The 57671-nt window shown below is 61.3% G+C and carries 50 protein-coding genes, 1 tRNA gene and 4 pseudogenes (1 of these 55 running past the window's edge); 31 read left to right on the top strand and 24 right to left on the bottom strand.

Features of this window, described 5'->3' with window-relative positions; genetic code table 11:
• Positions 1-1046, top strand: partial view of an FUSC family protein gene (locus ACR0R4_RS05145; protein WP_433646294.1) — the 3' portion only. 34 nt of this gene lie to the left of the window's left edge; only the last 1046 of its 1080 coding nucleotides appear in the window; the start codon falls outside the window, past its left edge; the stop codon is at positions 1044-1046.
• A gap of 255 nt (positions 1047-1301) precedes the next feature.
• On the opposite strand, the gene ACR0R4_RS05140 is transcribed toward ACR0R4_RS05145, so the two are convergent.
• On the bottom strand, positions 1302-3086 hold the full coding sequence (locus tag ACR0R4_RS05140; RefSeq protein ID WP_433646293.1) for a sugar phosphate isomerase/epimerase and 4-hydroxyphenylpyruvate domain-containing protein: 1785 nt from the start codon (positions 3084-3086) through the stop codon (positions 1302-1304).
• A 189-nt stretch (positions 3087-3275) separates the two neighbouring features.
• On the opposite strand from ACR0R4_RS05140, the gene aroQ reads away from it, so the two are divergent.
• The 14 genes from aroQ (at position 3276) to ACR0R4_RS05070 (ending at position 18637) form a co-directional block, all read left to right on the top strand.
• A complete protein-coding gene (gene aroQ / locus ACR0R4_RS05135) occupies positions 3276-3737 on the top strand; it encodes a type II 3-dehydroquinate dehydratase (protein ID WP_433646292.1) in 462 nt (153 codons plus the stop codon).
• A complete protein-coding gene (locus tag ACR0R4_RS05130) occupies positions 3734-4597 on the top strand; it encodes a shikimate dehydrogenase (protein ID WP_433646291.1) in 864 nt (287 codons plus the stop codon). The genes aroQ and ACR0R4_RS05130 overlap by 4 nt, the downstream gene beginning before the upstream one ends.
• 81 nt (positions 4598-4678) lie before the next feature.
• The gene (locus ACR0R4_RS05125; RefSeq protein ID WP_433646290.1) at positions 4679-5713 is read left to right on the top strand and encodes a sugar ABC transporter substrate-binding protein; all 1035 of its coding nucleotides are present in this window, start codon (positions 4679-4681) and stop codon (positions 5711-5713) included.
• Complete coding sequence (locus ACR0R4_RS05120; protein WP_433646289.1) at positions 5700-7217, top strand: sugar ABC transporter ATP-binding protein; 1518 nt, start codon at positions 5700-5702, stop codon at positions 7215-7217. The genes ACR0R4_RS05125 and ACR0R4_RS05120 overlap by 14 nt, the downstream gene beginning before the upstream one ends.
• Positions 7214-8218: an ABC transporter permease gene (locus tag ACR0R4_RS05115; protein WP_433646288.1), complete on the top strand. Its 1005-nt coding sequence runs from the start codon at positions 7214-7216 to the stop codon at positions 8216-8218. Before ACR0R4_RS05120 ends, ACR0R4_RS05115 begins: the two co-directional genes overlap by 4 nt.
• Before the next feature lie 21 nt (positions 8219-8239).
• Positions 8240-9166, top strand: coding sequence for a cyclase family protein (locus tag ACR0R4_RS05110; RefSeq protein WP_433646408.1), 927 nt, complete (start codon positions 8240-8242; stop codon positions 9164-9166).
• 29 nt (positions 9167-9195) lie between these two features.
• A complete protein-coding gene (locus ACR0R4_RS05105; RefSeq protein ID WP_433646287.1) occupies positions 9196-9879 on the top strand; it encodes a TetR family transcriptional regulator in 684 nt (227 codons plus the stop codon).
• Between the two features lie 198 nt (positions 9880-10077).
• On the top strand, positions 10078-12354 hold the full coding sequence (locus ACR0R4_RS05100) for an ATP-dependent Clp protease ATP-binding subunit (protein WP_433646286.1): 2277 nt from the start codon (positions 10078-10080) through the stop codon (positions 12352-12354).
• An 83-nt stretch (positions 12355-12437) separates the two neighbouring features.
• Positions 12438-12986 (top strand): flavin reductase family protein, encoded by a 549-nt coding sequence (locus ACR0R4_RS05095; RefSeq protein WP_433646285.1) that lies wholly within the window; start codon positions 12438-12440, stop codon positions 12984-12986.
• Between the two features lie 245 nt (positions 12987-13231).
• On the top strand, positions 13232-14260 hold the full coding sequence (locus ACR0R4_RS05090; protein ID WP_433646284.1) for an ABC transporter substrate-binding protein: 1029 nt from the start codon (positions 13232-13234) through the stop codon (positions 14258-14260).
• A 12-nt stretch (positions 14261-14272) separates the two neighbouring features.
• Positions 14273-15604 carry an NtaA/DmoA family FMN-dependent monooxygenase gene (locus tag ACR0R4_RS05085; RefSeq protein ID WP_433646283.1) on the top strand — a complete coding sequence of 444 codons (1332 nt, stop codon included), beginning with the start codon at positions 14273-14275 and terminating at the stop codon, positions 15602-15604.
• Positions 15601-16401 (top strand): ABC transporter ATP-binding protein, encoded by an 801-nt coding sequence (locus tag ACR0R4_RS05080; RefSeq protein WP_433646281.1) that lies wholly within the window; start codon positions 15601-15603, stop codon positions 16399-16401. Before ACR0R4_RS05085 ends, ACR0R4_RS05080 begins: the two co-directional genes overlap by 4 nt.
• Entirely contained in the window at positions 16388-17167 is a 780-nt protein-coding gene (locus ACR0R4_RS05075; protein WP_433646279.1) for an ABC transporter permease, read from the top strand. Before ACR0R4_RS05080 ends, ACR0R4_RS05075 begins: the two co-directional genes overlap by 14 nt.
• A gap of 168 nt (positions 17168-17335) precedes the next feature.
• Positions 17336-18637: an MFS transporter gene (locus ACR0R4_RS05070; RefSeq protein ID WP_433646277.1), complete on the top strand. Its 1302-nt coding sequence runs from the start codon at positions 17336-17338 to the stop codon at positions 18635-18637.
• A gap of 35 nt (positions 18638-18672) precedes the next feature.
• Here the strand turns inward: ACR0R4_RS05070 and ACR0R4_RS05065 are convergent, their stop codons facing one another.
• Complete coding sequence (locus ACR0R4_RS05065; protein ID WP_433646275.1) at positions 18673-18975, bottom strand: helix-turn-helix domain-containing protein; 303 nt, start codon at positions 18973-18975, stop codon at positions 18673-18675.
• Positions 18976-19116: 141 nt separating this feature from the next.
• On the opposite strand from ACR0R4_RS05065, the gene ACR0R4_RS05060 reads away from it, so the two are divergent.
• Together ACR0R4_RS05060 and ACR0R4_RS05055 are read left to right on the top strand one after the other, a co-directional pair.
• Complete coding sequence (locus tag ACR0R4_RS05060) at positions 19117-20394, top strand: glycosyltransferase (protein ID WP_433646274.1); 1278 nt, start codon at positions 19117-19119, stop codon at positions 20392-20394.
• Positions 20395-20408: 14 nt separating this feature from the next.
• Positions 20409-21707: a glycosyltransferase gene (locus tag ACR0R4_RS05055; protein ID WP_433646272.1), complete on the top strand. Its 1299-nt coding sequence runs from the start codon at positions 20409-20411 to the stop codon at positions 21705-21707.
• 91 nt (positions 21708-21798) lie between these two features.
• On the opposite strand, the gene ACR0R4_RS05050 is transcribed toward ACR0R4_RS05055, so the two are convergent.
• Complete coding sequence (locus tag ACR0R4_RS05050; RefSeq protein WP_433646271.1) at positions 21799-22449, bottom strand: lipase; 651 nt, start codon at positions 22447-22449, stop codon at positions 21799-21801.
• A 120-nt stretch (positions 22450-22569) separates the two neighbouring features.
• The gene (locus tag ACR0R4_RS05045; protein WP_433646270.1) at positions 22570-24006 is read right to left on the bottom strand and encodes a dipeptidase; all 1437 of its coding nucleotides are present in this window, start codon (positions 24004-24006) and stop codon (positions 22570-22572) included.
• A gap of 211 nt (positions 24007-24217) precedes the next feature.
• Between ACR0R4_RS05045 and ACR0R4_RS05040 the strand changes: the two genes are divergently transcribed.
• Positions 24218-24305 (top strand) — tRNA-Ser (locus tag ACR0R4_RS05040).
• A 54-nt stretch (positions 24306-24359) separates the two neighbouring features.
• Here the strand turns inward: ACR0R4_RS05040 and ACR0R4_RS13070 are convergent.
• From ACR0R4_RS13070 to ACR0R4_RS04985, 10 genes and pseudogenes are all read right to left on the bottom strand, one after another.
• Positions 24360-24758 (bottom strand): integrase core domain-containing protein, encoded by a 399-nt coding sequence (locus ACR0R4_RS13070; RefSeq protein WP_504362685.1) that lies wholly within the window; start codon positions 24756-24758, stop codon positions 24360-24362.
• 81 nt (positions 24759-24839) lie between these two features.
• Positions 24840-25075: pseudogene (locus ACR0R4_RS05025) on the bottom strand (integrase core domain-containing protein); the annotation flags it as partial.
• Positions 25076-25122: 47 nt separating this feature from the next.
• Entirely contained in the window at positions 25123-25410 is a 288-nt protein-coding gene (locus ACR0R4_RS05020) for a DUF6262 family protein (RefSeq protein WP_433646269.1), read from the bottom strand.
• Between the two features lie 96 nt (positions 25411-25506).
• Positions 25507-27363: a tyrosine-type recombinase/integrase gene (locus ACR0R4_RS05015; protein WP_433646268.1), complete on the bottom strand. Its 1857-nt coding sequence runs from the start codon at positions 27361-27363 to the stop codon at positions 25507-25509.
• Positions 27326-28258, bottom strand: a complete 933-nt coding sequence (locus ACR0R4_RS05010) for a tyrosine-type recombinase/integrase (protein WP_433646407.1) — start codon at positions 28256-28258, stop codon at positions 27326-27328. The genes ACR0R4_RS05015 and ACR0R4_RS05010 overlap by 38 nt, the downstream gene beginning before the upstream one ends.
• 9 nt (positions 28259-28267) lie before the next feature.
• The gene (locus tag ACR0R4_RS05005; protein ID WP_433646267.1) at positions 28268-28414 is read right to left on the bottom strand and encodes a hypothetical protein; all 147 of its coding nucleotides are present in this window, start codon (positions 28412-28414) and stop codon (positions 28268-28270) included.
• 100 nt (positions 28415-28514) lie between these two features.
• Positions 28515-29564 (bottom strand): annotated as a pseudogene (locus ACR0R4_RS05000) (IS3 family transposase); the annotation flags it as partial.
• A 49-nt stretch (positions 29565-29613) separates the two neighbouring features.
• Positions 29614-30156, bottom strand: a complete 543-nt coding sequence (locus tag ACR0R4_RS04995; RefSeq protein WP_433646406.1) for a transposase — start codon at positions 30154-30156, stop codon at positions 29614-29616.
• A 7-nt stretch (positions 30157-30163) separates the two neighbouring features.
• A complete protein-coding gene (locus ACR0R4_RS04990; protein WP_433646266.1) occupies positions 30164-30505 on the bottom strand; it encodes a transposase in 342 nt (113 codons plus the stop codon).
• A 229-nt stretch (positions 30506-30734) separates the two neighbouring features.
• On the bottom strand, positions 30735-32369 hold the full coding sequence (locus tag ACR0R4_RS04985) for an FAD-dependent oxidoreductase (RefSeq protein ID WP_433646265.1): 1635 nt from the start codon (positions 32367-32369) through the stop codon (positions 30735-30737).
• Positions 32370-32558: 189 nt separating this feature from the next.
• Here ACR0R4_RS04985 and ACR0R4_RS04980 point away from each other — a divergent pair, with 189 nt between their 5' ends.
• Entirely contained in the window at positions 32559-33311 is a 753-nt protein-coding gene (locus ACR0R4_RS04980; protein WP_433646264.1) for an IclR family transcriptional regulator, read from the top strand.
• 57 nt (positions 33312-33368) lie between these two features.
• Here ACR0R4_RS04980 and ACR0R4_RS04975 read toward each other — a convergent pair whose 3' ends face one another.
• Both ACR0R4_RS04975 and ACR0R4_RS04970 read right to left on the bottom strand, forming a co-directional pair.
• Positions 33369-34205: an aldo/keto reductase gene (locus ACR0R4_RS04975; RefSeq protein ID WP_433646263.1), complete on the bottom strand. Its 837-nt coding sequence runs from the start codon at positions 34203-34205 to the stop codon at positions 33369-33371.
• Positions 34206-34249: 44 nt separating this feature from the next.
• Positions 34250-35029 (bottom strand): SDR family NAD(P)-dependent oxidoreductase, encoded by a 780-nt coding sequence (locus ACR0R4_RS04970; RefSeq protein ID WP_433646262.1) that lies wholly within the window; start codon positions 35027-35029, stop codon positions 34250-34252.
• Between the two features lie 685 nt (positions 35030-35714).
• Between ACR0R4_RS04970 and ACR0R4_RS04965 the strand changes: the two genes are divergently transcribed.
• Positions 35715-36920 carry an aminotransferase family protein gene (locus ACR0R4_RS04965; protein ID WP_433646261.1) on the top strand — a complete coding sequence of 402 codons (1206 nt, stop codon included), beginning with the start codon at positions 35715-35717 and terminating at the stop codon, positions 36918-36920.
• A 435-nt stretch (positions 36921-37355) separates the two neighbouring features.
• A complete protein-coding gene (locus ACR0R4_RS04960; protein ID WP_433646404.1) occupies positions 37356-38504 on the top strand; it encodes an IS256 family transposase in 1149 nt (382 codons plus the stop codon).
• 379 nt (positions 38505-38883) lie between these two features.
• Here ACR0R4_RS04960 and ACR0R4_RS04955 read toward each other — a convergent pair whose 3' ends face one another.
• Entirely contained in the window at positions 38884-40728 is a 1845-nt protein-coding gene (locus ACR0R4_RS04955; RefSeq protein ID WP_433646260.1) for a hydantoinase B/oxoprolinase family protein, read from the bottom strand.
• Positions 40721-42871 carry a hydantoinase/oxoprolinase family protein gene (locus ACR0R4_RS04950; protein ID WP_433646259.1) on the bottom strand — a complete coding sequence of 717 codons (2151 nt, stop codon included), beginning with the start codon at positions 42869-42871 and terminating at the stop codon, positions 40721-40723. Before ACR0R4_RS04950 ends, ACR0R4_RS04955 begins: the two co-directional genes overlap by 8 nt.
• A 224-nt stretch (positions 42872-43095) precedes the next feature.
• On the opposite strand from ACR0R4_RS04950, the gene ACR0R4_RS04945 reads away from it, so the two are divergent.
• Genes ACR0R4_RS04945 through ACR0R4_RS04935 form a run of 3 tightly spaced genes read left to right on the top strand, consistent with a single transcriptional unit; the run spans position 43096 to position 46906 of the window.
• On the top strand, positions 43096-44229 hold the full coding sequence (locus tag ACR0R4_RS04945) for a substrate-binding domain-containing protein (protein ID WP_433646258.1): 1134 nt from the start codon (positions 43096-43098) through the stop codon (positions 44227-44229).
• Positions 44230-44249: 20 nt separating this feature from the next.
• The gene (locus tag ACR0R4_RS04940; RefSeq protein WP_433646257.1) at positions 44250-45842 is read left to right on the top strand and encodes a sugar ABC transporter ATP-binding protein; all 1593 of its coding nucleotides are present in this window, start codon (positions 44250-44252) and stop codon (positions 45840-45842) included.
• Entirely contained in the window at positions 45839-46906 is a 1068-nt protein-coding gene (locus tag ACR0R4_RS04935) for an ABC transporter permease (protein ID WP_433646256.1), read from the top strand. The genes ACR0R4_RS04940 and ACR0R4_RS04935 overlap by 4 nt, the downstream gene beginning before the upstream one ends.
• A gap of 167 nt (positions 46907-47073) precedes the next feature.
• Here the strand turns inward: ACR0R4_RS04935 and ACR0R4_RS04930 are convergent, their stop codons facing one another.
• Entirely contained in the window at positions 47074-47754 is a 681-nt protein-coding gene (locus ACR0R4_RS04930; protein WP_433646254.1) for a GntR family transcriptional regulator, read from the bottom strand.
• 175 nt (positions 47755-47929) lie between these two features.
• Here ACR0R4_RS04930 and ACR0R4_RS04925 point away from each other — a divergent pair, with 175 nt between their 5' ends.
• The 5 genes from ACR0R4_RS04925 to ACR0R4_RS04905 all read left to right on the top strand — a co-directional run bounded on the left by ACR0R4_RS04925 (position 47930) and on the right by ACR0R4_RS04905 (position 50994).
• Positions 47930-48481, top strand: coding sequence for a nuclear transport factor 2 family protein (locus tag ACR0R4_RS04925; protein ID WP_433646253.1), 552 nt, complete (start codon positions 47930-47932; stop codon positions 48479-48481).
• Between the two features lies 1 nt (position 48482).
• Positions 48483-48797, top strand: a complete 315-nt coding sequence (locus tag ACR0R4_RS04920) for an NIPSNAP family protein (RefSeq protein ID WP_433646251.1) — start codon at positions 48483-48485, stop codon at positions 48795-48797.
• Between the two features lie 73 nt (positions 48798-48870).
• Positions 48871-49293, top strand: coding sequence for a cupin domain-containing protein (locus tag ACR0R4_RS04915; RefSeq protein WP_433646249.1), 423 nt, complete (start codon positions 48871-48873; stop codon positions 49291-49293).
• Positions 49290-50126 carry a fumarylacetoacetate hydrolase family protein gene (locus tag ACR0R4_RS04910; protein ID WP_433646248.1) on the top strand — a complete coding sequence of 279 codons (837 nt, stop codon included), beginning with the start codon at positions 49290-49292 and terminating at the stop codon, positions 50124-50126. The genes ACR0R4_RS04915 and ACR0R4_RS04910 overlap by 4 nt, the downstream gene beginning before the upstream one ends.
• Positions 50104-50994, top strand: a complete 891-nt coding sequence (locus ACR0R4_RS04905) for a hypothetical protein (RefSeq protein ID WP_433646246.1) — start codon at positions 50104-50106, stop codon at positions 50992-50994. Before ACR0R4_RS04910 ends, ACR0R4_RS04905 begins: the two co-directional genes overlap by 23 nt.
• 69 nt (positions 50995-51063) lie before the next feature.
• On the opposite strand, the gene ACR0R4_RS04900 is transcribed toward ACR0R4_RS04905, so the two are convergent.
• Together ACR0R4_RS04900 and ACR0R4_RS04895 are read right to left on the bottom strand one after the other, a co-directional pair.
• Complete coding sequence (locus ACR0R4_RS04900) at positions 51064-51657, bottom strand: IclR family transcriptional regulator domain-containing protein (RefSeq protein WP_433646403.1); 594 nt, start codon at positions 51655-51657, stop codon at positions 51064-51066.
• 81 nt (positions 51658-51738) lie between these two features.
• Positions 51739-51954: pseudogene (locus ACR0R4_RS04895) on the bottom strand (helix-turn-helix domain-containing protein); the annotation flags it as partial.
• 165 nt (positions 51955-52119) lie between these two features.
• Here ACR0R4_RS04895 and ACR0R4_RS04890 point away from each other — a divergent pair.
• Positions 52120-52557, top strand: coding sequence for a cupin domain-containing protein (locus tag ACR0R4_RS04890; RefSeq protein ID WP_433646245.1), 438 nt, complete (start codon positions 52120-52122; stop codon positions 52555-52557).
• A gap of 343 nt (positions 52558-52900) precedes the next feature.
• Positions 52901-53382 (top strand): annotated as a pseudogene (locus ACR0R4_RS04885) (transposase); the annotation flags it as partial.
• Positions 53383-54287: 905 nt separating this feature from the next.
• Here ACR0R4_RS04885 and ACR0R4_RS04880 read toward each other — a convergent pair.
• From ACR0R4_RS04880 to ACR0R4_RS04870, 3 genes are read right to left on the bottom strand one after another with little or no spacing between them, the layout of a single operon-like run.
• Entirely contained in the window at positions 54288-55298 is a 1011-nt protein-coding gene (locus tag ACR0R4_RS04880; protein WP_433646244.1) for a tyrosine-type recombinase/integrase, read from the bottom strand.
• Positions 55295-56254 (bottom strand): tyrosine-type recombinase/integrase, encoded by a 960-nt coding sequence (locus ACR0R4_RS04875; protein ID WP_433646243.1) that lies wholly within the window; start codon positions 56252-56254, stop codon positions 55295-55297. The genes ACR0R4_RS04880 and ACR0R4_RS04875 overlap by 4 nt, the downstream gene beginning before the upstream one ends.
• Positions 56251-57513, bottom strand: coding sequence for a site-specific integrase (locus ACR0R4_RS04870; RefSeq protein ID WP_433646242.1), 1263 nt, complete (start codon positions 57511-57513; stop codon positions 56251-56253). The genes ACR0R4_RS04875 and ACR0R4_RS04870 overlap by 4 nt, the downstream gene beginning before the upstream one ends.
• Between the last annotated feature and the right edge of the window lie 158 nt (positions 57514-57671).

Genomic DNA, 57671 nt, shown 5'->3' with positions numbered 1-57671 from the left:
GGCACGCGGGCGGCGACGCGATCCGCAGCCTGGTGCGTATGCCGAAATCGCCGAGCCCGAGACTCGCAGTGTCGGTGCGGGCCGCGCTCGCCATTGGCCTGCCCCTCGCGTTGGGCACGCTGCTCGTTCGGCCCGACCTCGGCCTCCAAGCTGCTGCGGGCGCATTCGCTCCGCTCTTTGCTTCCGCGCTCCCGCCGCGCGAGAGAATCAAGGTGCTGTCGATCGTCAGCCTTGCCCTGCTCGTGTGTGCGGCACTCGGTGCCCTGTTCGCACCGTGGGTGTGGGTGCTCGCAGCGGGGCTCGTGCTCCTCGCTCCGGTCGCCACCGCGTTGTCGCTCGCGTACCGCCTGGGCCCGCCGGGCCCGGTGTTCTTTGTGCTCATGTATGGGCTCGCATCGAATGTGACGGGTCTCGGCGCTGACGGGGAACGACGGGCGGATCCCTGGCTGTTTCTTGGGCTGGTCGCGGCGGGGTCGATCCTGTCTGCGATCGTGACCCTTGCGCCGCTTGCGCTCCCTCGTCACTTTCGCGCCGCGCCACGGCCCCTGCGTGAGCTGCTGCCGGGGCCGTGGCTGGGTTCGGGGGAGTCGGTGCTGGTGGCCCGGGTGGCGGTGGTGGCCGTGGTCGGCACCGTGATCAGTGTGATCTGGCTTGACGATACGCATGCGTACTGGACCGTTGCGGCGGGAGTGGCGGTTGTCGGTGTCGTTCCGGTGCGCCGGGTTTCGCTTGAGCGGGCATTGCATCGCACGCTCGGCACGGTGCTCGGTGCGCTGTTGTTCCTGCTGGTGGCGCCACTGGTGACGGTGCCGTGGGTGCTGGTCGCGGCGCTCGTGCTGCTGCAGTTCGCGATCGAGATGACAGTGGTGCGGAACTACGCGCTCGCGCTCGCCTTCATCACGCCCCTGGTGCTCTTCATTAACGAGGCCGCAATGGGAGCGGCACAGGTGCACCACGTCGCCATGGAGCGTGTCAGCGACACTGTAGTCGGCTCGGCACTCGCGGTGCTGACTGCACTGATGCATCGCACTCGCACTCCCGGCTGACGCCCCGCGGCGGATGTCTCGTGACCACCTTGCGGATCGGGCGTAAGTGGCTGGTTCCACGGGTGTGAAGGAGCCACTAGCGCCCGATGGGCACGGGCATGGGCATGGATGCGGGATGGGCATGGGTGCGGGTGGTCCGGGCAAGCCACTTGGAGTGAATCGCGCTGCACCTCTGCCACTCCTTTGCGTCGATTGCCCAATGCTCCACACCAGTCAATTTCCGGCCGCGATTCGTCGGGTGGGTTATGGCCGTGCCTATTGGGGTTGGGCGGCGAGTCGCACGGGAGCGTTGGGTGCGCCGTATCCGTCGTATGCGCCGATGCGCTGGACCACCTCGAGGAAGATCTCGTCGATGGTCGGCGTGTAGAAGTGAATGTAGGAGCCGGCGGCATCGCGGTCGTACAGCACATGCAGGTCACGCAGCTCCGAGAGCAGCTCAGGATCGAGGTCGAAGCGGGCCCGGAGGTCGTCGTAGTAGTTATCGGGAATGGGCAGGAAACGGAGGCCACGTGCGCGAGCGCGTCGCGCGACGGCGAGGGCATCGTCGACACTGATCGCCACGTGCCGGGGCGGACGCGGCGCGGTGGGGGGCACCAGGTTCAGGACGAGCCGCACGGTGCCATCGTTGGTGCGCATCACCTGGCTCCTCACGAGACCCCGGGGGCCAGGGAGCTCGGCGAACCGATCGGATTCGAGGGCGAGCACGCTGGTGTTAAAGAGTATGGCTTCGTCGTAGTGCTGCCAGGGCATCGCGATGTTGATGTGGTCAATGCGTCCATGCAGCACAGCTGAGGAGTCGTGCGGCGTCGCGAGCCCACCTGCGAATTCAGCTTGCCAGGTCTGGCTGATCACGTGATCAGCCCAGTACGCCTCGGTTCCGTCGGGGGCAGCGACTGCGGCGAGCGCTTGTTCGCCGGCCGAGGTGCGGCGAAAGACCTCGGGGGCGCCGATGCTGTGCGCCCGCCGAGCCGCGGCACTCGCGTCGCCGACGAGCAACCCGATTCCGAGTAGTCGAGCGCCTGGTTCGTGCGTCTGCTCGTTCACGATGATGCGGGCTTCGCCCGCCTGCCAGAGCCGTACGGACTTGCTGCGGTGTCGGCCGGCGAAGACAAATCCCAGTTGGTCGAGCTGTTGCTCGACCGCACTCAGGTCTTCTCCTGCGATCTCTACGAAGTCGATGGCGGAGGGCTTCTGGGGATCATCGAGACGGTTCTCGGACCATCCGTTCGCAGCTGCTGCTCGATCTGCGAGCCAGTTCAATGAACGGAGGGCGTGCTGGGCAGTGCGCACCACGTCGGTCTGGCGGAAGGTGTCATTGAAGATCTCAAGTGAGAGTGGCCCGGAGTATCCGGCACGCATGGTGTGACCGAGAAAACCTACGAGGTCGAACTCGCCTTCTCCGGGGAATAGACGATGGTGGCGGCTCCAGGAGAGCACATCGAGTTGCAGCTCGGGTGCATCGGCCAGCTGCAAGAAGAACAGCTTGGCTGGGTCGATCTTTTCGATGCCGCTCGGGTCATGCCCGCGGGAGAGTATATGAAAGCTGTCGAGGCATATCCCGAGGTTGGGACGGTCGGCAAGCTGCACGAGTTTCCAGGCGTCACGGTAATCACTCACGTAGCGGCCCCAGGCGAGCGCCTCGTAGGCGATGCGGATGCCACGCTGCGCCGCGAGATCGGCGAGCTGGCCGAGCTGTCGGGCGTTGGCTGCTTGGTCGGAGATCGTTGCGGTGGCTACATTGCTACACAAGAGGACCAGGTCGGTTCCGAGACGTTCCATGATTTCGAACTTCGCTTCGGCCCTGCGGAGGTTCTCGGCAAAGATGTCGTCGTCGACGCCTTCGATGTCACGCAGCGGCTGGAACATGTCGATGTGCAATCCGAGTCGCTGGCAGAGCGCGCGGATTTCTTCAGGGGATTCGAAAGAGGCGACGAGATCAGAGTCCATAATCTCGACGCCGTCGAAGCCTGCCTGCGCGCAGGCATGGAGCTTTTCGACGAGGGTGCCTGAGAGGCAAACGGTGGCGATGGAGGTACGCATGCGATGAATGTACCAAATGGTTAATAAATTGTCATTATCCGATTTCGCCGCACCCGCGGGGTCGACCTCGCGTGCGCGGGCGATGATCCACATTCGGTAAATGTCACAATTCGGCCACATCGGTTTGACGCAGCGAGCGAATATTCGTAATGTACTATCTAGTTAGTAATGAGACGCAAAGGGGCGCACATGTCCGGACGAGTGCTGATTCTGCACGGGCCGAACCTCAACCTGCTGGGTGTGAGGGAGCCAGACATTTACGGCACCCTGTCGCAAGACGACATTCTCGGAATCGTCGCTGAAGCCGCCGGTTCATTCGGCATCGACGTGGAGTTGCTGCAAAGCAATCACGAGGGCGTGCTCATAGACGCGCTTCACGAGGCCCCGGGAGTCTACGATGGCGTGATCCTGAACCCCTCGGCCCTAACCCACACTTCGATCGCCCTCCGAGATGCCGTCGGCGCGGTCGCTGTGCCGGTCATTGAAGTGCACCTCAGTAACGTCCATGCGCGAGAACCATACCGCGCCGTCTCGTACGTCGCGGATCGCGCGGCGGCGACGATTTCGGGAGCGGGGATTGGCAGCTACCTCGCGGCGGTCACGATACTCGCCCGGAGGTTCGCAGACCAGGCGAAGGAGGTTGCTCAATGATTCTGGTGGGGCTGCTAGGCGAGGGAATCACTGAGTCGTTGACCCCCCCTATGCATCGCCGCGAAGCGGAACGGCTCGGCCTCAACTACGAGTACCGAGTGATTGACATCGCGGAGACGGGAGAGTCTCTTGCCGATCTGCCGCAGATCATGCGCCGGATCCGGTCGGAGGGCTACGACGCAATCAACGTGACCCATCCGTTTAAGCAGCGCATTATCGAGCACATCGACGCGCTCAGCCCCTCGGCCGAGCGGTTGGCCGCAGTGAACCTGGTGGTGTTCGGCGATGATGCTGTGGGGCATAACACCGACTGGAGCGGTTTTCGTACCGCGGTCACAGAAGGCATTGGCGATCTCGAGGGGTGCTCAATCGTGCAAGTCGGCGCGGGTGGCGCCGGTGCCGCGACTGCCTATGCGCTGCTGACGTTGGGTGTTGCACACCTCTGTGTCGTAGATCAAGAGCAAGATCGCGCCCGAGCTCTCGTCGAACGGACCAACGGCATCTTTCCGCACTCTCACATCGAGACCGCATCGATGGGGCAGCTGAGCGACGTGCTGCGTGCTGCCGACGGCGTCGTGCACGCGACCCCCACCGGTATGGCGCACAGCCCTGGGTTGCCGTTCGAACCGAGCTGGCTAGAGCCCTCGGCCTGGATTGCGGAGGTCGTGTACCTGCCTCTGGAAACTGAGTTGTTGCGTGTCGCGCGCCGAGACGGGAGGCAAGTGCTGGATGGCGGAATGATGGCGATTGGTCAAGCGGCAGACAGCCTGCGCATCATCACTGGACTCGAGCCGAATCGCGATCGCATGCGACAGCATTTTCTCGATCTGATCGCCGAAGGGAGTCCGATTGGCGCCTGACCGGCGATCCCATGTTTGAACTTTGCGACCTAAATCTGTACACCACACCTCTATCGGACAAAGAATGAAAGGGAATCGATGATGACTCCAAATAGAAAACTCCGTGCGCGACTAACGAGCGCACTCGCCATCGCGGCAGGTATGGCGCTCGCCGTCACCGGTTGCGCGTCAGCGGAACAGAGCGGCGGTTCGGCCGGTGGGAGCGACGAGGTCGTTGTCGGCTTTTCCGGTTACACGCTGACCAACCCGTACTTCGCAGGGCTCATCAAGGGGCTGGAGAATGGCGCTGAGGAGCACGGCTTCCGCCTGATCCAGACCAACTCAAATGGCGACAACAATGTTCAGGCGAGCGATATCCAGAACCTCGTCAGCCAGGGTGCTGACTACATTGTCGTGAGCCCCGCGGACGCGTCGGCCATCGTGCCCGCGATCGAGCAGGCTTCTGAATCCGGTGCGACCGTCATCGCTATTTCCGACACGATCGAGTCGGATGCGATTCAGTTCACGGTCGCGATGAACCATGTGAGCATCGGTAAGCAGAGCGCTCAGGGTATCGTCGACTTCTTGACCGAAAAGTACGGCGAGCCGAAAGGCAAGGTCGTGGAGATGCAGGGCATCGCCGGCAGCGCCGCGGGCGCCGACCGCACGAAGGGGTTCGACGAGATCGTCGGGCAGTACCCGGGCATTGAGGTCGTGGCACGTGCCGACGGTGGCTTCGACACCGACAAGACCTTCCAGGCGCTCTCGACGATTCTGCAGGCGCACCCCGATGTTGATGCCGTAATGAACGCGAACGACAGCATGGCGCAGGGCGCCACCAAGGCCATCGAGGCCGCAGGGCTGTTCCTTCCGGTCGGTGACGAAGGGCACATCTTCGTGACCGGTAACGACGCGCCGGCACCGGCGGTTGCCGACATCCGCGCGAATCGACAGGATATGAGTGTCGCCTCGCACCCGATTCGCCTCGCCGAGCTGGTCATGGCCAACATCGCGAAGCTGGAGAAGGGTGAGAAGGTGTCGGGCTTCATCGAGTGGACCGGCATGATCTTCACGCCGGCGAACATCGCGTCGACAGAGGTGCTCGAGTACGGAATCTGGGCGGATGACATCGAATAACATCGATTCGATTCGGCTTGAGGGCGTATCCAAGACCTTCGGAACGAACACTGTTCTCGCAGGGATTGGGTTCGCCCTCTCGCCCGGCACGGTCACGGGACTTGTCGGCGAGAACGGAGCCGGCAAGTCCACCCTGATCCGCATGATCTCAGGGGCGATTGAACCGACCACGGGTCGGATCGAAGTGAACGGAGAGTCCCTGCCGGCCTCGACGAGGGCGGTAATCGAGGCTGGCATTAGCGTGATCTACCAAGAACTCACGGACGTGCCCGACCTCCCGCTGCTCGAGAACGTGCTGCTCGGCAACTTGGAATCCCGCTGGGGCTTCACTCGCACCCGAGTGAACCGCAAACGAGCGCTCGAGGGCCTGCGTGTGGTCGGCCTCGACCACCTCAGTTTGGATACCCCGCTTCGCGAGTTGACGATCGCGCAGCGTCAGTTGGCCGAGATCGCACGATGTCTGGTTCGTGACGCCCAGGTGCTGGTGCTCGACGAACCCACCTCGTCATTACCGGAAGCCGACGTGGAGACGCTGTTGCACGTGATCGAGCGGCTGCGCGAGCAGGGCATGACGATTCTGTACGTGACGCATCACCTCGACGAGCTGTTCCGCATCGCAGATCGGCTGATTGTTCTGCGCGATGGCCGAATGGTTGCAGAAGGACCTGTCGATGAGTGGGATGAGCATACGCTCGTGCGGGCGATGCTCGCGGCGGAGCTCGAACAGGCGTATCCGTGGCGCACCCGAGAGATCGGTGAGAAGGTGCTCGAGGCGGAGGGCATCCACGCGCCTGGCGTGTCGGATGCCCGTGTGACGGCTTGCGCCGGCGAGATTGTCGGGCTGGTGGGACTGGCAGGAGCTGGGCGAACTGAGCTGATGCGCGCACTCTGCGGGGTGAACCCGGTCTCCTCCGGCAAAATAGTCGTTGACGGGAGAGCGGTGAAACCGGGATCGATCCGTCACGCCATGCGAGCCGGACTCCTCTACGCCTCGGAGGACCGCAAGGGCGATGGCCTCATTCTCGAAGGCACTGTGGAGTCGAACCTGATTTACGGTGCCTATCGCGATGTGTCGAAGTTCGGCATCATTGACATTCGACGCGTCGGTGCATTAGCCCGCGATGTGGTGTCCCGCTATCGCGTGCGGTTGCACTCGACCAAGCAGGCCATTGGAGAGCTTTCTGGGGGCAACCAGCAGAAGGTAGTCGTGGCGCGGGTGTCGGAGAGGAAGCCTCGGGTTGCCTTCTTTGATGACCCGACACGAGGGGTCGACGTCGGCGCCAAGGCTGGCATCTACGAAGAGATCTTTCAGCTCGCGGAGGCGGGCGCAGCCGTGTGCGTGAGCAGCTCCGACACCGACGAGGTGCTGGCCGTCGCCGATCGCGTCTACGTGCTCTCGGCTGGCCGCATCGTCGCAGAACTGCGGCGAGATGAATTTGAACGTGAACAGATACTTCACCTGTCGTCTGCGGCAGGAGTACCAGTAGGAGGCTCGACCCGATGAGCGAAACGACGACCGTCTCGACGGAACGCACCGAATCCGTGGTGCAGCGGCTGGCAAAATCCGCCGGCAACAGTAACTTGGCACCGATCGTTGTCGCACTGGTGCTCGTCTCGGTGGCGCTTTCCGTGATGACCCCAACATTTCTGACAGCCGGCAACCTGACGAACATCATCACCCAGAGCGCCGTGGTGGGCATCGCGGCGATCGGTGCGACCTTCGTGATCATCACAAGCGGCATCGATCTCTCGGTCGGCTCGAACATCGCCCTCGCCGGGCTGGTCGGGGCCATCGTCTCCCAGTCGACCGGCTCGGGGCTCATCGGCATCGTTGTGGTGATTTTGGTCGCCATGGCGGTCGGTGCGGTCAACGGCTCGTCCGTTGCCTGGCTCGGCCTGGCTCCCTTCATCGTCACCCTTGCCGTTATGGGTATGGCCCGGGGCTTGACGCTGCAGATCAGTCAGGGACAGTCGGTGTACGGCCTGCCCGAATCGATGAATTGGTTGGGGGCTTCAGCGATCTTCGACATTAAGACCTCGGCGCTCGTCACGGTCCTGCTGTTCATCGTCGCCCACCTGGTGCTCTCGCGAACAACCTTCGGGCACCAGATCTATGCGGTCGGGGGTAACGCCGAAGCCGCGCGACTCGCAGGCATCAATGTGAAACGCGTGGTTTTTATCGCCTACGTGATCGCGGGCTTTACCGCGGGCATCGCCGCGATCATTCTGCTCGGGCGTCTCGACTCCGCGACTCCAAATGCCGCAACCGGCACAGAGCTGCAAGTAATCGCCGCAGTGGTGATCGGCGGCACGAGCCTCTTCGGAGGCAAGGGCAGTATGATCGGCACCCTCGTCGGTGTGCTGTTGATCGGCGTCATTAACAACGGTCTAACCCTGCTCAACGTCTCTTCGTTCTGGGTGCAGTTTGTGCAGGGCGCGCTGATTTTTCTCGCGGTGCTGCTTGACTCGTTCAACACGCGGCGCAAGCACCGGTCGGGGCGGTAGTTTCGACGGGTGGTGGCTGAAATGAACGCGAGCGCAGAAAGCTATCGAGAGCTGGGGCGACGCCTGTCGAACTGGGGTCGTTGGGGTGAGGACGACCAATTGGGTACGCTCAACCTCATCACCGACGCGTGTCGGGCCGCGGGTGCTGCTCTCGTCAAGTCGGGTGTGACCTTCGACCTTGGCCTGCCGCTCGATCGGAACGGACCGCAGACGGGCGACGGCGGGAGGCAGAACCCGCTGCATATCATGACGCGCACGCCCGCGGACCCTCCTGCGCCGAGCGGGTTTCATTACTTCGACGATGCACTCTTCGTGCATCTGCAGTGCGCGACTCAGCTCGACGGGCTCGCCCATGTCGGCTACGACGGTGAGCTTTACAACGGTGTGCCCATCGATGCGGTCGGATGGGCGGGCGCCACTCGCCTGGGGATGCAGCACTATGCCGCGAGGGTGCAGGGTCGCGGAGTGCTGCTCGACCTGCCGAGGTTGACGGGTCGTCATCAACTCGACCATTCGGAGCCGATCACCGCTGCTGATCTCAGTCGTGCGGCGCGGGAGCAGGGAGTCGACCTGCGCAGCGGGGATCTGCTTTTCATACGCACCGGATGGATCACGAGGTTTACCGTGGACGGCGATCGGGATGCGTTCTTTTCCACGGAACCGGGCTTGTCGCTCGACGCGGCCGAATGGGTGAGGGAGCGAGACATCGCCTTCGTCGCCGCAGACAATTGGGGCATCGAGGTGGCCCCGTCGCTCGACGGGTCAGAGATGCCGCTGCACTGTGTGTTGATCAGAGACCTAGGGATGCCGCTCGGTGAGATGCTCACTCTCGAAGCGGTTGCGGCGCATGCCGCCTCCGTCGGCCGGTGGGAATTTCAGGCAGTATGCCCTGCGTTGCCGGTGACCGGAGGAATTGGTTCGATCCTGCTGCCGAGTGTGACATTCTGATACCACAGAAGAGTTCTCTGGAGCATTCGATGGAGCCTGTTTCACCAACCGCAAGTGCGGAGCCGACGGTGCGTCGTCGCAACGCCACTCAGACACGCGAGAACATCCTGCGTGTCGCGACCTCGGAGTTCTCGGCCCGCGGCTTCGCCGGGGCGCGTATCGATGAGATCGCGGGTCTCACCAGCACGACGAAGCGCATGATCTACTACTATTTTGGCTCGAAGGAGGGGCTTTACCTCGCGGTCATGGAGAGTGCCTACCGGGTGATCCGCGCGCTGGAGGAACAGCTCGACATTGATCACCTCGAGCCGGTTGAGGCGCTGCGAGTGCTGGCCGAGCTCACCTACGACCATCACACGGGCCATCATGACTTCGTCAGGTTAGTCGCCATCGAGAATATCCATCACGCTGAGATCATCTCGAAGTCGGAGGTGATCCCCGACCTCAACTCGACCGCCATCGACACCGCGGAGCGGGTGCTCCGCCGCGGCGTCGAGGCGGGGGTGTTCCGTGACGACATTGACGCACTCGACCTGCACATGATTATTAGCTCCTACGCTGTCTTCCACGTGGCCAACCGCTACACGTTCATGTCGCTCTTCGGCCGCGACCTCCTCGACGAGGCCCGGAACGAGGAGTATCGGCGCATTGCGGGCGATATCGCGGTGTCCACGATGACGCAGCTCAAGGGTGGCGCAGCCGACGCGAGGTAGCGCGATCCTCCTCTTCGGTTTTACGACTCCGGCCGCGGCAACGTGTCAGATACGCAAGATATTCTGCGACTTCTCGCACGTTTCTGCCTCATCGCTCCGGGGGTGAGGCATTTGTTCGGCGTACCTCTGGCGTGATTTCTCAACCCGAGGTAAACTTGAGTCAATATCACTCAAGTTTGCAACGCGAGAGAGGACACCATGCAGGCAAACTGGCAGCCCGCCGCTGAAGAAGGCGAGCAGAGCGCACTCGAGCAGTTCGGGATCAACCTCACTGAGGTGGCGCGTTCGGGCAAACTCGACCCGGTCATTGGCCGCGACGCCGAGATTCGTCGCGTGAGCCAGGTGCTGACCCGGCGCACGAAAAACAACCCCGTGCTCATCGGCGAGCCCGGTGTGGGCAAGACGGCCGTGGTCGAGGGGCTCGCGCAGCGCATCGTCGCGGGCGACGTCGCCGAGTCGCTCAAAGACAAAGAACTCATCTCGCTCGACATTTCGGCGCTGATCGCCGGCGCGAAGTATCGCGGCGAGTTCGAGGAGCGTATGAAGGCGGTGCTGAAGGAGATCAAGGAATCCGACGGCAAGATCATCACCTTCATCGACGAGCTGCACACGCTCATGGGTGCCGGTGGCGGCGAATCCTCGGTGGCCGCCTCGCAGATGCTGAAGCCGATGCTCGCCCGTGGCGAGCTGCGTCTCATCGGTGCGACCACGCTCGACGAATACCGCGAGTACATCGAGAAGGATGCCGCACTCGAGCGTCGCTTCCAGCAGGTGTACGTGGGCGAGCCCTCGGTCACCGACACGGTCGCGATCCTGCGCGGGTTGAAGGAGCGCTACGAGGCGCACCACAAGGTGACGATCGCCGACTCCGCGCTGATTGCCGCGGCGAGCCTCTCGAACCGCTACATCACCGCGCGCCAGCTACCCGACAAGGCCATCGACCTTATCGACGAGGCAGCGAGCCGCCTGCGCATGGAGATCGACTCCGCGCCGCTCGAAATTGACGAGCTGCGTCGCGCGGTCGATCGTCTGAAGCTCGAGGAGCTCGCCCTCAAAAAGGAGAAGGACGACGCTTCGAAGGAACGCCTGGCGAAGCTGCGCGAGCAGCTCGCCGAGAAGCAGGTCGAACTTGACGGGCTTGAGAAGCGCTGGGAGTCAGAGCGCGCCGGCCTGAACCGCGTCGGCGAGTTGCGTGAACAGCTCGATCTCCTGCGCATCCGGGCGGATCGCGCCCAGCGCGAGGGAAACCTCGAGCAGGCTTCCAAGCTGCTCTATGGCGAGATTCCGGTAATCGAGAAGCAGCTCGCGGAAGCCGAGCGCGCCGAGCGCGAGAACGACGGTGCCGAACGCATGGTCGGCGACCAGGTCACCGACGAAGACATCGCGAGCGTCGTGGCCGCCTGGACGGGCATCCCCGTCGGCAGGCTGCTGCAGGGTGAGACCGAGAAACTCCTGGCGCTCGAGGCCGAACTGGGCAAGCGCCTCGTCGGCCAGACCGAGGCCGTGCAGGCCGTCTCTGATGCGGTGCGCCGCTCGCGTGCCGGTATCGCGGATCCGAATCGCCCGGTTGGCTCGTTCCTCTTTCTCGGACCGACCGGCGTCGGCAAGACCGAGCTCGCCAAGGCCCTCGCCGAATTCCTCTTCGACGACGAGCACGCCATGGTGCGCATCGACATGTCGGAGTACGGCGAGAAGCACTCGGTGTCTCGCCTCGTCGGGGCTCCTCCCGGCTACGTCGGCTACGAGCAGGGCGGTCAGCTCACCGAGGCCGTCCGCCGCCGCCCCTACTCGGTCGTGCTGCTCGATGAGGTCGAGAAGGCGCACCCCGAGGTGTTCGACGTGCTGCTGCAGGTGCTCGACGACGGGCGCCTCACCGACGGGCAGGGCCGCACGGTCGACTTCCGCAATGTGATCCTGATCCTCACCTCGAATCTGGGCAGCCAGTACCTGATCGACGCGGAAATGCCGTGGAACGAGAAGGAGAGCGCGGTGCGCGAGACGGTGCGCCGGGCCTTCAAGCCCGAGTTCATCAACCGCCTCGACGAGATGGTAATCTTCCGGCCGCTGTCGGAGGCCGACCTTGCGCTGATCGTCGAGCTGTCGGTCGACCGGTTGCAGCTTCGGCTGGCGGATCGCCGGCTCACCCTCGGGGTCACCCCCGCGGCGCGGGCCTGGCTCGCTCGTCTCGGCTACGACCCGATGTACGGCGCGCGCCCGCTGCGGCGTCTCATGCAGCGCGAGATCGACGACCGCCTCGCGCGGGCCGTGCTCTCGGGCGAGGCGCGCGACGGGCAGACGGTGCGCGTCGACGTGGCACCAGACGGCGACTCGCTGATGCTCGAGGTCGATACCTCAGCCCCGGCTGCCGGTGCGGGCGGGTTCGGTGTCGGCGGGTTCGGCGATGCTGGCGGCCCGGGTGCCCCCGGGGCCGCGGGCGACGACGACGTGATCGAGGCCGAGCTTCTCGACGACTAGGCTGGGCGCCAGGCTCACCTCACTCCGGGTGCCCCGCCGATCTCACCTGGTTCGCCAACCGGTTTGAACACCGAAAGCACATCATGACCTCAACGCAGTTTCCCGCCCCGATCGAGCAGGAGCAGAGCCTGACCGACCGATTCCTCTCAGCCTTTCGCAATCATCCCGGAGGGGTCGCCGTCGTGACGGCCGACGCTGGGAAGGGCCCGGTTGCGCTGACGGCAACGTCGGTCTCCTCGTTCTCAGTGGATCCGCCAATGATCATGTTCTCGGCCTCGGTGCGCTCATCAAGCACTCCGACCATCAGCAAGGCCGAGACGCTTGTGGTGCACCTGCTCGATGAGGAGGATCTCCCGCTCGCCCAGCTGTGCGCGACGAGCGATGTGGACCGCTTTGCCGACACCGCCAGCTGGGATCGCTTACCCGGTGGGGAGGTTCGCTTTCACCGCGCGGCATCCTGGTTGCGCAGCCGCGTGTTGCAGACCGTCGAAGTGCACGGCTCGCTCGTGGTGCTCGCCGAGGTGATCGAAGCTGGCGGTCGCAACACTGACAGCGCACACGTACCTGGAGCTCCCCTGGTCTACCACGCGCGCTCGTGGCACACGCTCGGAGAATCGAGCAAGATCAACTGAGTCACTCAGGTCTCGACTCCTCGCGGAGTCACCGAAGCGGCGCAATGACACCTCAGGCCCACTGGCCCTGGTGGAATTGCGCCGTTTCGCTGTTTCGGCGTGGATGAGTGGGGGATGAGAACAAGTAGAATCCATGTATTCGGTTATTGCAGACATTACGAAATGTTTCGCATGAGCGCTGCTTTCTGCTCGCCGCGGCATACGGTTGAAGCGTCAACATGCCTGTCTATAGCTGGAGTTCTCAAATGACCTCGCCTTTTCCACGTCCATTTCGCTTGCCGGTCTTTGCGCTCGCTGCCGCTGCCGCCTTGGCTCTCACAGCCTGCGCCGCCCCGATCAGCGAAACCGCGGAAGAAGAGACGACGAAGCTCGCCGTCACAGAGATCACCATCGACACCACGTCGTTGTCGGGGGCGAATGAGATTGCGAAGGTCGGCGGATTCTTCGAGGAGCAGTTCGAACCGCTCGGCATCACCGTCAATTACTCGCAGCTGGGAACGTCGTCCCAGATGCTCGAGGGGATCGCTTCAGGAGATCTTGACTTCACCGATATCGGGTACTCCGCGCTGCCCACGGGCGGTGCTGCCGGAGTCGACTTCACCATCATTGGTCAGGCCTCGGAAGGCGGCGGCGATATCATTCTTGCGCCGAGCGGTGGGGCCACAGATCTCACCGATCTTGTCGGTAAGACGGTCGCCTCCTCGAAGAGCAGCAGTGGCTGGGCGCTCCTGGTTCGTGCGCTGGATGCCGAAGGGTTGAGCACTGATGACATCGAGCTCATCGATCTGAAGCCGGATGAGGCCCAGAACGCCTTTCTCACCAATCAGATCGATGCATGGGCCACCTGGGCCGGGAACACGACCGATGCGATTACCGAGGCGAATAGCGAGATCATCGCAAGTGGCGAGGATCTCGGCTTGATCCCCGGTGCGATCGTGGCGCGGGGCGAGCTTACCGCGGGAGCCCCCGAGGTGGTGACGGCATTTCTGACGGCACGCGCACAGGCACTTGCGTGGCTCGCCGATGACGAAGGCGCGGTGATCGCGGCCATCGCGGCGGACCGTCAGGCGGATCCGGCAATCGTGGAGAAGTTTCTCGGCCTGAGCGTGGCGGTGAACCGTCCGATCGATGATGTGGTGCTGGCCGACTATCAGGCGACGGCTGATCTCTTCTTTGAACTCGGCGAGGTGGATGAAGCTGCCGATATCGCCGCGCTGGTTGACAGCAGCTTCTTCGACGGTGTCGAGGTCGTCGACTCCACCACTGCGAAGTAGGTGTCTCCGCGCATGACGAGGCCCCAGCACATCAAATTCGGTCTGCTCCTGGAGCCAACCGGCAACGCATTCAACGGCTGGCTGGATCCAGCGACACCCCGAGATGGCGCGATCGATCTGAAACTGATCCGCGAGCTCGTCGAACTCGCCGAGGAAGCACTGTTTGGCTTCGCCTTTGTCGCCGACAGCGTCTCAATCGAGCCCGGGGCTAAGCCCTACTATCTCAACCGCTTCGAACCGCTCACGCTGCTCGGGGCGGTCTCCACCTGGACGAAGCGGATGGGATTGGTCGCGACCATGTCCGCGGGGTTCACCGAACCGTTCAATGTCGCCCGGCAAATCGCCTCACTCGATCTGCTGAGCGGCGGCCGCGCCGGGATCAACGTCGTAACCTCCGCCTGGGGGAGCACGGCGTCAAACTTCGGCGACGCGGAGCTTCTGTCGCACGACGAGCGATACCTGCGCGCCGAGGAGTATGTGGCGGTGCTGCGTGGGCTTTGGGACACCTACGAAGACGATGCCTTTGTGCAGGACAGGGTCTCGCGAACCTATCTCGATCGGTCGAAGCAGCATCTCCTCAACCATACGGGCGCGCACTTCTCAGTGCGGGGGCCGCTGAACATACAGCGGTCTCCGCAGGGTCAGCCGGTGGTCTTCCAGGCCGGTTCGTCGCCCACCGGCCGCGACTTCGCTGCACGGCACGCGGAGGCGATCTTCGCCAAGGAACCCACTTTTGATGGAGCCAAGGAATACACCGGTGACCTGAAGCGTCGCATCGCGGAGGCCGGACGGGATCCCGATCATGTGCAGGTCTTCATGGGCGCACATGTGATCGTTGCGCCGACGCGGGCGGAAGCGGAGGACAAGTTCGCGCAAATTGCCTCATACACCGATGACGCAGAGGCGCTGAAGTGGCTCAGTTTCTTCTATAACTATCATGATTTCTCCGGTGAAGACCTTGACGGCCCGTTCCCCGATCTCACCGCAGTGGGTGACAACCACATGCAAGGCATCACGCGAGCCTGGGAGGATCGGGCGCGACGGGAGAACCTGACGCTGCGGGAGGTCGCGCGCCTCGCCGCCACACCCCGCGAGGACTTCTTTGGTACCCCCGAGGATGTTGCAGATGCACTCGAACACTGGTTCACCCACGGGGCTGCCGACGGCTTCCTGATCAATAACTGGGTGCAACCCTCCGGGCTGCGTGATTTCACCCGCCTGGTCATTCCTGAGCTGCGACGACGGGGTCTGTACCCGGACGAGTATCGCGGCGCGACGCTTCGGGAACACCTGGGCCTGCCGTACGTTCCCAATCGCTATACGCATGCGGCACGATCACGATGACCATGCTGCACGTCTCGGAGCCGGCCCACGACGACCTCCACACCCAACTGGTGCTTCGCGGCCTGGGCAAGGTGTACGAGGGGGAGGCCGGCCCAGTTGAGGCGTTGCACGACATCTCCCTCGACCTTCGGGCCGGTGAGTTTGTGACGGTGCTCGGGCCAAGCGGATGCGGCAAGAGCACGCTGTTGAAGATTATTGCGGGGCTGGAAGCGGCGACCGCGGGAGAACTTTTGCTCGATGGACACCCCATTTCGGCTCCCGGACCGGATCGGGGAGTGGTGTTTCAGGAGCACCGACTCTTCCCCTGGCTCACGGTCGAGCGAAACATCGCCGCGAACCTGTCGCTTCGCGATCGAGAGGTTCGCGCGAAAGTGGATCGATTGCTCGCGCTTACGGGGCTCACCGACTTTGCGACGTCATATCCGAAAGTGCTCTCGGGAGGCATGCTGCAACGCGTCGCGATCGCGCGGGCGCTGCTGCGCGATCCAGCAGTCATGCTGCTCGATGAGCCCTTCGGCGCGTTGGATTCCTTCACCCGTTCGCAGATGCAGGATGTACTGACCGATGTCTGGACGAAGAACCGCACCACAATGCTCTTCGTGACCCACGACATCGAAGAGGCCATCACTCTGGGCGATCGAATCGTTGTCATGAGTCCTCGGCCCGGTCGGATCGACCGGGTTATCGAACTCGGGCTCGAGCACCCCAGGGATCGGAGATCGGCCGAGTTCCAGCGCGTGCGCACCGAGCTCATCGAACGATTCGAGGAGATTGGCCAGGGCGATGGCGAGGCGTGACGTGCGGCATCGCGGCCACTGGCTGCTGGGGCTCTTCCTGCCCATAGGCATGCTGCTCGTGTGGCAGATCCTCGCTGCCACCGGCACAATCAATACCCAACTCTTCCCCGCACCGAGCGAAGTGATCGAGGATTTCCTGGCACTCACCGTAAACGGCGTGTTGCTCGAGAACTTCATCATCAGTCTGCAGCGCGCGACACTCGGCCTGCTCTGGGGCGCAGGGCTCGGCCTGACCGTCGGCCTGATCGTGGGGTTCTCGAAACTGAGCGAGGGAATCCTTGACCCAACGTTACAGATGCTGAGAACGGTGCCGTTGATCGCGGTGATTCCGCTGTTCATCCTCTGGTTTGGATTCGGTGAGCCTTCAAAGGTGATCCTGATCGCCGTGGGCTCGTTCTTCCCGATCTACGTCAATACCTTCTTGGGGGTGCGGGGGGTGGATCGCAAGCTCTTTGACGTGGCGGCCACACTCGGCTTCAGCACCTGGCAGACGCTGTGGACGCTCGTCATCCCTGGCGCGCTCCCGTCGATCTTGCTCGGACTCCGGCTCTCCATGGGCATGGCCTGGCTCTGCCTGGTGGTTGCTGAACTCATGGGGGCCACGAGCGGTATCGGCTATCTCATCCAAGATGCGCGCTCGCTCCTCAACACCTCCACCGTGCTCGTCGGAGTGATCATCTTTGCGGCCGTGGGTAAGCTCTCGGATTCATTCGTGCGTCTTCTCGAGCGCCGGCTGCTGAGCTGGCGAGAAACCTACGCCGGCTGACTCCCTCCCCCCTTCCTGATCCCCGCCCGCCACCCCACCGAGGGGTCGCAATTCCACCAGGTTCTCGGATTTCTGGTGGAATTGCGCCTCCTCGGCGATGAGGGCGAGGCAAAGGGCGGTGGCGGCTAGGGTGGAACTCTGACGAGGGCCGGAGGAGGCGCCACCAAGATGACCGATTCCGCGCGGCAGGTGATGCGGCGGTTCGCGCCCATGATCTACGGGCCCACCATCCTCTTCGCCCTCGGTGAGGGCGCGGTGATCCCGCTGATTCCGATCATCGCGGCGAAACTGGGAGCCGACCTGGCGCTCTCGGGACTCGTCGCCTCTGCCCTCGTGATCGGCCAGCTTGTCGGCAATATCCCCGCGGGATACCTCGTCGCCCGCATCGGCGAACGGCTCACCATGGTGGGGGCGGGCACCCTGGCGCTCCTCGGCGTGGCGGGTCTCGCCCTCGCCCCGAGCGTGGGTGTGCTCGCCGCATCGGTCTTCCTCATCGGCATGTGCGCGGCCGCGTTCGGCCTCGCCCGGCACGCCTTCATGACCACCCGCGTGCCGCAGCACTACCGCGCCCGCGCGCTCTCGCTGCTCGGCGGATCCTTCCGCCTGGGCATGTTCATCGGTCCCTTCCTCGGCGCCCTGCTCCTCGGTCTCACCGGCACGGAGGCCTCCGCGTCGTGGCTCTTCGCGGCCTGCCTGGTCGCCTCGGTGCTGCTCGTGGGCCTCGGCCCCGACCCCGAGACCAAGCTGCAGGAGCAGGCAGTGCCCCGGGGCGGCACCCCGCGCGGCGAGCCGCGATCCACCAGCGAAACGGCCGACACCGGTGAGGCGGTGACCGGCGGCATCACCCTGCCCGCGGCTGGCCGGCCCGGCGTGTTTCGCACCATGGCGCAACACCGCGGGGTGCTGTCGCGACTCGGCCTCGCCGCCGCCTCGCTCTCGGCAGTGCGGTCGGCGCGGCAGGTGGTGTTGCCGCTGTGGGGCGTGTCGCTCGCGCTTGACGCGCAGACCATCTCGCTCGTCGTGGGCATCGCGGGCGCCATCGACTTCGCGCTGTTCTACGCGAGCGGGCAGGTGATGGATCGCTTCGGCAGGCTGTGGGCGGCGTTGCCCGCAATGCTCCTCATGGGTACCGGCTTCATCGTGCTCGCGTTCACGCACGACGTGCCGCAGGCGACGATGTGGTTTGCGATGTTCGCCGCGGTGATCGGGGTCGGCAACGGGCTTTCGAGCGGCATTCTCCTCACCCTCGGCGCAGACGTGGCGCCGAAGGGCGACCCGGCCCCGTTCCTCGGCTCGTGGCGCACGCTTACCGACGCGGGTGGGGCGACGGCCCCGGTGATCTTCTCGGGCATCGCCGCAATCTCGACGCTCGGGGTCGCGACCGCAACCATGGGCGTGATTGGTCTCGTCGGCGCGCTCGGCTTCCTACGCTGGGTGCCGCGCTACATCAAGCGGCCGCCCACGAAGTAGCCGGAATTTCGAGCGACAGGGGTGGATCGGGGCGCCTACGCGCGCTCCCCGAGTCTGGCCCTGATGAGATCGCGGGCGGTGAGCTGATGCTCGCGCGTGCCATAGTGATCGGCGGTGAGCCCCGATACGAACACCCCCGGATCGATCTCGAGCGCGGTGGCGATGCGGATCAGCGACTCCACGGTGGGGCTCGACACCCCGCGCTCGATCTTGCCAATCGTCGTCCAGTTGATCGAGGAGAGCTCGCCCAGGTCTTCAAGCGAGATGCCGAGTTCGTGTCGCGCGGCCCGAAGGCGGCGGCCGAGTTCCACGGCGGCGTGGGAGTGAGAGGTGGGCACGGCTCAAGCGTGCTCGCCTCGAACGAAAAAATCTAGTGCGGAGATGCACACAGTACAAAAATATGTGATCCACCTGTGAGTCTTGCCGGGGGAGACCTCGCCGCGTGGGGTTTCGCTCCCATAGACTGGAATCCCGCATGAATGCATCGCGGACGCATCGCTCAGCAGCATCAGCAGAGCAGCGGCGAAGCACTGACCAGCCGAGATTTCCAGCGAGGGGCCCCGTCGACCGTGAGCACTAACGATCGTTCCGACCGTCTGCGCATCGTCATCGGTTGCGACACCTTTGCGCCAGATGTCAACGGAGCCGCCCGCTTCGCCGAGCGTCTCGCCGCTGGCCTCGTCGAGCGCGGCCACGAGGTGCACGTGATTGCCCCAGGGTTCCGGTGGCGCCGATCCACCCCTCGCGTGGAGTCGATCGAGGGCGTGCCCATGATGCTGCACCGCCCGCCCGCCCTGCGCTGGTACCCGCACGATTGGCTGCGCTACGTGCTGCCGTGGCGCGCGCGGCACTATGCCAGGCAGGTGCTCGATCAGGTTCGGCCGAATGTCGTGCACATTCAATCTCACATTGTGATTGGCCGGGCGCTCTCGAAGGAGGCGCAGAGGCGCGGCATCCGCATCGTCGCCACCAACCACGTGATGCCAGAGAATGTGCTTGACTTCACCCTGCTGCCAAAGTGGGCTGAGCGCTCCTTCGTGCGTTGGGCCTGGCGCGACGCCGACCGCGTGCTGAACCGGGCGAGTGCGCTCACCACGCCCACCCGCCGGGCAGCGGCCTTTCTCGAGCAGAACACGAGTCAGCGCGACGTGCTCGCGGTCAGTTGCGGTCTGCGCGCATCCAACTACACGGCAGACCTCAGCCCGCGCGCGCGAAATCGGCTCGTCTTTGTGGGGCGGGTCACCCTCGAAAAAGAGATCGACGTGATCCTACGCGCCCTCGCGCGTCTCGACCCCGACCTGGGGGTGACGCTCACGATTGTCGGCGATGGCGATCAGCGTAAGAGCCTCGAGAAGCTAGTGATTGAGCTCGGGTTGGCCGGCCGTGTGCACTTCACCGGCCGGGTCAGCGACGACGAACTGCGCCGTCACCTCACCGAAGCGAGCATCTTCGTGATCGCGTCGATTGCCGAGCTGCAGTCGATCGCCACGATGGAGGCGATGGCATCGGGCCTGCCAATCCTCGCCGCCGACGCGGTGGCCTTGCCGCACCTCGTGACCGACGGCGAGAACGGGTTCCTCTTCCAGCCCGGCAACGTGGAGGAACTTGCGGCGAAGATCGAACGCGTGCTCGGCTTCAGTGACGAGGAGTACCTGCGTATGCAGCAGGCCTCGCTCGACGCGGTGAAGGTGCACGACCTCGATCGCACGCTCGACACCTTCGAGCGGTTGTATCGCGGCGAAGCCGCAACGGCCTGACCGGGCAGCGCGTCGTGCACATCCTCATCGTCACTGATCAGCGCCCCGACTCGCTCGGCGGTGCGCAGGTCGCCATTCGCGCGCAGCGGCGCGCGCTCGAACACGCTGGGCACCTCGTCACGATCGCCGCGCCTGCCGCGCCAACCACGCCTCGTCGGGGCACCGCCCGGCAGGGGGCCGAGTCGACAGACGCGGGTGCTCCGGTTCGCGAAACCGCGGTGGATCCGGCACGCCCGGCAGCCGACAAGCACCCCGCGGGTTCGATCATTGCGCTCCCCTCGCTCCCCATCACCCGCGACCGCGAGTACGCGATGAGCTGGCCCGGCGCCCGCACCGACCGGGCGCTCGCCGCGGCGCTGCGAGGTCTGCCTCCGGTGGACCTGGTGCACCTCGAGGGTGACTTCTGGGGGGCGCTGATCGGGCTGCGCGCGGCGCGTGGGCTGCGCGTGCCCGTGCTGCACACGCTGCACAACAACGTCGACGAGGGAACCCGTGCGGTGACCCCACTCGCGCCGATCGTGTTTCAGGGGCTGCGCCTGTGGCGCGCGCTGGCCCTGGGCAGGCCGCGTGGGGCAGTGGATCGCGATGCCCGAGGGGCGTGGCGGTACCTGGCTGAACTCGCCGCAGAGGCGACGGTTGTGTCAGCCCCGTCGAAGCACTTCGCCGATCAGCTGATGCGGCGCGGGGTGGCGCGGGAGGTGCTCGTGACCCGCAACGGGGTTGACGACGAGCTCATCGCCGCCGTCCGAGGGGTGCCCCGCGCGGAGCGCAGCCGCCCGAGGCTCGTCTGGTTGGGCCGCATGAGCCACGAGAAGCGGGTGCTGGAGTTTATCGATGCGCTGGCGCTGTCGCGCGTGGATGCCGACGTCACGCTGTACGGCGCCGGGCTGCTGCTGCCGCAGGTTCGGGCGCGCGTGGAATCGCTGGGTCTCTGGGATCGCGTCACGCTCGCGGGCCCCGTGCCGCACGAGGCAGCGCTCGCCGCGATCCGCGATGCGGACGCACTCGTGCAGACCTCGATCGGGTTCGAGACGCAGGGGCTCACCCCGTTTGAGGCGGCGCTCGTGGGCACCCCGACCATCTTCTGTGACCCCGCGATCGCTGCCGATGTCGCGGTCACCCCGTCGTGGCTCGTGGCTGACTCATCGGTGGAGGCTTTGGCCGCGACCCTGGCCGAGTCGGTGACGTCGCTCGCCGCGGCGCCCGGCGAGCTGCGGGTGCCGTTCGCGCAGGCGCGAGAGTTTCTGCAGTCGGCGCAGTCGGAGCGGCTGCTGGAGGTCTACGAGCGGGCCCGCGCGGCGCGCAAGCCGTAACTCCGGTCGGAGTTTTCACTCCGGTCGGATGACTTCGGCCAGATCCGCCCGACGGGAGTCATATCCCCGACGGGAGTGCTCGGGGGAGGGCCTAGAAACGCCAGGCGACGGCCTGGAACCCTGAGGGCGGCGCGGGCACCCAGCTCTCGTTTTTCGACACGAGGCCCGATCCACCTGGGTTATTGGACTCGATGATGCTGAAGGTGCCGTCGCCGTTCACGCCAGTGATCAGCACGGTGTGGACGCCCGAGACCCAAGATGAGGGGAAGGTGAGGTGCTCGTACTGGATGATGTCGCCGGGAAGCGCCGCGCTCACGGGCAGACGGGTCGCACCGTTGTAGTTGGTGACGGGATCGCCGCCGCCGGCCCAGGCGCCGCCGCCGGCGCGGATCCAGCGCTGTGCCGACATGATGCACTCACCTGGCTGCGACCAACCGGTCGCCCGGCTCGTGCCGACCTCGCTTTCGGCGAGTGCGATCGTTGCCTCGACGTCGAAGTTGTGTGGGAGCGCCGCGGGCGGGTTCTCGGTGGCATCGGAGAGTAAGAGGAGGGTGTCGAGCGGTGCGTTCTCGCTTGTGCCCAGATCGGTGTTGAGGCGCTGCGCGTTTGCAGCCGCAGGAGCGGCGGCGGGGGTGAGCGCGAAGCTCTCGGCCTCCGGTGCCGCGTACGAGGGTGCTGCGCCAAGGGCGAATGTCATCGCTGAAATCAGGGTGACGATGAACACTTTGGCGGAAGTCTGCACGCGGTGTACTCCATACATGGCTGGTCAATGGAAATGTCACCCCTTGACGGAGGCGACCCCAACAAGTATGCGTTACCGTTCCGTTATAAACAAATCACGCGCACATGATTCACAGGTTCGTCACCCGCGGCCGAGCCTGCTGAGGAAGAGAGCCTCGCCGAGTGCAATGCGGCGGATCTCCTCTGGGTGCACGCTCTCGTTCGTAGAGTGGATGCGGCTCTCGGGGTCGGGAACCCCAAGCAGCATGATCTCGGCCCCGGGGTTGAGCTTCGACAACGTGGTGGTGAGTGGGATCGATCCGCCCTGGCCGCTCGTGACCGTGGTGACGCCGTCGTAGGCCTCGGTCAGCGCATCGCTCAGCAGGGTAAACGCCGGGCCCGAGGTGTCGGCGCTGAACGGGTAGCCGAGCTCTCCAGCCTGCGTCTCGACGTGCACGCCCCACGGGACGACGGCGTGCAGGTGGGCAACGAGGGCATCCCGGAGCTGTGCCGGATCCTCGCCCGGCGGCACGCGCAGGTTGAGCTTCGCGGCGGCCCGCGACTGGATCGCGGCGACCGCCCCGACCACCGGCGGCGCATCGATGCCCAAAATCGTGATCACCGGGCGGGCCCACAGCTGCGCGGCGATACCGCCCGAGCCGAGAATCTCCGTGCCATCCAGCATGCCGGCATCGGTGCGGAATGCGGCCTCCTCGTAGCAGACCCCGTCCCATTCCTGGTCTGCGGCGATGCCCGGCACGGTCACGTTGCCGTGCTCGTCTCGCAGGGTTGCGAGCATCTGCACGAGGGCGGCGATCGGGTCGGGTGCGGCTCCGCCGAACATGCCCGAGTGCACGGATGCCTCGAGGGCCGATACGGTGACGATGACATCGACCGCGCCGCGCAGGGTGGTGGTGAGGGTGGGCAGGCCGTGAGCGGCGTTGCCGCCGTCTTGAATCAGCATCACGTCGGCCCGACGGAAGAGTTCGGGGTTCGCCTCCGCGTAGCGGTCGAGGCTTGCACGGCCCTGTTCCTCCGAACCCTCCGCCACGACGATCAGGCCGACCGGGTAGGGGGAGTCGCCATCGAGTGTTGCGGGTACGGCGCGAGGGCCCCCCGCGCCGGGTGCTGCTTCGCGCAGCGCCCGCAGCGCGGTGAGGTGTGCCACGAGGTTGCCTTTGCAATCGGCGGATCCACGGCCGTAGAGGCGGCCGCCTCGCTCGGTGAGTGTAAATGGTGGGGTGATCCACTCGGTCTCATTGAGTATCGGCTGCACGTCGTAGTGGCAGTAGAGCAACACCGTGGGAGAGCCCGGCGGGCCGGGGCGGTGGCCGATGACCGCGTAGGTGCCGTCGGGGGTGAGCTCGAGGTCGACCGGCACACCCTCGGCGCGAAACGCGTCGCGCACCCACTCGGCGGCGCGCACGCACTCGGCGGGATCCACCACCCGCTCGTCGGCAATCGAAGGGATCGCGACGATCTCGGCGAGGTCGGCGAGAGTTCGCGGCATCTGAGCCTCGACGCGTGCGCCGAGTTCTGTGCGATCTGCCGAGGCGGGGGTGCTGGAGAGCGAAGTCATGCCCGTATTCTCTCGCAGGGCTGGGTGGGATGGCCAGGCGCGCGGGCAGAAGAATCGCGGCCAGTGTGCCCGCTATATGCACCTGCGAAGCGGCGGGGGATGCCGCAGGTGAAGGTTGCGGGCGGGTCTTGGTGGTGCAACCGTGACAGTGTGCGGCAAGTGCCGCAAAACCGGCTAAGCTGGAACACGCTGATTGCTTGCGGTCAGTGCTGGAGGATTCGCCTAGTGGCCTATGGCGCACGCTTGGAAAGCGTGTTGGGTGCAAGCCCTCAGGGGTTCGAATCCCCTATCCTCCGCCAGTGTGATGAGTCGGGACATGGGTTACACCATGAGTCGCGACATAGGTTACACAGTTATCGTGAGTCGGACCAGCGGCCTGGATCCCGCTGCTGGTTTCGCCAGTAGCTGCGTGCGGGGTCGGTGCGGTTGGTCGCGATGACCTCTCCGGTGTTGAGGTGGACGACGGTGACTTCGTGTTCGTCGATGAGGATGATGACGCGCTTTTTCTGATGTGTGATACCCACTCCGAGGTGGTGCATTTTTCCGGCTCGGCGGAGAGAGATTTTTCCGGCTGGATCGACGTGGTCGTAACGGACTCGGTAGTTCCCGTCACCTGATGTGGTGCGTGCGGGAAGCGCTTTCGGACGTGCTTGGTAGGCGTGACCCGGTGTGGTGCGGTTCAGTGCTCGATGGGGTCGCTGCTCATTGTATTCGCGTTGAAAGCGGTCGAGCTGTGATTGCAGCTCCTGCAACGACTAAGCGGCCGGTTGTTTCGCAAGCCAACGCTTCTGCGTCTGATGGAACCGTGAATCTCCGTAGGTTTGGTGCCGCTTTTATGCGGGGAGCAGCTCTCGGTTGAGAGCCGCGTAGTAGTCATCCTCGAACTCGTCCGGGAGACCATTCCGAGGCTGCCGTGGAGCCGGCGATGGTTGTACCAATCCACCCACCCGGCCGTCGCGTATTCAACGTCAGCGATCGTTTTGTACGGACCTTCGTGGAAGATCGTGGTGCGCACGCACTCGGTCTTGTAGAGCCCGTTGACCGTTTCCATGAGCGCGTTATCGAACGCTTATCCGGCTAATCTGCGCCGGGTTGAGGTTTGGCCGGATAACGTGGTCAATCGCGGGTGAGTCGGCGTAGTTGCGCGTCGTGCTGGCGGACGGTATCGGCGAGTGTCTGGACGGTTTGTCGGAGAGTGGTGAGTTCGTCGGTGATCGCGGTGATGCTGCCGTCGGGAGCCGTTCGTTGCTGGTGCTCGATGATGGTGCGGAGTTCAGTGTTGCGGTAGATCGTGGATCTTGAGATTCCGGCGCGATCGGCAACGGCGGTAACAGTAATGGGGTGTCCATCTCGGGCGAGGTCGATGCAGGCTCGCTCGATCTGGTTCAGTGTGGGGCTGGTCATCCGGTTTGGGCCTCCGTATCGGCGATGAGCGTGTCGAGGCGGGCGATGAGCTTGTGGTGACGTTCGGCCTCGTCGATCCATCCTCGCTGTTCGGCGTCACGGGCGAGCGCGTCGGCGTCGACGCGTTGTGCGGCGAGGATCGGGAGCGAGGAAGGTTCGGACCGGTAAGACGGGCAGTGCTCGCAGATGTTCGCGTAGCTGCATGCGCCTTGCGCGGGCGCGCGGAGGCAGAACCCGCCCGCCATCCGCGACTTCAGTAGCGGTGTGTCTTTCCAGTCGCGGCCGCCGGTGATGACCGTGAGCGGCAGCTGTGTGCGCCCGGCCGAGTCTCCCGCCGTCATGGTGGTGGGGATGTTCTGTTTGGCGAGGTCGAGGACGTTCGTATTCGGTGCGGACGGTGGCATCGAACAGGCGCCCGTAGCGGAGGCTCATCTCGGCGCTTTGGTGGCCGAGGAGTGCCATGAGGGCTTGCAAAGAGACACCGGCGTTGACCAGCGCGGTTGCGTAGGTGTGCCGCAGCTGGTGGGAGGTGACGTGCCCGAGCCCAGCGGTCTCAGTGGCGTGATCAAGCTCGCGGCGGATGCCCTGCTGCGTGAGCCGGCGCCCGAGATAGGTGAACAGGAACTGTGCCGGCCGTCGGTAGCGAGGATGCGGGAGCGGCCTCCCGTGGGAGCGGATCTGGATGACCCGGTCGATCACGTCCAAGATCTCGGGATCAAGGGGAACCATGCGTTCGGTGGCGAGCTTGCCGAGAGGCACTTTCAACCATGCCCCGTTCCCATCGATCTCGTGAACGCAGTCCAGTTCCAGGTCGAGGAGTTCCCCGATCCGCAGCCCGCAGGAGCGTTGCAGCCGCAACCCCAGTGCGGCCAGTTCATTGTCGGGATGCTCGGTCAACGCCTGGGTAAGTCGCCGGTCGGCGTCGATCGGGAGGTAGCGGGGCAGCACCTGCGGCAGCTTGGGGATGTCGTCGCGGAACAGCACCTTCCTCGCTGGCGCGGCATCCCACCCCCACTCGGTAATGTCGCGGAGGAACGTCGCGACCGCGACGACTCGCCGGTTACGGTCGCCGATGCTGATCGGTGCCCCGTCCCTGTCGCTGACCGCGTCGACCAGCGAGGCGAGGAACGGTTCGACGTGCCGTCGCCGATCCAGATCCCTCATCGATGTCAACGTCGGATCGGTGTCGGTGAGGAACTCCCCGAAGTGCTTCAGCCGGGTCGCCATCGCCGAGACCGTTTTGCGTTCGCAGGTCGCGCGTTTGCGTTCCAAGTAGCCAACCAGCTCTGCCCGCAGCGGTGCCGAGACCTGCGCGAGCCGCTCCTCGTAGGGGACGGGGCCGCCGTTGCGGGGTGGGGCGTCGAGGACGCCCAGATGGAACAGCACCATGTGCGCCATGCTGATCGACGACAGGTAGTGGCGATGCGAAATGCCCGTGGTCTGCTCGCGTAACCGGCAGGCGGCAACGAACTCGTCGAGGTCGTCGAGGGTGAGCTCGGTGATTGGTTTGCCGGTCTGGATCAGCAGCCGCGCCGGGACTTGAGACCCGGTCGCGAGGCGCGTGCGAGCGGTGAACCCGAGCTGCTCGGCTTCGTGGAGGAACCGTTCGATCCCTGCCCGGAGCGGGCTGGTCTGGATTTCCCGCCAGAGCGGCGACAGCTTCCGTGACAGCAGATAGTCGTACCCCGGCCGCAAACCGCCGTGGAGCATCAAGAATGTGATTACCGGGCGAGTCGCGCTGTCTGCAGCGAGCCGGTTCGCCAGTGGCGATTTCGCCCAGGCTTGCGGGTCCGGCCAGGTCCGGAAGAATCGGTGCGCCGCCCGCTCATACGAGACATTCCCGCGACCAGTCGCCGTCAAATAGTTCAGATACATGGTCAGCAACTCGCCGCCCCGTAACGGGGCGGCCGAAGCGTCACCGCGGCTGAGCGCGGATGCGTTCACGAGCCGCATCGAACTGGGCCTTCACGTGAGCAGGGGCAAGATGGACATAGCGGGCGGTGGTGTCAACATGCGCGTGACCGAGTAGCGCCTGCATCACCGCGAGATCAACCCCGGCCTCAGCCAGCACCGTCCCGAACGTATGCCGTAATGCGTGCGGGTGCCCGCCGGTCACCCCGGTCAGTCCCCGATGGTAGCGGAACACCGTCCGTAGCCCCGCCGTCGTCAACGGTCCGCCCCGGTTGGGGCCCTTGCCGACGAGAAACAACACGTCTGAGTCCGACTCGGGGCGTTCGGCGAGGAGGTAGATGTCGATCACCGACGCGACGTCCGGGTCCAGCGGGACACGGCGCTGTTTCGCACCTTTGCCGGTAACTGTGACCCACCTGGCGCCGATATCGACATCCTTCACCTGCAGGCCGAGGACCTCCATCGATCGCAGCCCGCACCACAGCATGAGCCCCGCAATCGTCCGATCCCGCCAGGTGCGCAGACTTTCCACAAGAATCTTTGCGTCGGTCGGCGATAACGCCGTCGGGAGGCGCCGCGGCTCCCGCAACCGCAGCGCCGACCGCGGGGCGGGGCGCCTGACCGTGTGAGCCAGCATGCCCGAGCGTTCCCCCGGGCTCCGCCACTTTGCTTCCCGGCCTTTGGGTACTGGGTTACGACGATCAGGATGCCGCAGTCCCACATAAGTGAACAGTCCCGAGATCGCTGCGAGACGCCGGTTGATGGTTGTGGCTGCGTATTTGTCGAGCCGTTGCCCGTCCATGCAGTACACGTTCGGTCCTGGCCTACCCGGCACACTCGCCTCCCGGCACGCTCGCAGGAAATCGAGCAGATCACCGGTCGTGACATCCTCTATTCGAGACTCACGCTCAATGAGCCACCGGCAAAACGCGAGCAGGTCATACCCCTACGATCGCACGGTCAGCGGTGAATAGTTCCGGTCCAGCAAATGTGCAAGGTACGCCCCGACGAGGTCGAACTTGTTCGCGTCTGTGCCGGCGAGCACCCAGTGGGCGTCTCGCTTTTCCAACCGGAGGACTGCTTTGTCGCTCATGCAACACATGGTGCACCCGTGTCCCTTTGATACCGCGCATCTCAGCAAGCTCGGCGTGTCGCAGTAAGGGGTGCGGGGCAGATTAGCCGGTTAAGAGGCAATCGCCGATCGACCCGATCGAGGGGGCGATGCCATCGAGTGCGAGTTTCTCGGTGTAGGCCACGGCGGTGTATTGGGCGGGCATCCGAGTGCGCCCGCAACTGCGCGGGCTCGACCGGGTGGCCCTGCCGGGCCCGCTCCCAAAGTCCCATCCGGAGCGGGATCATCACAAGATCAACATGCTTCGTGGTCTGCGCATGCCAAGCGACGATGCGCTGCGAGTAGACATCGACAATGAACGCGACGTACACCCAGCCCGCCCAGGAACGCACGTAGGTGAAATCCATTACCCAGGTGTGATCAGGCCGGGGCGCGGTGAAGTCACGATTCAACAGGTCGCCCGCACGCACCCCATCTCTTGACGGGATTGTGGTGCGTACGCCCTTGCTGCGACGGATCCCTTCGAGCTCGAGCAGCCGCATCGCCCGATCGACTGCACCCCAAGACGCGGACGCAAGCCGGGTTCTGCGAATATGCGCGGTCATCTTGCGCCGCCCGTACAACCCTTCCGGGGTCATCTTCCTCTTGTTCGTCCCGTCAGCCAGCGTCACCGTGGTCCAGGCGGTGTCACGGACCACGTCGAGCACCATCGCGTCGGTGACCGTGCGAGATGAGATGCGGCCCTGTCGTAAGGATCGGTAGGTGCGTGCAGCAATCTCTACGCCCTGCTCTCGCAGTACGCGAATGACCGACTCGACTGCATGCCCTTGAGTGCGCATCTGATCGATGAATTCCACGATCATCGGTTGCGGGGGTCGAGTTCCCCCGCGAAGAAAGTCGTCGCTGCCTTGAGTACCGCGACATCTTCACGGAGCCGTTTGTTCTCGGCTTTCAACCGTTTGATCTCGGCGTGCTCATTGCTGGTGTGGCCTTCACGTTCGCCGGCATCAATATCGGCCTGCCGCACCCAACGCCGCAGCGTTTCAGCACCGACGCCTTCCTGACGTGCGACCGCGACGATGGCCTACGCACTTGACGGGTACTCGCTGCGATGCTCACGCACGAGCCTGACTGCGCGCTCGCGGGGCGCGGGATCGATCTTCTTTGGCATGATGCCATCCTTTCAACTCGAAAAGATGCGGCACCAAACCTACGGCGATTCAACCTTGTACTCGCCATGATGTGTACCCATGGCCCAAGGGTACGCCGCACACCGCGGTTCGGGCTAGGGCGTGTCTGTTAAATGCTGTAGCCAGGCGATGATGCCGTTGAGGACGACTGCGGCCCGGTACACGATCGCGAGCTTGTCGTATCGGGTCGCGAGTCCTCGCCATTGCTTGAGTCGGCAGTACCCGCGTTCGACCACGTTCCGTCCCCGGTACTTCTCGGCATCGAATTTCGGTGGTCTGCCCACCTTTGCTGCCATGTCTCTTCCGGTTGGCTTGCTGATCACGAGGCTCGGGAATAACCACCTCGATGCGATGCGCACGCAAGTATTCGCGGTTCTTGCGCGAGGAGTCTGCCTTGTCGCACAAGGCCGCCTCAGGCTTGGTGCGACGCCCGACCTGTACTTGCTTCATGAGCGGAATGAACATCGGCGAGTCGCCGTCTTGCCCGGCGGTGCAGATTGTCACGAGCGGGAGTCCACGCCCGTCGACGAGTTGATGCGTCTTCGTCGAGAGCCCACCTCTGGAACGGCCAATCGCGTGATCAGGCGGCTCGATCAGCAGATTCTTGTAATTCGATGAATCCCTTTTTTAGGCGCGTGATGTTCGTGGCATGCTGATGCGCACGCGCGATGGTCGAATCCACCGACACCGACCAATCAATCAGGCCAGCCTTGTCCGCGTACTCGTGTAGGCGTGTTTGCACCAGATCCCAGGTGCCGTCGTCAGCCATTCGCTTGTGCCACTGCCACACTGTCTGCCAAGGACCGAACGCCTCGGGGAGATCACGCCAGGCAATCCCGCACCGATACCGGTAGATGATGCCCTCGACCATCAAGCGCGCATCAGCGAACGGGTGCCCCTTTTTTCCGGTCGGACCGGGCATCACATCCGATATGAGTGCCCATTGATCATCTGAGAGAAGCTGATACCGTGACATACCTCCACGATTCCAGCAACCTTAAGCTTTATTAAACAGACACGTCCTAGCCGCGACTGTATCGATCGAGCATCCGCGTCACGATCTCGACGATCGCCTCGTCGCGGTCGCTACTTCTGCGCAAGCTAAGACCGTTCGGTTGTGGCATACGCAGGATCCGACCGCAGCTTTGGCTTTACCGCGACAATTGGGCTTCTTGCGCGAGTTCCTTCCCTACCAGATAGCCCAGGGTGATGATCGGGCCAAGGGTTGCTCCGGCTCCGGGATATCCCGATGCATATGCGCTCTGTGTCGCGTTGCCGAGTGCGTAGAGGCCTTCGATCCACTCCCCATCGACATCTTTCACGCGGCCGTGACCGTCGGTCGCGATGCCGCCATTTGTACCGAATGCACCATTTACCACTGGCAAAGCGTAGAAGGGCCCAACGGCCAAAGGCGCGAGTGATGAGTTCGGCCAGGGGTTGTTGTGATCCCCCCAATACTGGTCATACGCACTCTCCCCGCGGGAGAAGTCAGAATCGACCCCAGCGATCGCAAACTCGTTGAAGCGCTCGACCGTGTCTTCAAGATTGGCGGGCGGCATGCCGAGCTTGATGGCAAGGTTACGGAGGTTCGACGCTTCGGTGAGATAGTCAGGTGTGGGCTCACCAAAGCGGTGGGAGAACAAACCATAGAGCTCAAGGTAGCGAGAGTCCACAATCACGTAGGCGGGAGTGTTGAGTGACGCATTGTTCGCCGGATCCCAGGAGTGCAATGCACGTGCGAGGTCATTGTAGTTTTGAGATTCGTTCGCGAAACGCTGGCCGTGGGAGTTCACCATTATCGAGCCGGGGCCTTGCCTTTCGAAACGCAGGAGGGTCCCAATGGCTGCCCCGTCCCGAGTGTCACCCGTTATCGACATTGGCGCCCACCAAGCTTCTCGGGTTCCCCGTGTCATTGCTCCGATGCGCTGCGCCATGCGGAGCCCATCACCTGTGTTCGTCGGAGGGGAGCAGACGGCGTGGAGGCGCGATGCGAGAAGTGAGTCAGTGAGCTCGTGATCCCATTCGAAGCCGCCAGAAGCAATGACGACTCCGTGACGAGCTGTCAGCGATGTGCCATCGGTCAGAATGACACCCGTCACGCGGCCAGTGTTCCCGACAGCCAGTGACTCAGCGGCTGCGTCGAGCGCCACAGTCACCCCGTTTTGAACGCACGAAGCGAGGAGGCCTCCGATGAGTGCCAACCCCTTCGCGGTGATGCCACGCGCGGCCCGCTCATTGAGTTCGTCCCACGGGAATTGGGTGAAGGCACCCCAACGCTCGTACTCTTGCATGGTGAAGGGGGCGCGACCATCCGTGCGGATCATGTCCACCAATGGGCCGAGATTGGTCGAGTCCCAGAGTTTTGGCTCGAGCGTGCGCCCGCCGAACGCAGCGCCGGGGAGATCTTGTCGGTAATCCGGAAAATCGTCGAGAACCGCGAAGTCAAGGCCGCATTCGTCTTCGAAGTAGGTGAGCGCCACCGCGCCCTCTTCGACGACCGTCTGCATGAGCTCAGAGTTCCCCCGACCGCGTGCGACGGCGCGAACATACTCTTCTGCTCGCGTACTCGAATCTGCGAGTTCGGTTGCGCCGAGTTGCCGTGAGTTCGGTACCCACACCATTCCACCCGAGACTGCGGAAGTTCCACCGATGAGTTCACCCTTTTCTACGACGAGCACGGAAAGCCCGTGCTGTGCGGCGACGGCAGCGCTTGAGAGTCCTGACGCTCCTGAGCCGATAACGATGACGTCGAATATAAAACCGGGTTCTCCAACTACTACTCGCATGCGAACCTCCTCGTTGAGCTATGAGATATTTGAGCTTTGCATTTCAAGATGGAGCCCGGCAAATGGGTTTCCATTCATCGGGAGCGAGGTGGTGAATTGAAAGCAGCGTGGGGAGCGAATAGATTAGAAAGACTCAGCAACGTTCGTGATGTGAAGCTTTTCTGCACGTGAGTCTGGAGGGAGTCGGCATTGGCGAATTCCTCCTCTGGCGAATCGGTCATCGAGCGTTTTCTTCGAGTGCTTGAGGCGTTCGATTTCGGACATCGAACGCTCAATCTTTCGCAGATTGCTGTTCGTGCAAGCCTTCCGTTATCTACCGCTCACCGGCTTACAGCGGAGATGGTCAAGGTGGGCGCGCTCAATCGGTCTGCGACAGGAGCCTACGAAGTCGGCGCGCGCATGTGGGAGCTGAGTAGTCGGAGTTCTGAGATTCAGAGGCTACGTGAGGCGGCTCTTCCCGCGATGCTCGATGTGCAGCGAGTCGTTCGGCAGCACACCAATCTGGCTATTCGTGAGGACGATCAAGTGTTGTATCTTGAGAGACTCAGTGCACCTTCTGCAACCCCGAGTATTGCCATGACTGCAAGTCGGCTACCTTTGGGCCTAACCTCGAGTGGGTTAGTGCTCCTTGCCTTCGGCTCTCGTGCGGACGCAGACGCTTATCTCTCGCAAGAGCGAGGCTCGGGTACCCCGGGATCACGACTGGTGGCTGAGGTCCTTGTTGAACGAGTGCGTGACGTTCGTCGGGATGGGTATTGCATCACAGATGGCTACCGAGTTTCTAGCTCCATCGGCGTAGCAGTGCCCGTCTTATACAACGGCGGGAGAGCCCTTGCCGCGCTCAATGTGATCGTTCCGAGTGCGGCGGGTCACCCGCAGAACATCGTCCCGACACTGCTGCAAGCCGCTCAACGCATCAGCGAGGCGCTCGGTTCGCAGTGAATAGCACGGTGAGGTTCGGTCTCAATGGGACGCCTGTTGCGAAGCATCAACTGTCAGCTATGTTGCGGGCACGGCTCCCGAGTTGAATCTGCGGGGATCGTTGCCTTGCCTGCCGCTTCCGTCCGGACGGTTCATTCCGTCGATAGCCGCCATCTCCGCAGGCGTGAGATGAAAATCAAAGACTTTGAGATTATCGCGCATGCGGCTGGGTTGCGATGACTTTGGGCACAGCGTAAAGCCGTGTTGGATATGCCACCTGACGACAATTTGCGCAGGGGACTTTCCGTGCACCTTGGACGCCGCCTCGACGGTGGGGGAGTTCAACAGGGGATACTTTCCCTGCCCCAGCGGCCCCCAGGATTCAATCTGCGTCCCGTGCCGAGCCGCCCACTTCTGCACATCAAGCTGTTGGTGTGCGGGATGCAGCTCGATTTGATTCACTGCCGGGACGACACCCGTATCACTGACGATGCGGTCAAGATGCTCCGGAAGGTGGTTTGACACACCAATCGATCTTGTGAGTCCAGCTGCTTGAAGCTCGATCAACTTTTCCCACGCGTGTGAGTACGTGTCTTGTGCCGGTGTCGGCCAGTGCACGAGGAACAGGTCGACGTACTCCAGACCGAGGGCGTCGAGGCTTCGCAGGAGGGACTCCCGAGGCCTCTCTCCAACTTGTTGATCGTTCCAAAGCTTCGTAGTGACAAAACACTCGTCCCGGGGGACGCCGCTGCGACGAATACCATCACCGACGCCCTGTTCGTTCTTGTAGACAGATGCGGTATCAAAGTGACGATAACCAATTTCGATCGCCTCTGAGACGACGCGAGAGGTCTCTTCAGGTTCGATGAGCCAGACCCCAAACCCCAATTGCGGCACGCTGTAGCCTGAGTTCAACGCTCGAACGGGTGAAAAGACACTCTCCTCGGGAAGGTGCGAGGTCACGTCAACGCCACCCCGCCATTGACATCAAGCGTCGCCCCGGTAATGTACTTCGCGCGGTCTGAGGAAAGATACTCGAGTGCATCGACGATGTCCTGCGGTTCGCCGGGCATGTTGAGTGGAATGTTCGCATTCTCTTCTGCCATGATTTCGTCGTACGTGATGCCACGCTCTTGTGCGTATTTGATCATCACGGACTGCAACATGCGAGTGTTGATGTTTCCAGGCGCGACCGCGTTTACACGGATGCCATCGGCTGCGAGCTCGAGTGCCAGGCTCTGCGTAAAGAAGATGACCCCCACTTTTGAGGTGCAATACGCAGAATACAAACCATGAGCCTTGCGTCCCCACCACGACGCGATGTTCACGATCGCTGCGCCTGAGTGCTTTGGCATGAGCGGAACGAACGCGCGGCACATGAAGAACAACCCGCGAAGGTTGACATTATGAACCCGATCCCACTCTTCAGTTGTCATGTCTACAACAGCGGTACCACTTTGCTCGGTGCCTGCGATGTTGAGGAGTACATCAACTCGATCGGCCCAGGTGCGAGCCGCCTCCGCAGCTGCCGCGACAGAGTCTTCGTTCGAGATATCGAGGGCGAGAGTTAACACCTCAAGGGCGGGGAAATCGCCGCGGAGGCTGTTCGCTACCTCTTCGAGTGCGGCAAGGTTCATGTCCGCGAGTATGAGCTTTTCGTTGGCTACAGCAAACGTTCGAGCCGCAGTTTGGCCCATTCCTCCGGCCGCACCAGTAATGAATATAACCCGATTGGACATGGATCTCCCTGCATAAGAACAGTGAACGACGGTAGTTACAACTGTTCTATCGTATATGGTTGTTATTGTAGAACATCATTCTTTATATCACACAGGATGCGCCGCAGGCGATTGGCATTGAACGCCAATTTTCCAGGTAAGCTCACACTTCAATCAAGAACGAAGACCTTCTTGTCACGAGCATGCTGTAGGACATTTCATTCGAGAACACGCTCTTGAGGGGATCCCCGCTGTCGCGCGCGCGTGAAGACTTCGGGCGCATCGAGCGAACTTGTGCGCAAATGAAGTCAGATATGCGGGCGTGGTTGGCAGTATTTGTGCATTTTCAGTGGGTATTCGTGCGTATGTTGAAAAACCTACGGGCGGGAGCGAGTGAAAAGCGACCGGGAGCAGCGACGTTCTTCGTGCCCGAAAAAAAGACGAGAAGATACGGAATTAAATTGTTGTACAATATTAATATCGGGTAGTAAGCTGAAGTTGCTATTGGATGTCAGAGCGAATGGCGTCAACCTAATGGTTCTGCAGAAAGTACCCTCTTGCGGAACAGTGTCCGATTGTGAGCTTGTGCTGAGCTCGGGGTTAAGAATGTTGAACGAAGGGGTGTCCGTTGGTCCTTGCATCTATGCTGTCTTCTCAAGAAGCCGTTTCGTATGAGGACACCGCACATTGGCGATCGCAAGCGCAAATGCCGACTGTGATCGAGAACTCAGTCACCATTGTTCGCGGAGATGGGGTCTACCTATTTGACTCGCAGGGGAAACGGTATCTCGATGGAACGGCAGCACTCTTCCTTGCAAATGTTGGCCATACGCAACCGAAGCTCATCGAGGCCGCACATCGCCAGATGAAGAAGCTTGAGTTCTACCACAACCACGGAAACTTTGTGGGTGAACCAGCAGAGCGGCTAGCCTCACGGATTCGTGACCTCGGCCCAATTCACGACAGCAAGGTCTTTTTCACCAGTGGGGGCTCAGACTCGGTCGATACGGCCTGCAAATTGGCTCGGTTGCACTGGCAATCTGAGGGTTTGACGTCAAAGAAGTACATCCTTTACCGCGACCGCGCCTACCATGGCCTCCACGGTTTTGGTACCAGCGTCGCTGGGATTCACGTCAACCGCGAAGGCCTGGGTGTTGATTCCCTTGTGCCGGAGACGCTTCAGATCCCTTGGAACGATATCGCTGAAGTTGGGCGACTTATTCTTGAACTGGGGCCAGAGAACATCGCTGCCGTCATCACAGAGCCAGTAATTGGTTCCGGGGGGGTCCTGGGGCCACCCGCAGGGTATTTTGAGGGCTTGAACTCACTTGCGCGGAAGCACCAGTTCCTCATCATCGTAGATGAGGTGATTACCGGGTTCGGTCGTACCGGGGACTACTGGGGATCTGAACGATACGGCATTGAAGCAGACATGATTGTCATGGCGAAGGGAATGACGTCTGGCTACTTTCCACTGGGTGGCGTCCAGGTGCACCCTCGGGTTTGGAACCGATACTTCGCGGACGAGAACTCGCCAGTATTCCGACACGGACTGACCTATGCGGGCCACAACACTGGCTGCGCTGTGGCAGAAGCAAACCTAGACTTAATCGAGGAACTCGAGCTTGTAGAGAATGTGCGTAAGATGGGGGCTGTGCTCGACGATTCACTGCGTTCGTTGCTGGGCTTGCCTGGCGTTGTTGAAACGAGAACTGGTCACGGGCTACTCGCGGGAATTCAGTTCGAATCTGATGTCGACTTGACTTCAGTAGTGGTGTCCGCTCGAGAAAACGGAGTACTGATCCGCGAGCTGTCGAACAAGGTCATCGCGCTGTCCCCTCCGTTCACCATTGAGAGCCGCCACGTCGATGAGATGGTGGAGGCCATTCGGTACGGGGTTTCGCGACTCTGAGGTTCGTTTACTCGAAGTCGCTCTGAAATCCGAGAGCGGAAATACAAAGCCGCTGAGTCGCATAAGACTCAGCGGCTTTGTACTTTTCTCTTATCGTTTGTTCCGGATAGGGTCACGTCCCGGGTAGTGGTGTAAATCTCGGCTGGTGAGCGTCGCGTCGTTGACGTAGCGAGCCATCGTGCGATGGTCAGCGAGCACCGATCACAGTCACTCACAGAAAGACACAAACACACGATGGCTCTAGACCAGTCTGCCCTGCTCAACCTGCTTGCGGAGTTGAAACTCACCGATGTTGTTTAGCAGTCGCTTCCGGTAGCGTGCGTGGGTCGATCCGGTGTGGAATCTCGCTACATCGTGGACACTGGATCTCACCACTTCGTGGACGCCCGATCTCATAACTTCGAATAGCTCCGCTAAACAGATGTCACCGACCGGATCCGGTTCGCGACCGAGACGCTCTACCATGAGCTGATCGATGCCGAGGCGACCGCCTTCATCGGCGCCGCCCCGTTTGAGCGTACCTGCGACCGCACAGCGCACCGCAATGGCACCCGCCCCAGATTGTTGACGACCACGGCCGGCGACCTCAACTTGAAGATCCCCAAGCTTCGGGCTGGGTCGTTCTTCCCTGCCCTGCTGGAGCGACGCCGCCGCGTCGATCAGGCCCTCTTCGCCGTGGTGATGGAGGCCTACCTCCACGGCGTCTCGACCAGGAAGGTCGACGACCTGGTCAAAGCGCTCGGCTCTGACACCGGGACCTCCAAGTCAGAAGTATCGAGGATCTGCGCTGATCTCGATACTGAGGTCGGTGCGTTCCGCGACCGCGATCTGGCCGCGATGGACTTCCCCTACGTCTTCCTCGATGCCACCTACTGCAAGGCGCGCGTGAACCACCGAGTGGTCTCTCAAGCGGTCGTCATCGCCGTCGGAGTCGCCGCCGATGGACGTCGGGAAGTCCTCGGCTTCGACGTCGGTGACAGCGAGAACGAGGGCTTTTGGACCGGGTTCCTCCGCTCGCTGAAGGCCCGTGGGCTGGGTGGGGTGAAGCTGGTCATCACCGATGCCCACACCGGGCTGAAGAAGGCCATCGACACCGTGCTCCAGGGGGCGGGCTGGCAGCGATGCCGAGTGTATTTCATGCGCAACGTCCTGGCAGTCGTCCCTAAGGGCAGCCAGGACATGGTCGCCTCGATCATCCGCACGATCTTCGCCCAACCCGACGCCGAGCACGTCCAGGCCCAGTTCGCCGAGGTCACCCGCATGCTCGGGCGCTCCCACCCGAAGGTCGCCGCGATGCTCGACGATGCCCGAGACGACCTCCTGGCCTTCGCCGGGCTCCCGCAGCGGCACTGGCGCCAGATCTGGTCCACGAACCCGCTGGAGCGGGTCAACAAGGAGATCAAACGCCGCACCGACGTCGTCGGCGTCTTCCCGAACCCGGCCGCCCTGCTGCGACTTGCCGGGGCCGTCCTGGTCGAGCAGCACGACGAGTGGGAAGCGGGCGAGCGCCGCTACTTCTCTGAAGCCTCGATGCTCCAACTACAGGCCATGACCGCCCCGTCATCGAGTCGATCGAGGAGGTGACTCCCATCCCCGAGCTCCTTGCGGCATAATCAAAACAGCTGACCGCACGGTGTCGAGAAACTCCACCACTCAGCGGGACGTGACCCCGGATAGTGCTTCATGAACAGTCGTGAGCTGCATTCCTCGCTACCGCCAGCAGTATTGCGCTGCCTGCTTGCCTGCCTGCCTGGACTGACGTACCCTTCTCAGCCTGGTGATCTCCTGACGCGAGAGCGTCTCTGAGAACTCAGGGCGGCTGTATCGGCGCACTCACCGAACATGCACCTACGTGTGGGGTACCGCAGGTGCTTCCCGTACACCTACGTGGGCACAGACCGAGGGCCTGGATTCGGATGAAGCCGAATCCAGGCCCTCGAAGGGTATCCGCTAGTGAGTCGACTTAGGGGACGAGAGGCTGGTTGGTTACCTGGCTCTCCTGCTCCCAACTCTCTCGAAGCTTCTCGGTTGCCGAAATGTCGAGTTCGAGTGAGCCATCTTCGAGAGTGCCGATGAGGGCGACACCGTAGACATTCTTCGAACGCTCGAGAGTCTCGTACCCGGCGATGACATCGGCGAGGACGTGCTTGGGATCCCGCTCAATCGGATTTCCGTAGCCACCACCCCCATTGTCGATCGAACGCACGAGATGCCCTGCCGGAATTGAAGTGAGAGAAAGGCCGGGGAGGACCTCCTCAACGCCCTCCGGTGAGATCGTGAACATAGCGGCGTTTCCCCCCGATTGCCCGCCGTTGACCCCGGCAGGCGGATGGACAATTCCGTCTGCGGAGACAGCAAGCTCCATTTCAGAAAAACGCGGCCCGAAGACGATCTCTTGTCCGGGCGCTCCACGGTGCTTTCCAGCCCCACCGGTGCCTGGAACAACGCGCAATGACTGCACCGCCACCGGGTACTTGCTCTCGACGACCTCCACACTGTCTCGGAGAAGCATTCCGTTGACACCGCCGCCGCCGTAGTTGATCCAGCCATCGACGTTCGCGGTTGCCGGGCCTCCTCCGAATGCGGAAAAGAGCTGGTTGACGTAGAAACGGTCACCGAACCGGGGATCATTTCCAGAGATAACGCCCCACGCAGCGGTCATACCTGACGCGCCGGCACCCGATCCGAGCCCATAGGCGACCTCGGCGAACGCACACTGAATGGCTCCGATCAGGCGGTACAGCAGGTTTGTTGTCGCAAGAGACGCGCTATGAGGGAACGCAACCTTTCCGACAGCAGCACCTTCTCTCATCTTCACCTCAATCCGGCGGAAGGTTCCGCCGGTGATGGGGACCCGTTGCGGCATCGCGGTCATGACGGCGATGAGAGAGCCCGCGAGGGTGGTTGCCTCAGACAGGTTGAGTCCGTTTGGCATGCAATCATCATTGTCAGTCAGGTCGATGATGATTTTGGCATCCACCGGGTCAATTTCGACCCCGGCATGAATGCGGAACCCGTCGGGCATGAGATCTTCAGCTGGGTCATGCCGCACTTCATAGGTCGCCTTCCCAGCCGGGAGCTCACGAATTGCGGCGGCCATCATCTGGTCACCGTAATCTGCCATCCACTTAAGGTGTCGGAGAATCGTCTGGGCACCAAAGCGATCGCAGGCTTCGCGAAGTCGCTGTTCGCCGAGTCGGATTGCCCCGATCATCGCGCGATAGTCAGCGTTCCACTGATCTGCCGCGCGGATCCGCTTCCGGCACATTCGAACAATATCGTCGATATCTTCGTAGTCCCGCTGAATCTGAGTCGCCGTGAAGATGAGCGCGCCCTCGTTGTACACGTCTTTCGCATCGAACATGTACGTCGTCGGCTGACTGTTGCCAATGTCAGCTTGGTGTGCGAGGAGGGTGAGCGTGAAGCTGTGCACATCATCAATGACAACCGGCACCATCAGTGTGAAGTCGGCAGGATGGGTGCAACCTTCGTATGGATCGTTGTGAAGGTATGCATCTCCGTTTCGAAGCGTTGGATGGTGCGTACGGAGCGAATCTGCGAGCAGATGGGACCCGAGCATATGAATCGGAAGCGAGTTTGCCAGCGAGATGAGCGTTCCATCCGCGGTCATGAGCGCACCCGACATATCGCGCGCTACTGCGATCAGTGCAGAACGCGCAGACCGCATGAGAGCATCATTCATCTCGCGGTTGATCGCGTTCAAACGGTTTGAAATAACCGCTGCAAGGATCGGGTCGATTGCTTCTTCTTCATCTGCGAGTACCGATGAGGCCTGTGTCTCAGACATGAGTTGCGTTTCCTTTCGCTGCATCAACTTCGATGGCGTTGTCGCGTTCAGTGAGGGTGATCACAAAGTCACCGTGTGGGGTGACTTCGGCGATGCTGTCGGGGTACACGACAAGCGTGCTGGTTGGGCTGACCACCGTTGCAGGGCCAGCGATTGTTGCGAGTGGGGGGAGATCATCCATCGCGTAGATCGGGGTTGCCATCTCGACCGCATCAAAGTAGCCGGGTCGGGTATCGAGCGGAGCCGGGAGAGCGTGCTCAGAGGAGGACTCCTCGATAGTTGTAGAACGATCAAAGATTCCGCGTGTGATGCCAATCCAGTTGATGAATTCAACTGGGCTGTCCTCGTCGACGAAGGTGTACTGCCTACGGTGCTCTTCGTGAAACGCATCAACCAGCTGGGCGATGTGTTCCTGCCGGAGTTCTGGCTCGTGGATGGGCAGTTTGAATTCAACTTCCCACACCTGACCGGCGTAGCGGCCTTCGGCGCGGAACTCGCGCTCCCAGACTGCGTTGTGCTCACCACTGGCCTTGATCGCAAACTCGTTCAGGCGAGCATCAATAACACCGAGGGTGGTGTTGACTGCCTCGAGATCGAAATGGCCGGAGTTGGTGATTCGTGACTGCTCGCTTCGGAACTTCATATCCGAGTACTGCATTCCGACCGCGCTGAGCACGCCGGCGTGACGGGGAACAATGACCTTCTTAACGCCAAGCTCGCGAGCGATAGGAACAATGTTGATGCCTGCCGCACCACCACCTGCCACAAGAACGCTACTTCTCGGGTCGATCCCCACTCGAACAGTAAGTCCGTGAATCGCGTCAATCATGGACTCACTTGCGAGCCGGAGAATTCCCTCCGCAGTCTCATAGAGCGAGGTCCCAAGCTTCTCGCCGAGTGTAGCGATTGCCACTCGCGCAGGCTCGACCGTGAGGCTCATCTTGCCGCCGAAAAAGAAGTCCGGTTGCAAGTATCCGAGCACTGCGGCCGCATCGGTCACCGTGGGCTCAGTACCACCATTGCCATAGCAGATTGGTCCGGGTTCTGAACCGGCACTGCGTGGCCCAACAGTGAGGAGCCCGCCTTCGTCGACACTTGCGATCGATCCGCCCCCCGAACCGATGCTCTTGATGTTCACGGTGGACATAGCGATCAGGTCGCCGATGCCCTCTTCGCCCATCCATGTAATGCGTGATTGAGCAATTTCACCGTCTTGGATCATGCCGACATCGAACGTCGTTCCGCCGGTATCGACAACGACAACGTCTCCGTGGAAGTTGTCGAGTTCTGCATAGCGCTGAGCTGCTACCGGAGCCATAGCGGGCCCGGACTTCATCAGGTACACAGGATGGGTGATGGCGTGATCAATGGGTACGACGCCCCCGGCAGAAGTGCACAGGAGGATAGGACCTGAGTATCCGGCCTTCCTAACCTCCGACTCCACTGCCCCGAGGCTTTCTTCGACGAGGGGCTTCAGAGAAGCATCAAGGGCCGTGACTGAAGCTCGCCGATACTCGCGGATGACGGGGAGGAGTCGATGTGAGAGCGTATAAGGGACGCCCGGGAGCTCCTCTTCGATGAGCTCGCCGATGCGCTCCTCGTGGAGGGAGTTCGCGGGTGACCACAGCAGGGCGACAGCGATTGCTTCAAAGCTCTCAGCCTTGATCTTCTGAAGTGTCGACCGGACCGCGTCTTCGTCGAGTGCGCGGACTACCCCTCCTTCAGAGTCGATACGTTCGGCCACTTCGTAGGTGTGTTGTCGAGGAATATAAGGCTCGGGGTAGGGAATGTTGAACTCGAGGATCTGCTCCTCTGGCCTTCCGCCTTCGCGAAAGAGCAAAGTGTTTGCAAACCCTTCGGTGATCAGCAACGCGGTTTTGGCAGTCTTGCCCTGCACGTAAGCGTTCACGGTGTGAGTTGTTCCATACACCAGACGGTTAGCATTCTGGAACAGTTCTCCAAGACTGAGATTCATCAGCTCGGCGGCATTTGCTACGGCTCCGAAGAATCCGTCGACAAGTCCGCCGTAAGTGGTTGGAGCTTTACCGACTGCCGCGATCGCTCCATTGACAGTCACCACTGCATCAGTAAACGTACCTCCGGTGTCCACCGATATGCATACACTGTCTTCCTTGACGTTCATATGCGAACAGTCTCCGTCCTATGAATTTGGTATCTGCGCGCTAAATTCCGCGAGACATGATGTGAATAGTTGCGTCTCCGATGGTAACCCGTTGCGGATTGTTCAACAACCCTATAGTCTCTGAAAGACTCAAAGCTGGAGAATTTATTTGGGGTGGAGTCACAAAAACAATGCGGAGCGAGCATTGGCGCTTTTCCGCACAGATATAGGAACTGAGGTTTCGAATGAATGCAAAGAAGTACACAGGCCTGGTTGGCATTGTTGCCGCGCTGAGCCTGCTCCTCACGGCATGTGGGGGTGCTACTGGAGGCGCAGAGTCGCAGCCGGACAGTGAGACAGTGAGCTCTGGACCGTGGTCGTTTGACGTCACCACTTCTGCAACATGGGACGCAGAAGCGGTCGCGGGAGAATGGACCTCCGTCGACGACGGTGAGGGCGCCGGAGTGAACATGTGCGTGCTGTACCCGCACCTGAAGGACCCAACCTGGGTGGCGCAAGCCGAGGCCTTGTACGACGAAGCGGTGCGAACCGGCATCTCGTACGATCTGTTCGAGGCGGGTGGCTACGAGAACCTCGCACTGCAGCTTTCACAGATGGAAGATTGCATTAGCGCGGGTACATACGACGTGATTGCGCTCCATGCGGTGTCAGGTGACGGGGTGTGCTCGACTGTCGAAAAGGCGCTGGATGCCGGGATCGCCGTCATCGACGCAATCAATGGAACGCTGTGTGACGAAGTCGTCACGAGTAACCCAATGTTCCATCAGGTTGCAGCGAAGTACTACCATTTGGCGAAGGCCCTCGGTGAGTACATTGTCGCACAACCGGGAGAGAAGAAAATTCTCCTTCTTGCTGGTCCGGAGGGCGTCACCTGGTCTGACGATTCTGTGAGGGGTTTCAACGATGCATTCGCTGCTGACCCAGAGAATAATGTCATTGTCGCTTCACCGCGTGGAGACACCGATGCGACGAAGCAGCTTGCATACGCGTCGGATGCATTGACCGCGAATCCTGAGATCACCGACATCATCTCGATCGCAGTTGCGTCGAGTGCGGCCATGGTTGCTGTGCGCGATGCGGGTAAAGAGGGGGAGATCAACCAGTACTCGTGGTCACCGCCTGAGGATGCGTACCTTGCCATTCCAGACGGAATCATTGCGGCCGTAGCTTCAGACGTGGTTCCGATTCAGGAGAGAATTGTCGTGAACGACGCCATCCGCTTGGTGAATGGTGAAATCGATTACAAGGCCATCGCGGCTGCCGGATTGATTATCACAGCAGACAATTTCGCGGATATTCCGCGAACTGATGTGACATCGTCGCCCGGGGCAAAGCCTGTGTTCAATTACGCACCCTAGCGAGCCAGAAGGAGACCGTGATGGCCCCCACAATGTGGACGTCAGCTGAAGGCGCCGATGAAACAACACAGGGAACTGCGGCAGGTCAAGTTGTACTTGAACTTAAGAACGCAACGAAGAGATTTGGGGCAGTTACCGCATTGTCCGATGTATCGCTCAGTTTGATCGCTGGCGAATGCTTGGTTCTCCTTGGAGAGAACGGCGCTGGAAAATCTACATTGGTGGGGGCCATCCTTGGCCGTCACAAACTCTCAGAGGGACAGCTCATCATTCGTGGTGAGGTGATTGAGGCCTACAGCCCGCATGCCGCGCGTGAGCGCGGTGTGCGGGCGGTCACCCAAGAGTTCAGTCTGTGCGAGAGCCTCTCGGTCTACGAGAATCTGTTTGTTGGTCAAGAACTTCACAGCGCGGGCCTACGACTCAAGCGGCGCATGCGTGAAGAAGCAAGTCTCCGGTTGAAGGAGGTTGACGCGACGTTCTTACCGACAGATACGGTCGGAACTCTGACGAGAGCGGAACAGCAGCTCGTTGAGATATGTAAGGCTGTCACGCAGGGTGGAGACCCCGGTGTCATCTTGTTTGATGAGCCCACCGCAGCGATTAGTGCGACTGAAGCTGAAGGCTTGTTCGCGATCATTGATCAGCTGAAGGAGCAGGGCTGGGCGATTGTATATATCAGCCACCGGATGGAAGAGCTTCGACGAGTCGGAGATCGTGTTACTGTGCTCCGTGATGGGAAGCACATCGCCACCCACCATCTTGATGCCGTGTCTGATCAGGACTTGGTGCATGAGATGGCCGGCCGAGCCCTTGACACAGTATTTCCAGGAAAGGCAAAAGCTGAAGAGATCGGTGAGGTTGTTCTTCGAGTGAAGAACTTGGCGACGCGTAATGGCAAGGTCGTAGATGCCGCATTCGAGATTCGGGAGGGTGAAGTTCTCGGGATCGGTGGCTTGGTCGGTTCCGGTAAGGGCGACCTTGCGGGAGCTTTGTTCGGCCACTCATTGATCAGTCATGGCGTGATTTCGATCAATGATCAGGAAGTCTCTCGTCCATCAGCGAGAGCAATGTATAGAAACGGTTTTGGCTTCCTTCCGGAAGACCGGAAACGAGAAGGAATTTTTCCTGAAACCTCCGTTGCGCTCAACATCCTCATGGAACGGATAGCGGTCTCTAAAGCCTATTCGCGCGCCGGCTTCCAAACCAAACACAAGGTACTCAACGATGCTGCTGATTTGATCCAGAAGTTCGACGTACGCCCATCTGCTGCGTCGCGAATGCCGATCAGTCAGCTCTCGGGAGGAAATCAGCAGAAGGCGCTTATCGCAAGGACTCTCGCGGCCGAGAGACGCGCACTCGTAGTCGTTGAACCGACTGCGGGAGTTGACGTCGGGTCGCGAATGGAGATCTACCGACTGCTTCGTGCACAGTGCCGTGAGCAAGGGATCGGGATCATTTTGGTTTCCTCCGACGTGGAGGAACTCGTTGGCATGAGCGACCGTGTCCTTGTTATGAACACGGGCCGCATTACGGGCTCCTTGGAGGGAGCCAACATCACACCAGACAACATCGTTGCCGCCTCGTTCGGCTACGTCAAGGAGGATCAAGCGTGAACACCGAGGTTCCAACGCAGGCAGTTCGAGAAAAAGTCGGGGGTAACAAAGCTCTCGACTGGATCATCCAACAATTTGGCTTTGTGGGGCCCTTGCCGGTACTCCTCGTGGGTGTTTTCGTCTACTTTGCTGTGACGACGCCAACGTTTGCAACCGCGAACAACCTGACGGAGCTGGCGCAACGGTCAGTCTTCTTAGTGCTGATGGCTATGGGTCAGATGCTGGTGCTCGTCTCAGGCGGATTCGACCTGTCGATCGCGGCCGTCGTCTCGTTTGCGAGTATTGTTAGTGCCCAGGTGATGGTGAGTTTGTTTACCGAGACCGGGAACGAATTTCTCTCGATGATGCTGAGCCTCGGCTTCACGGTATTGATCGGCATTATTATTGGTCTGGTAAATGGCATTGGCGTCGCGATCTTGAAGATCAACGCCTTCATCGTCACGCTCGCCGTAGCCACAATTATCGGTGGACTTACCATCATCGTCTCGGGCGGCGTTACTGTTACTGGTTTGCCACCCCTCTTTGCTCGCGGGATCGCGAGTGATGGCCCACTGGGTATTTCGTGGATGGTGTATCTCACTATTCCGGTGGTGATCGCAATGTACTTCCTCACGAACAACAGTGTGTTCGGTACCCACCTGTATGCGCTGGGAGACAACCCAGTGGCTGCTCGGATCGCCGGTATCCGCGTTGAACGAACGATGATTATCGCCTATGTTCTCGGGAGCGTTCTCGTTGCGTATGGTGCCTGGCTCCTGACCGCAAGAATCGGGTCTGGACAACCAACTTTGGGTGGAAGCTACACCATGGAAACCATCACCGCCGCGGTGATCGGTGGCGCCTCACTGCGGGGTGGCCGAGGCACGATCATCGGTGTTGTTCTCGGTGTGCTCTTTATGCAGATGCTGACGAACGGTATGAACCTTGCCAGACTTGATACGAACTCGCAACAGATTGCCATCGGTGTTGCGCTCTTGTTTGCAGTGCTGATTGATCGGCTCCGCGATCGCGCTCGTACCTATTCTGCGGTTCGAAGGAGACTCAAGCTCGTGGAGGCTGCATAGATATCGATCGGCTCGCGTAAATCTCTCTCTGCGCCATTTCATTTCCCTGCAATGGCGCAGAGAGACATCTCTGTTCGCCTGGAATTCAGTGTTGCCGCAATACTTCAGTGCTGCCGCGCGTGAACTTCAGAACGGTGCGAAGGAACTCTTGCCCGGTGCAAGCCGCGTTATTTTGCGAGGGATCGAAGGAGATCTTCTCGAGTGGCAAGGATTGAGTCGCCCAAAACTCGAGAGGCTCGTTCCGGATCACCACTCGTCAGCGCAAAGTAGATATCAAGATGCGTTGATCTCAACTCACCAGGCTCACCGAAATGTTCTGCCATGGAGATGATGAAAAAGGTGTACTTGATCTCCTGCGACAGACGTTCGTAGTACTCGTTTATTCGGGTGCTGCCGAGCAGCGCAACGATCTCCGCGTGAAAGGTCAGATCTCGTTCGAGGATCTCACGCTCATCACCGTCTGTTAACGCTTCAAGGAGTGCGTCGAGCGCGTCCTTCACTCGAACGAAAGATGTTCCGGGGCTGACGCTCCGTGCGGCCGCGGTCTCCATGTAGTAACGCGTAAGATACACATCGAGCAGATCTTCTTCGGTGGGGCGCCAGACGACCCAGCCGCGGTTCGGTGTGTAAGCGGTCAGGCCCTGATACTCGAGGAGGGTCAGGGCGCCTCGCACGGTATTGCGCGAAACGCCAAATTCTTGCGCGAGCAGGCTTTCTTTGAGGCGCCCTCCAGCTGGAATCTCGCCATCGAGAATCCGCTTGGTGAGGGCTTCCGCAATTTGTGCGGTCGCGACCTTAGGAACCGCGACGTCCCCTTTAGGCGTCTGGATAGTTGTCTGTTCAGCCATGTGACCAATCCGATTGGAGCATTCGCTCTGAGTGGGCCCAGAGAATACTACATGTTAGCGGGAATTTATCCCCTACCGCAGAGCTTAATGGCAGAGGGATATATGTTCCACAATTTTCGTACATCCAAGTAAGCTGAGTTGATGACTCCTGACGGGGGTCAGGGCAACGGCGCGCATGCAACTTGCTCTTAGCTTTGATGTAGGAAAGGTAGACCGCACCGTGGATTTACGCGAACTGAGTGACAGGATTGAGATCCCTTCGACGCTTACACGCTATGCAACGGGCCTGGATATACCGGGACGGGACTTCAGCGAGTGGGACAAGGTTTTTGCAGCAGATGCGAGATTTATCAACTGGAATGGCCCGGGTTCGGAGATGTCGATTCCTGAGATGCAGAAGTTCCTCACGATGGATGACCCGGTCTATAGCCACCAGCATTTGTTGAGCAATGTGGTGATCACTTCCTTAGATGGGGATCGCGCAACCACACGAGCTGAGTATTTTCATGTTGGTGCGCATCGCACAACTTCCCAAGAAGAATCAAACCTGATTTTTAAGGGCGGCTTCTATGAAGACGAATTCATTCGCACGCCGGAGGGCTGGCGAATTATCCGTCATTCGATCACGCGGCGTTGGGATAAGTACGAAGTCGTCCCCTGGCCACCCGCAAATACCACCTGGGCGCGCACTGAGATGGCGCCGGAATCTTTGGAAGAGGAGAATTGAGATGGCGACGTATGAGCTCAGGGTGTATCAGGCTGTTTCTGGTCGAATGAATGACTTGCTGGCTCGATTCCGGGATCACACATTGGCGCTGTTTGAGGACCACGGGATAGAGAACGTTGGGTACTGGATCGATAACGATGATGCTGATCGTTTGATCTATCTGCTCAAGCACAGCGACATCGAGTCGAGCTGGAGCGGTTTTCGTGAAGACCCGCGATGGCTGTCCGCAAAAGAGAAGAGCGAGGCGCAGGGTCCGTTGACAACTTCAATTGCGAGCACGCGACTGAGCCCAACCGAATTTTCCGCTCTCACATGAGAATCTCATTGGACGAGGCCGGGAAGCATCTCGCACTTGCCGGAACTGGCATCGAGTGGGGATTCTGACCAACATGCCTCGTCAGACACTGCCAGCCGCGTCGTCAACACATATGTCATTGACGAGTCTCCCTATCGCTGTGCTCAGTTGGCTCAGTACTTCTCGACCCGACCCGACGCCGATTGTAGAGAATGGTGACGCGCTGCTCATCGGCTTGAACTCGTTTGACGTAGGTGAAGAGTTTGCGAACCATTTTCACGAAGAGCTCAATGAGACGTACATCGGTGTTGCCGGTGAACTCGAGCTGTGGGTTGACCGGGTGGAGCGAATTGTCCTCACCACCGGTGTCATCGTCACCGTAGAACCTGGGCGAGAACATTTTCTTCGCAATGCCAGCGACCAACGGGCACTGGTGTGTTACATCAAATCACCGAACCTGCCTGAGGACCGCATTCTCGTTTCCTGGCACCCAGAAGAGAGAGGAAGCAAAGTATGAGGCTGGGAACAGTCAAACTTGACGAGGGTACACGCGCGTTTCGACAGGACGAAACGGGCACCTACTATTTTCCGCATCATGCGGATATTGGTGAAGTCCTCCGTTCGCAAGATTGGCGGGAATTTCCGCTCGAGCAGGGCGAAGCGCCGGAGGCTGACGCGCTGACCATGCCTATTCTGCGCCCATCGAAGATTATTTGCGCTGGCTTGAACTACTATGCTCACGCCGAAGAGGTGGGCAAGACTGCGCCTGACGTGCCGACGCTGTTCAGTAAAGTCGCGACTTCCTTGGTGTCGCCACGTGGCGACATTCACCTCCCGCCGCTCAGCACTCAGATTGACTGGGAGGGTGAGCTGGTCGTCGTGATCGGCAATTACGTAAAGAACGCGAACGCTGAGATAGCACGTGAATCGATCCTCGGATACACCGTTATCAACGACCTCAGTGTTCGTGATTGGCAACGCCGCACCTCAGAGTGGTTTCAGGGCAAGAACTTTGACGAATCATCACCGCTGGGGCCGGTCATCGTGACGGCGGATGAGGTGGACCCTCAGAAAGGGCTGAGCATTCAGACCCGCGTGAACGGCGTACTTGAGCAGGACGGTACGACGGCAGATCTGATCTTTAGCCCAGTGGATCTGGTGATGTACATCAGCCAGTTCCTCACCCTCGAACCCGGCGATCTTATTGCCACTGGCACGCCTGCAGGTGTTGGGACTGCACGGAAACCGCCACTCTACTTGCGTGATGGGGACGTGTTGAACACGTCGATCGAGGGAATCGGCGAGCTTACCAACATCATTCGTATCGGTGATCTCGATCAAGAAATCTAATCGAAAGGTAGAACACGCTATGACAACGACGAATAATGACATTCTGTATCGGGAGCACTTCCGAGACCACCGCGGCCGCGTACTCGTAGGAAACTCGCTAACTTCTTATGAGTCTGCAACGGGTATTGAGGACGCAGTCGTCCTGGGTGCGTCCTTTGCCGGACGGCCGACAGGAATCCTCCCAGTTCGACAAGGCGCACGGGGTTGGATTGCGCATGAAGCTGGACCGGGAAAGGATGAGGCTGGTATCGCAGGTCTTCCCCTCTCAGACGAGTACAACGTGCCGGCCGCAGCGATTGCCACAGCTGAAGCGCGTCTTTCCGGGGGAGAAACTCTCTTGACTGGAAGGGTCAGCCGAGTAAATGAAACTGCAGCCGCACTTGGGGTCACGCCGGGAATGACCGGTGAAGAGGCGGCAAAGAAGATGTTGGATGCTCCGCTGGGCCGTGTCCACGACATCGAGGGTGTTGTGGACGAGAGCGTTCGCACGGTGCTGGAGACGGACACCGGGTCGGTATTTACGGTGTGGTCTTCTTCGCGAATCGACGGAGACCGTTCGCGTGATGTCTTGGTGGTTGCCTCGCACGGTGCAAAGGTGATGGCGTTGTACGCTCTTCGCACAAACCCGAAGGGCATCATCTGCAACGACGCGGGCTTTGGGCTCGATAACTCGGGTGTTGAAGGGCTCGCAGAGCTCGACGACCACGATGTTGCTGGAGCGACGGTGTCGACAGAGAGTGCCCGTATCGGTGATCCTGAAAGCACCTATCAGGACGGGATCATTTCAGCTGTCAACCGGGCCGCTGAAGCGAAGGGCGTTCGAGTGGGGCAGACCGCCGTGGAAGCAGCGGCGTTAATGGTTCGCTGATTTCAGAAGCCGAGCTACCTGTGTATCGCATTGATGATGCGGTGTTGTGACCAGCGTGTGATGCGCTGGTCATCGCGATTTCAGGGTGGGGGAGAGTGTGTGCGAGCGTGTCGAACTCCTGGAGGTAAATGACCAGGGTGAGACCGTCCTCTGATCGGAGTACTGCTTGACCAGGGTGATCGCAGCTATGGCGAGATCTTGAAGGGCCTCCTTCTCAGCGCGTTCTCGCGGGAGGGACATGACCAATGCCATACGGGTTCGCCAGGTTTCACCGTCGAGTGGAATCGCGACCGAGTGCACTCCCGATTCGGACTCTTCGCGGGATTCTGCCCACCCCTGCGATCGAATTGCCTGAAGCTCTGAGAAGAGCTCTTGACGCGTTGTGATCGTTTCCGGGCCTCGTCTGGCGAAGGGTTCGACGGGGAACAACGCGACGATCTGCGAGTCGTCGAGAGCCGCAAGAAGTAGCTTTCCCGCAGCCATTGAGTGTGCTGGAGCGGTCATCCCAGTACGTAACCCAATATCCTTGTTTCGTGGTGAGCGTCGGCCGTCAAGCACCAAAACGTTGCTGCCGATGAGGGTGGCGCTGTGTACGCTCTCGCCGAGGCTGAGTCTGGCTTCATCAAGCAGTGGACGGGTTCGGATTCGTGTTTCTGCGCTCATGGGTGAAGACGTGAGCAAGGTGAGCAGTGATGCGCCTGCATGAAAACCTCTGCCCTTCGCGGAGATTGTTGCGAAGCCCTCAGCTTCGAGTGTGCGCAGAAGGCGATGGGACGTTGAGCGGCCAATGCCCAGGTCGTCGGCAATGGATGAGACGGTTACCCGATCCGTAGAGGCGAGTCTTGAAATAACGTGCAGGGCGCTGTGGACGCTGCTGAGCCGATAGTCAGCCGCAGTATCGCGTTTCGTGTCGTGACCGTGCGATGGGTTAAGCCGTTTTGCGGGAATTTGTGGGGACATATTTGTACCTTATACCGGTACAAGCTCTCTCGCATATGGTGCCCCGGAGATCGGAATTCAATAATGAGATACCGGACGTTTTCAGGGCCTGATGTCCTTGAAGAATCTAGATCCGTGTACCTGGAATGTCGCAATACCCGCACTGGAGAGAAAGGAACGAGCTACATGACTGAAGCTCCAAAAGTACTCAAGAGGCTCACCGTTCAACGAGAATCAGAGCTGCCCGTGGCACCCGGGCAAACTGCCAAGGCACTCCGATACTCAGGAGTGGCGGTGGAGAACACTGAAGTAGAAGATCTGTGGTTTGGTCGCGTGCATACGGGCGTCGGTGAGGTCTCTGACCCCCACCACCACGGAAGGGCCGAGACCGGCGGGTACATCCTCAAGGGCCGCGGCTTTATTCGCTTCGGTGAGCGCTACTCTGAGGTCGTCTACATGGAAGAAGGCGACTTTGTCTATGTACCGCCATTCGTGCCACACATAGAGGGCAATGCGAGCCGCACCGAAGAACTGGTGTGGCTGACGACTCGCACGCCCGACAACATTGTTGTAAACCTGGTAGACCAAGACGTCGCTGATTTTGAGATAGATTACGCGGACTAGTTCAAGGGGTCTTCGTCACGCAGATGGAGATCGCCAGAGCCCGGGTGCCTGTTCAGACAGACACCCGGGCTCTGTTCGTGTGTGTCGCAGCTCTCTGACATCGCGCGATTATCCGAGATTGCGCGGAAACCGATCGAGCATCCCCGTCACGATCTTGGCGATCGCCTCGTCGCGATTCGTCTCGTTCAAGAGTTCATGCCGCGCATTCTGATACAGCTTCAGCGTCACGTCACGCAGGCCCCTCGCCCGGTACGCAGCGGCGAGGTTGGGCTGACCCCGTTTTCTAGGTCCATTCGTTATGTGAGTCCAGTACCCCGCGCTCGCGGGGAGAATGGATCACACGATGAGCAAGCAAAGAAATCGCCACACCCCGGAGCAGATCGTCCGGAAACTCGGGCAAGCCGCCCGGCTCCTGGGCGAGGGCAACACGATCGCCGATGTCTGCCGCGAACGTGGCGTCACCGAGCAAACCTACTACCGTTGGCGCAACCAATACGGCGGCATGAAAGCTGACGACGCAAAACGCCTGAAAGAGCTCGAGAAGCAGAACGCGACCTTGAAACGGCTGCTCGCTGAGGCCGAGCTCGAGAAGGCTGCGCTGAAGGAGTTGGCTGAGGGAAACTTCTAGGCCCGGGGAGGCGTCGCGCCGCGATCTCGCAACTGATTCGCACCTTGCAGATCAGTGAGCGCATGGCCTGCCGTCTGGCCGGGCTTTCCCGCTCCACGTGGCGGCGGCCGCTCCGAGGCGACACCCCGGCAGACCCTGACCAGGCGCTGCGCGGCTGGCTGCGGAAGTTTGCAAAGAACCACCCACGATGGGGATACCTGGCGCGTAGCGGTTGTTGGTAACGCTGGTCTGCGTTGTGGGTGTGCGTTGTGGGTAACGCAATTCTGGATAGTTGGTAGCGCTTCCTGTTCGTGTGTGTTCTGCTGTGCGTAGCAGCGACGCGCTCGGCGTTGCTGCCTGTGCGCAAGGAGGCGTCACCGATGGCAGATTACCGACAGATTATGGCTTTACTCATTCAAGGCCGAAGTTACCGTGAGATCGCAGCACAAGCAGGCTGTTCGCATCGCGAGATCTCGACAGCAAAGACGGTGATGACGGTCCGCGAGATCACGTCCGCACGTCTCGCTGCGATGAGCGATGTTGAGCTTCAAGGGTTGTTCCCTGACGGTCGTTCTCGCGTGTCTGACGAGTACGAGCAGCCCGCATTCGGGAAGGTCGTGCAGTCTTTCCGTCATAACCGTCACTACACGCTGCTGCAGGCGTGGCGTACGTATACCAGCAGCAGCACACCGCTACAAAAATACGGGTACGCGCAGTACTGTCATCTGTTCAGCGAGTACGCGGCAAGGAATGATCTCGTTGCGGTGCTTCATCATGAGCCAGGCCGGGCTGTGTTCGTTGATTGGGCTGGCGACACGATCCCGCTGGTGGAATCGGTCACGGGCGAGGTCACGAAGGCGTACTTATTTGTTGCCGTGCTCCCGTTCTCAGGGCTGGTGTTCTGCCTCGCCTCAACTGACATGCGAATGGGTGCTTGGCTGCACGCGCATGTTGCCGCGTTCGAGTATTTCGGTGGGGTGCCCCAAATATTGGTCCCGGATTATGTCCCTCGGAACATAATCCGGGTTCTGTGCCCCGTTCGGTTATGCGCCCAGGGCGTGGGGTGGTGTGGTGGTTTCTGGGGGTGCGCGCCCGAGGACACCAATTCGGGGGAACATAACCATCACAGCGATCTGAGCCAGTCGAGCAGTGCCGTGTCGTCGCGCCAGACTGCGCGCGGGCGGGGTCCCTCCGAAATAGTTGAAGGCTCGGTATGGCGGAGGGCTTGGAGTTTCGTGTTCGTGTTGATCTCGGCGTATCGGTTCGTGGTGGATAAATCAGCATGTCCGAGCCAGCCGCGGATCACGTTAACTTCGACGCCCGCTTCGAGGAGGTGAACAGCGGCGGTGTGGCGAAAGATGTGCGGGCTGACCCTGCGCCCGGTGCGTGGGTCGTCAAGGTGGCCCGCATGCCGGCGAACGATCTTGTAGATTCCCGAGCGGGTGAGTGAGGTTCCGGTCGTAGACACGAACACATGCGCGTCAGGTGCCCGAAGGCGGCCCTCAACCTCGAGGAGTTGTGTGAGTAGCCGTGACGTTTGCTGCCAGAGTGGGCAGGTGCGCCATTTGTCACCCTTGCCGTGAAGGCGAACCCGTGCTGGCGTGTCAAGGCCGAGGTCGCCGACGCGAACGTCCGCGGCCTCTTGCGCGCGGGCTCCGGTGTTGTAGAGGAACAAGATCAAGGTCCGGTCTCGCAGGGCGAGCGTGCCGTGGCGGGGCAGGCCTCGGAGGAGGGTCTCGGTTTCGTCGCGTTCAAGGTAGCGGGTTTCGGCGGGAGCCGACCGTTTCATTGGGATCGCGGTGACTCGTTGGCATTCGCCGAGCATCTCTGGTTCTCGGGTAGCAATGTAGTCGAACAGGGTGTGAACTGCGGCCAGGCGCTGATTCCGGGTGCGGACGTGGTTGCCGCGCTCGTCTTCCAGGTACCGGAGGAATCTCACGACTCGTTCGAAGGTCATGTCACCAACGGTGAGCCTGGTGATTCGGCTGTTATTGTCTTTAGCGACGAACCCGAGGAGCAGCCGAACGGTGTCCCGATAGCTACTCACCGAGGTGGGCCGTAACCCTTTGACAGTGACGAGATGGTCGATGAAGAACGACTGGATCAGTGGCCCAATCGGCTGGTTGGCGTTCATGGGGTTGCCTCCATCCAAACCGATTGCGCATACGTTTCGAACCGGTCGGCGCCCTCGGTGAGTAGTTCCGGGGTCATGCGCAGGTAGACGGCGGTTGATTCCGGGCTGACATGTCCCATGAACGTGGACAGCCGGAATAATCGGTCGCTGGGATCGATGCCCTCCCGGTACCAGCGCAGCAGGCATCCGACCGCGAACGAGTGACGCAGCGAATGCAACCGCGGAGCTGAGACTCCGTCAGGGACGGTGAAATCCAGTTCGGTGATGATCTGGTGGAAGACGCTGCTGGATGTGCAGGGGTGAATGCTGCGCCGTCCATCGAAGCTGAACAGCGGATCGGTAGGGACAGTTGAACAGTGGTTCAGGCGACTGGTCAACAGCTCGCCGATGCGGGGGCCGTGGGGAACCAGGCGGCTTTTGCCGAACTTCCCGCCTCGAACGGTGATGAGTTGACGGTCGGTATCAACATCACCAACTTGTAGGTTGCAGGCCTCACCGGCGCGCAGCCCCAGCCCGTAACATAACGCGAAGACCGTGCGGTGGATCATCGCGCGGTTTCGGGCCCGCGGGTTGTCATCCAATGCGCCAGCGGCGGCCAGGATCAATCGGACCTGGCTGGTCTCGAAGATGAACGGCAGTCGTTCAGCGGTCTCTGGTCGCCGGATTCGTTGTAGTGGACAGGCAGGTAGCCGGCCCTGTGCCACTGCCCAGTTGAGGAAGCCGGTCACGACGAGCACAAGGTGGTTGAAGCTCCGAGCCCGGTGTCGGGGGCGAGATCCGAGAAACTCTTCCAGCAACGGCCCGGTCAAGCCGTCTAGATCTGTGACACCGTGCTCATCAGCGAATCTGACCAGCAGACGGAGAGCCGCTTCCTCGGTCTCATATTTGCGGCCGAGGGCACGTTTGTATGCGAGGAAATCAGAGACCACAGCCGTGACGGCAGCATCATCATTCATGACAGCACCTCCTCACCGTCACCAAGAGCAACCTCACGCAACGCCTCGATGGCGACTTTCGCGTAGACCTCGGTGGAGCGGGCGGAGCGGTGCCCGATGAAGTCCCCGATCGTCTTCAGATCCATGTCCGCATCCACCAGCCGTTGCACCGCCGAGTGGCGAAAGGTATGCGACCCAGGGCGCGGCACACTCACCCCTGCTGCACGCAGGTAGCGGCTCGCAAGCGCAGACACCGCCGCCGAACTGATCGGCCGTTGTGGCGCGGCAGCCCGGAAGAATACGTGCCGGTCACTGGTATCCGGGCGGCCATGTTGCAGGTAGTCAACGACCGCGTCACCGACGATGGGAGACAGCGGGAACGCGGTGGAATGGCCAGCCTTGCGCTCGGGGATAGCCAACCGCTCCCGCTTCCAGTCAAAGTCATCCAAGGTCAGCGCGACGATCTCCCGGCCGCGCAGCCCGTAAGTGGCTAGCAACAGCAAAATTGCGTAATCTCGCCGACCGACAGGGCTGCGCCGGTCAACCGCAGCAAGGGTGCGGTTCACCCCTTCCCACGAGACCGAGCGGGGAATATTGGAAAGCCGGTAGAACTGGGGCCACCCGACCGTCCCACTCAAATCAGTACCGATGACACCCTCGCGGTGCGCGTATCGCAGGAACACCCGTAGCACTCCCGCAGTGCTGCGAACTGTGCTCTTTGACAAACCAGTAGCCGAGCGCTCCACCATGTACGCGCTCAGCAGCGTCGGCGACAACTCACCCAGGCTGGTAACCCCGATCCGGGACAGGTGCGCCTCGAATCGGGACAAGTGATGCCGGTACTGAAACAGTGACGACGCTCGGAGGCCCCGCTCACTACTGAGGTAGTCGAAGAACCCGGGCAGCACGTCAACGAACGGCACCCGTTGATGCCTCCGGCCCGAACCCTCGAAACCAGGCAGCACAACCGACAGCATCTGCTCGACCGGACCACGGACTTCCTTGACCATTGATCTGTCCGACCCGAACCGCGCTAAATGAGATGCAACTCTGTCTGCTACGAACGCCTCAACGTGCTCGGGTAGATCGGCAACGGTCCTCGCGCCTTGGACCCAAGCGAACTCCCCGAACGCGTACCCGATCGGCACCCGCCGCCAGATCGTCTTATCGGCATAGCCCTCCCTGACCAGCCATTCCAGATACGATTCGATCTCAGCACCGATCCAAGACCCCCGAAACCGATCGGTCGTAGCTGGCTTGACGAAATACTCCTCGAACATAACAATTTCCTTTCACTCGATTGAGTGAAAGGAAACACCCTCGCCCGACCATCCGCATTATGTTCCCCCGAATTGGTGTCCTCGGGCGCGCACCCCCAGAAACCACCACACCACCCCACGCCCTGGGCGCATAACCGAACGGGGCACAGAATCCCGAT

Origin of the sequence: Leucobacter fengyongliangi, assembly GCF_050971685.1 — a bacterium.
Taxonomy (GTDB): Bacteria; Actinomycetota; Actinomycetes; order Actinomycetales; family Microbacteriaceae; genus Leucobacter.
This window is presented reverse-complemented; position numbering and strand designations above follow the sequence as displayed.

What these genes read in the sequence shown, in the direction of transcription:
- ACR0R4_RS05140 (WP_433646293.1), bottom strand. Translation starts at nt 3,086, where the DNA reads ATGCGTACCTCCATCGCCACCGTTTGCCTCTCAGGCACCCTCGTCGAA.
- aroQ (WP_433646292.1), top strand. Translation starts at nt 3,276, where the DNA reads ATGTCCGGACGAGTGCTGATTCTGCACGGGCCGAACCTCAACCTGCTG.
- ACR0R4_RS05130 (WP_433646291.1), top strand. Translation starts at nt 3,734, where the DNA reads ATGATTCTGGTGGGGCTGCTAGGCGAGGGAATCACTGAGTCGTTGACC.
- ACR0R4_RS05125 (WP_433646290.1), top strand. Translation starts at nt 4,679, where the DNA reads ATGACTCCAAATAGAAAACTCCGTGCGCGACTAACGAGCGCACTCGCC.
- ACR0R4_RS05120 (WP_433646289.1), top strand. Translation starts at nt 5,700, where the DNA reads ATGACATCGAATAACATCGATTCGATTCGGCTTGAGGGCGTATCCAAG.
- ACR0R4_RS05115 (WP_433646288.1), top strand. Translation starts at nt 7,214, where the DNA reads ATGAGCGAAACGACGACCGTCTCGACGGAACGCACCGAATCCGTGGTG.
- ACR0R4_RS05110 (WP_433646408.1), top strand. Translation starts at nt 8,240, where the DNA reads ATGAACGCGAGCGCAGAAAGCTATCGAGAGCTGGGGCGACGCCTGTCG.
- ACR0R4_RS05105 (WP_433646287.1), top strand. Translation starts at nt 9,196, where the DNA reads ATGGAGCCTGTTTCACCAACCGCAAGTGCGGAGCCGACGGTGCGTCGT.
- ACR0R4_RS05100 (WP_433646286.1), top strand. Translation starts at nt 10,078, where the DNA reads ATGCAGGCAAACTGGCAGCCCGCCGCTGAAGAAGGCGAGCAGAGCGCA.
- ACR0R4_RS05095 (WP_433646285.1), top strand. Translation starts at nt 12,438, where the DNA reads ATGACCTCAACGCAGTTTCCCGCCCCGATCGAGCAGGAGCAGAGCCTG.
- ACR0R4_RS05090 (WP_433646284.1), top strand. Translation starts at nt 13,232, where the DNA reads ATGACCTCGCCTTTTCCACGTCCATTTCGCTTGCCGGTCTTTGCGCTC.
- ACR0R4_RS05085 (WP_433646283.1), top strand. Translation starts at nt 14,273, where the DNA reads ATGACGAGGCCCCAGCACATCAAATTCGGTCTGCTCCTGGAGCCAACC.
- ACR0R4_RS05080 (WP_433646281.1), top strand. Translation starts at nt 15,601, where the DNA reads ATGACCATGCTGCACGTCTCGGAGCCGGCCCACGACGACCTCCACACC.
- ACR0R4_RS05075 (WP_433646279.1), top strand. Translation starts at nt 16,388, where the DNA reads ATGGCGAGGCGTGACGTGCGGCATCGCGGCCACTGGCTGCTGGGGCTC.
- ACR0R4_RS05070 (WP_433646277.1), top strand. Translation starts at nt 17,336, where the DNA reads ATGACCGATTCCGCGCGGCAGGTGATGCGGCGGTTCGCGCCCATGATC.
- ACR0R4_RS05060 (WP_433646274.1), top strand. Translation starts at nt 19,117, where the DNA reads ATGCATCGCGGACGCATCGCTCAGCAGCATCAGCAGAGCAGCGGCGAA.
- ACR0R4_RS05045 (WP_433646270.1), bottom strand. Translation starts at nt 24,006, where the DNA reads ATGACTTCGCTCTCCAGCACCCCCGCCTCGGCAGATCGCACAGAACTC.
- ACR0R4_RS05020 (WP_433646269.1), bottom strand. Translation starts at nt 25,410, where the DNA reads ATGACCAGCCCCACACTGAACCAGATCGAGCGAGCCTGCATCGACCTC.
- ACR0R4_RS05015 (WP_433646268.1), bottom strand. Translation starts at nt 27,363, where the DNA reads ATGCGGCTCGTGAACGCATCCGCGCTCAGCCGCGGTGACGCTTCGGCC.
- ACR0R4_RS05005 (WP_433646267.1), bottom strand. Translation starts at nt 28,414, where the DNA reads ATGAGCGACAAAGCAGTCCTCCGGTTGGAAAAGCGAGACGCCCACTGG.
- ACR0R4_RS04990 (WP_433646266.1), bottom strand. Translation starts at nt 30,505, where the DNA reads ATGCCCGGTCCGACCGGAAAAAAGGGGCACCCGTTCGCTGATGCGCGC.
- ACR0R4_RS04985 (WP_433646265.1), bottom strand. Translation starts at nt 32,369, where the DNA reads ATGCGAGTAGTAGTTGGAGAACCCGGTTTTATATTCGACGTCATCGTT.
- ACR0R4_RS04970 (WP_433646262.1), bottom strand. Translation starts at nt 35,029, where the DNA reads ATGTCCAATCGGGTTATATTCATTACTGGTGCGGCCGGAGGAATGGGC.
- ACR0R4_RS04965 (WP_433646261.1), top strand. Translation starts at nt 35,715, where the DNA reads ATGCCGACTGTGATCGAGAACTCAGTCACCATTGTTCGCGGAGATGGG.
- ACR0R4_RS04955 (WP_433646260.1), bottom strand. Translation starts at nt 40,728, where the DNA reads ATGTCTGAGACACAGGCCTCATCGGTACTCGCAGATGAAGAAGAAGCA.
- ACR0R4_RS04950 (WP_433646259.1), bottom strand. Translation starts at nt 42,871, where the DNA reads ATGAACGTCAAGGAAGACAGTGTATGCATATCGGTGGACACCGGAGGT.
- ACR0R4_RS04945 (WP_433646258.1), top strand. Translation starts at nt 43,096, where the DNA reads ATGAATGCAAAGAAGTACACAGGCCTGGTTGGCATTGTTGCCGCGCTG.
- ACR0R4_RS04940 (WP_433646257.1), top strand. Translation starts at nt 44,250, where the DNA reads ATGGCCCCCACAATGTGGACGTCAGCTGAAGGCGCCGATGAAACAACA.
- ACR0R4_RS04930 (WP_433646254.1), bottom strand. Translation starts at nt 47,754, where the DNA reads ATGGCTGAACAGACAACTATCCAGACGCCTAAAGGGGACGTCGCGGTT.
- ACR0R4_RS04925 (WP_433646253.1), top strand. Translation starts at nt 47,930, where the DNA reads ATGCAACTTGCTCTTAGCTTTGATGTAGGAAAGGTAGACCGCACCGTG.
- ACR0R4_RS04920 (WP_433646251.1), top strand. Translation starts at nt 48,483, where the DNA reads ATGGCGACGTATGAGCTCAGGGTGTATCAGGCTGTTTCTGGTCGAATG.
- ACR0R4_RS04915 (WP_433646249.1), top strand. Translation starts at nt 48,871, where the DNA reads ATGCCTCGTCAGACACTGCCAGCCGCGTCGTCAACACATATGTCATTG.
- ACR0R4_RS04910 (WP_433646248.1), top strand. Translation starts at nt 49,290, where the DNA reads ATGAGGCTGGGAACAGTCAAACTTGACGAGGGTACACGCGCGTTTCGA.
- ACR0R4_RS04900 (WP_433646403.1), bottom strand. Translation starts at nt 51,657, where the DNA reads ATGAGCGCAGAAACACGAATCCGAACCCGTCCACTGCTTGATGAAGCC.
- ACR0R4_RS04890 (WP_433646245.1), top strand. Translation starts at nt 52,120, where the DNA reads ATGACTGAAGCTCCAAAAGTACTCAAGAGGCTCACCGTTCAACGAGAA.
- ACR0R4_RS04880 (WP_433646244.1), bottom strand. Translation starts at nt 55,298, where the DNA reads ATGAACGCCAACCAGCCGATTGGGCCACTGATCCAGTCGTTCTTCATC.
- ACR0R4_RS04875 (WP_433646243.1), bottom strand. Translation starts at nt 56,254, where the DNA reads ATGAATGATGATGCTGCCGTCACGGCTGTGGTCTCTGATTTCCTCGCA.
- ACR0R4_RS04870 (WP_433646242.1), bottom strand. Translation starts at nt 57,513, where the DNA reads ATGTTCGAGGAGTATTTCGTCAAGCCAGCTACGACCGATCGGTTTCGG.